This is a genomic window from Paraburkholderia sp. JHI2823 (assembly GCF_038900695.1).
GTDB classification, from domain to species: Bacteria; Pseudomonadota; Gammaproteobacteria; order Burkholderiales; family Burkholderiaceae; genus Paraburkholderia; species Paraburkholderia mimosarum.
Genome location: NZ_JAYMRY010000010.1, coordinates 1 through 56,135, shown reverse-complemented (window position 1 = coordinate 56,135; position 56,135 = coordinate 1). Strand labels below are relative to the sequence as shown.

Below are 56,135 nucleotides of genomic sequence, written 5' to 3'. Positions count from 1 at the left end.
GATCGTCGTGCACCTCGTGTTCTTCCTGCACATGAATGCGTCGTCGAGCCAGCGCTGGAACGTGACTGCATTCAGCTATACCGTGCTGACGGTGCTGATCCTCGTGATCGGCACGCTGTGGGTCATGCACAACGTCACGATGAACATGATGTCGCGTTAAGCGTTCATCGTTGCTGGACCCGCGCTTCGCTATTCAGGTGAAGCGAAGGAAAGCGCCGCCAGGCCTTCGGGCCGGCGGCGTTTTTTCTTTTTGCGCCTGCTTGCGCGTCTAAGCGCCGAAGCGCTGGCGCACGACTTCCGCGACGGCCTTGCCAAGCCGATGGTGTTGTGAGGCTTCGTAGTGAATGCCGTCGGTGGGGCTGACCGTCGCGAACTCGCCGGCATCGAGAAACGCCGAGCCGTACTTCACGGCCACGCGCTCGTAGAGCGGGGCAAGCAGGCGCGATTTCGCTGTGCCGCCTGTGAAGATCTCGCCGAGGAAACCGATCTCTTCGATCGGCACCGGCGCCATCAGCAGCACGTGCGGCGTCGCGCCGCCCGGACCCGCACGGCACGCGACGAGCGTTTCGAGCAGCACGTCGACCGAGTTCGCGATGTCGGCCGGCGTGACGGAAAAGCGCATCTTGAGGTCGTTGGTGCCGAGCATCAGCGCGACCACGTCAACCGGCAACTGGCTTTCGAGGCAAGGACGCAGGTAGGCGTGCCCGTTCTTGTGCCGGCCTTCGATGGGATCGTCGTGAACCGTGGTGCGCGCGGGCAGGCCTTCCTCGATGATCGTCCAGCCCGGCCCGAGTGCCTCGCGCAGCACGCCTGGCCAGCGGTCGGCAGGGCCGAATCGCTCGGACACGCCGGGCACGGTGACCGGCTTCGTGCCGTGCGTATTGGAATCCCCGTAACAGAGCAGGGTGCGTGACGTCATGGGTTGCCTCTCGCAGATGGTTGCCGTGATTGGGGGCGGACTGCAATGCCACTACTCAGCATCGGAGATTACTAGACGACTGGTCTAATTCCTCTGTAACATGCCGTCTCATGAATGCAGCGGCAGCCGTCGAAGTGCGGCAACACATCCTCGATACCGCCATGCCCATCTTGCTGGGCAAGGGCTTTTCCGCAGTCGGTCTCAATGAGATCCTGGCGGCCGCCGGTGTGCCCAAGGGTTCGTTCTATCACTATTTCGGTTCGAAAGAGGCGTTCGGCGAAGCGTTGCTGACGTCATATTTCGCCGAATATGCGGAGCGCCTCGACGATCTGCTCGTGCGGCAGCCCGGCACGGCGGCCGAGAAGCTGATGCGCTACTGGGACGACTGGCGCATGATCCAGTGCGCCGACGATCCCGTAGGCAAGTGTCTCGCGGTGAAGCTGGGCGCCGAGGTGAGCGACCTTTCCGAGGCGATGCGCGAGGCGCTGCGACTTGGCACGGACGCGACGATCTCGCGCATTGCCGCGTGCATCGAAGCAGGGCGCGCGGACGGCTCGCTCGTCAGCGTGAACGACGCCGCGACGATGGCGGTGACGCTTTACGAACTGTGGCTGGGCGCGACGCTGCTCGAAAAAATTCACCGCGACCGCAAGCCGCTCGATGCGGCCATGGCGACCACGCGAATCCTGTTGAACCTGCCTCCAGGCAACTAATCGAACGCAAAGCAGCGGCGGGCGCGGCGCGTGAACCGCGCGCGATTGTCGCGCATTGTGCCGATGATCTAGACGACCGGTCTAATAGCGCATGCAGATCATGCCAATGAGACTGGTTCCCAGGGGACGCGCAAGCGTCCAAACCTTACCGATAAAGGAATGCCGATGAAGGTACTGATCGTTTTGACCTCGCACGAGGACCTCGGCAATACGGGCAAGAAGACGGGCTTCTGGCTCGAGGAGTTCGCCGCGCCGTACTACGCGCTGCGCGACGCCGGTGTGGCGCTGACGCTCGCTTCGCCCAAAGGCGGCCAGCCGCCGCTCGACCCGAAGAGCAGCGATCCTTCCGCGCAGACCGATGCGACGCGGCGTTTCGCCTCCGACACCGAGGCGCAAGCGGCGCTTGCCAATACGAAACGGCTCGCCGATGTCGATGGGAGTGCGTTCGACGCCGTGTTCTATCCGGGCGGCCATGGCCCGCTCTGGGATCTCGCCGAAGATCCCGTCTCGATCGCATTGATCGAAAAGACGATCGCCGCGGGCAAGCCCGTCGCCGCGGTCTGTCACGCGCCCGGCGTGCTGCGTCATGTGAAGGGCGCGGACGGCAAGCCGCTCGTGGCCGGCAAGTCGGTCACCGGTTTTTCGAACGACGAAGAGGCGGCCGTGCAGTTGACCGACGTCGTGCCGTTCCTCGTCGAGGACATGCTGAAAGCCAACGGCGGCCAGTACTCGAAGGCCGCCGACTGGCAGCCGCACGTTGCGACCGCAGGCCTGCTCATCACGGGGCAGAACCCGGCGTCGTCCGAGCCGGTTGCCGAGGCCTTGCTCGCGGCGCTTCGTCGTGCCTGAGCGCGCCTGATCGTTCGCGTTCGCGCGCTTCGCTGCCGGGCGCGCCGCGAACGTCTCTTTCCTGTTTCCTTTTCCTTCAGGCAACGCTGCGAGCGCCGCTCGCAGCGGCTGCCCGGCTGCGTGTTGCCGCAAGGAAATCCCGTTTTTGCCAACCGGCGCAGGCGCCGCGCGAGGCGCGACCTGTGCCCAGAAAGGAGTCGTAGATGTCCGCACTGCTCGAACCGTTCAAGCTCAAGGGCGTGTCCCTGCGCAACCGCATCGCCGTGCCGCCGATGTGCCAGTACATGGCCGTCGACGGCGTGATCAACGACTGGCACCACGTCCACTACGCGCAGATCGCGCGCGGCGGCGCGGGTCTCGTGATCGTCGAGGCGACGGCGGTTTCGCCCGAAGGGCGCATCACGCCGGCTTGCGCGGGCCTGTGGAACGACACGCAGACCGAGGCGTTCAAGCCCACCGTCGCGGCGATCAAGGCGGCGGGCGCGGTGCCCGGCATCCAGATTGCGCACGCGGGTCGCAAGGCTAGCGCGAACCGTCCGTGGGAAGGGGACGACCACATTGCCGATAGTGACGCGCGCGGCTGGCAGACCATCGCGCCATCGGCGATTGCGTTCGGCGCGCATCTGCCGAAGGTGCCCAGGGCAATGACGCTCGACGACATCGCGCGCGTACGCGAGGACTTCGTAGCCTCGGCGAAGCGCGCGCTCGAAGCGGGCTTCGAATGGCTCGAGCTGCATTTCGCGCACGGCTATCTCGGCCAGAGCTTTTTCTCGACGCATTCGAACCAGCGCGACGACGCCTATGGCGGCAGCCTCGAAAACCGCAGCCGTTTCCTGCTGGAAACGCTGGCCGCGGTGCGCAAGGTCTGGCCGGAGCACTTGCCGCTGACCGCGCGCTTTGGTGTGATCGAGTACGACGGCCGCGACGAGGAGACGCTCGCCGAGTCGATCGAACTCGCCAAGGGCTTCAAGCGCGAAGGGCTGGACATGCTGGGCGTCAGCGTCGGTTTCTCGACGCCCGCCGCGCAGATTCCGTGGGCGCCCGCGTTCCTCGCGCCGATCGCGCAGAAGGTGCGCCGCGCGGCCGGGCTGCCGGTTTCGTCGGCGTGGGGTATCGGCACGCCCGAACTGGCTGAACGCTCGGTGGCGAAGGAGCAGCTCGACGTCGTGATGGTCGGCCGCGCGCATCTCGCGAATCCGCACTGGCCGTACTTCGCGGCGCAGGATCTCGGCGTCGAGCGCGCCGCGTGGACCTTGCCCGCGCCATACGCGCACTGGCTCGAGCGCTACAAGGTCGGCTGAACCTTGCTGAAGTTTGCCGACCCCCCAATCCGTTGACGACGAGGAAATTCCAATGACCGTTTATCTGTTCGCGAGCATCACGCCCAAGCCCGAGCATGTCGCCGACGTCGAAGCGCTCATGCTCGACATGGTCGTACAGACGCGCAAGGAGCCGGGCAATGTGCGCTACGACCTGCTGCGCCGCGCCGACGGCGCACCGGGCTTCTACCTCTACGAGATCTATCTCGACGAGGCCGCAGTGCAGGCGCACCGCGAAAGCGCGCACTTCATCGCGTACCGCGCGAAGATCGGCGCCTGGGTCACGGAGCCGCCCGAGGTCAAGATCCTGACGGGCGTGGACGTCGCGGGCTGAAGCGCGCCGTTGCCGTGCTTGTCGCGTTGGCAAGCTCGCGCCGGACGTCGCCATGCAGCGGCGTCCCGCGCCTGTTGCTCAAGCGCCGCGCGCCGCTCAACCAGCCATATCCAGCACGACGCGGCCTTCGATCGCGCCGCGCTCCATGCGCGAGAACACGTCGTTGATGTTTTCCAGCTTGTCGGTGGAGACGGTCGCCTTGACCTTGCCTTCCTCGGCGAACATCAGCGACTCTTCGAGATCCAGCCGCGTGCCGACGATCGAGCCGCGCACCGTCACGCCGCCCAGCACCATGTCGAAGATCGGCAGGGGGAAGTCGCCGGGCGGCAGGCCGTTGAGCGACACCGTGCCGCCCCGGCGCACCATGCCGAGCGCCTGCGAAAACGCAATCGGCGAAACCGCGGTGACCAGCACGCCGTGCGCGCCACCGATTTCCTTCTTCAGATACGCAGCGGGGTCGGTCGTTTTCGCGTTGACGGTCACGGTCGCGCCGAGACGTTTCGCGAGTTCGAGTTTCGTATCGTCGACATCGACGGCCGCGACGTTGAGCCCCATCGCGCGCGCGTATTGCACGGCCATGTGACCGAGGCCGCCCACGCCGGAAATCACGACCCAGTTGCCGGGGCGCGTATCGGTGACCTTCAGGCCCTTGTAGACCGTCACGCCTGCGCAAAGCACCGGTGCGATCTCGATGAAGTCGATCGACTTCGGCAGGCGGCCCACGTAGTTCGCGTCGGCTTTTGCGTATTGCGCGAAGCCGCCGTTCACCGAATAGCCGGTGTTCTTCTGCTGCTCGCAAAGCGTTTCCCAGCCGCCCAGGCAATGCTCGCAATGGCCGCAGGCGGAATAGAGCCACGGAATGCCCACACGGTCGCCTTCCTTCACATGCGTGACGCCCGCGCCCACGCCCACGACGTAGCCCACGCCCTCATGGCCAGGAATGAACGGCGGTTGGGGCTTGACGGGCCAGTCCCCATGCGCCGCATGCAGGTCCGTGTGGCAGACGCCGCATGCTTCGATCTTCACCAGCAGCTCGCCCGGACCCGGGGTTGGAACGTCCACTTCCTCGAGGACGAGGGGTTTGCCAAACGCGCGGACTACCGCAGCTTGCATCGTCTTGCTCATCGTCGTGCTCCTGAATGGCGGCGCGCGGCCGGATGCGAAGGGCATCGCGGTGTCGCCGGGCGTCCGCGTTCAACTTGAAAGTTTGAGCGAAAGGGCGTGCACGTGCGATGAGCGTGCGCAAGTGTTGAGTGACTGGGGAAATAAGAGGGAAAAGTTTTCGAACGAATCTGCCGTTAATATCGGACGATGGGCGGCACCCGTGCCGCTGCCCCAATTCAGTCAACCCGATGCAGAACGATTCCCTCTTCGATCGCGCAAGCGAAAGTCATTTCGCCGGCGACCTCGCGCGCGCGCGTCAGTTGTACGCCGAACTGCTTGCTGTCGATGCCGCGCACGCGGGCGCGATGTTTCGTCTCGGCGTGATCGGGTTGCAGGAGGGCGCGCCCGCCGACGCGACCGGCTGGCTGGAGCGTGCGCTAGCCGTCGACCCAGGGCAGCGGCGCTACCGCGAAGCGCTGGCTCAGGCCTATGCGATGGCGGGACGCCATGCCGAAGCGGCAGCGGTCTACCGCGGTCTGCTCGCGGAAGAGGCGACGTCCGTCGACTTCCGGTGCGGCCTTGCTGCGGCATTGCAGGCGCACGGTGCGCTGGCGCAAGCCGCCGACGCGTGGCGAGCGGCGCTGCAGTCCGATGCGAACCGCGCCGATGTCTGGAACAACCTCGGCAATTGTCTTCGCCTGCTGGGCGAATCCGGCGAGGGCGAGGCGGCATATCGCCGCGCGCTCGCCATCCGACCCGGCGACGCCAACGCGTTGACGAACCTCGGCACGTTGCTGCAGGAGCAAGGGCACGACGAAGAGGCGCTCGCGCATTTGCGCGCCGCGTTGGCGGCGGCGCCGGACACGGCGGTCGCGATGATCAACGTGGGCGTGCTGCTGACGCGCCTGGGTCACCTCGATGAGGCGCTGTCCTTGCTCGAACGCGCAGTCGCGCTCGAACCGCACGTCGCGCATGCTGCTTATAACTACGGTGTCGCGCTTCAGGCGCGCGGCCAGCTGCCCGAAGCGCAAGCGCAATATCGCCGTGCGCTCGCGCTCGATCCTGCGCTTGCGGAAGCGGCAAACAATCTGGGCAACGTCTGCCGCGATCTCGGCGAGCATCGGGCCGCACACGAAGCGTACGAAACGGCCATTCGCGTTCGTCCGGGTTTCGTCGATGCGTACAACAACGCAGCGAACCTGATGCGCGCGCGAGGCCGGCTCGACGAAGCGCAGGCGCTGCTGCGCCAGGCGCTCGATCTCGATCCGTCACGTTCGGCCACGCTCAATAACCTCGGCAACGTGCTCAAGGACTGCGGGGATCTGGACGAGGGCATCGAGTGTTTCCGCCGGGCCGTGATGATCGAGCCAGGCAATCTGACCGCGCACAGCAACCTCCTGTACGCCCTGTCGTTCCAGGCTGCCGATCCGAAGGCGATTCTCGACGAGGCGCGACGTTGGTCGGCGCAACATGAAGCGCCCTTGGGCCCGGCGCGCACGCACGACGATGCCGAACCCGCGGAAGGAAGGCGACTGCGCATCGGCTATGTATCGGCCGATTTTCGTGAGCATTGCCAGGCATTGTTCATGACGCCGCTGCTCGCGCATCATGACCGCACTCGCTTCGAGATTCATGCGTATTCGAGCGTCGTGAGGCCCGACGCGACGACCGCGCGTCTGGCTTCACACGTCGAAAACTGGCACGAAGTCCGCGGCCTGAGCGACGCGGCGCTGGCGGACACGATCCGCGCGGATGGTATCGACATCCTCGTCGATCTCACGATGCACATGTCCGATGGCCGGCCGTTGCTGTTCGCTCGCAAGCCGGCGCCGGTGCAGGTCGCCTGGCTCGCGTATCCAGGCACGACCGGGATCGGGGCGATCGACTGGCGGCTCACCGACCCCTGGCTCGACCCGCCCGGCCACGACGGTCACTACACGGAGCGCTCGTGGCGCCTGCCGCACACGTTCTGGTGCTATGATCCGCTTGCTTCGGAGCCCGAAGTGAACGCGCTGCCGGCATCGAGCGCGGGCTACGTCACGCTGGGCAGCCTCAACAACCCCTGCAAGCTCACGGATACGACGTTGCGGCTATGGGCACGCGTATTCGCCCGTCTGCCTACGGCGCGCCTCGTGCTCATGGCAGCCGAAGGCGGCGCGCAGCGCCGTCTCGCGCAGCGCCTCGCGCATGCCGGAATCGATCCGTCGCGCGTGCGTTTCCTGCCATTCAGGCCGCGCGACGCTTATTTGCGCAGCTATCACGAGTTCGATCTGAGTCTCGACACGTTGCCCTACAACGGCCATACCACGTCGCTCGACGCGTTCTGGATGGGGGTGCCCGTCGTCACGCGCATCGGGCCGACGGTGGCGGGGCGTGCGGGTTTGAGCCAGCTCGCGAACCTGGGCCTCACCGATCTCGCAGCCGATTCCGACGAGGCGTTCGTGGAGGCGGCCGTGAGTCTCGCGACCGACCTGCCGCGCCTCGCCATGCTGCGCGCGACGCTGCGCGAGCGCATGGCGCAGTCGCCGCTCATGGACGGCGAGCGTTTTGCACGCGGTGTCGAGTCGGCGTACGAAGGCATGTGGCGGGTGGCCTCGCAATCGCGACCTGGCGCGTAAATTCGCCCAAATATTTCGATAGCAGGCGGCGACGCGGTGCCCGGCACGCCTTCAGCGTGCTGTATAAATATACAGTAGAATCTCTGCCTGACAGCCAGGGCTGCGCGCCGGTGTTTCCGCGCGCGCCCCGCTGCAAGCTGCCGGGCCGCGCCGCCACTCGCGCGCCGTCCGGCCCCATGCGTGTGATCCAGCCGGAATGCCAGCGCAAGTGAGCGAAAACCGATCCATCCGTATCCGTGGTGCCCGCCAGCACAACCTCAAGAACCTCGATCTCGACCTCCACACCGGCGAAATGACGGTCGTCACCGGGCCTTCCGGCTCCGGCAAGTCGAGCCTCGTATTCGACACGCTTTACGCCGAAGGCCAACGCCGCTACGTCGAAACCTTCAGCGCCTACGCGCGCCAGTTCCTCGACCGCATGGACCGGCCGCAGGTCGATCGCGTCGACGGCGTGCCCCCGGCCATCGCCATCGACCAGACCAATCCGGTGCGCAGCTCGCGCTCCACGGTTGGCACGATGACCGAGCTCAATGACCACCTGAAGCTGCTTTATGCGCGCGCCGCGAACTTGTTCGACCGTGTCACGGCGCAGCCCGTGCGGCACGACACGCCCGAGACGATTTACGCGGAGCTGACGGCGCGCACGGCGGTTGGCGATCCGCGCCTCGTGGTCACGTTCCCGGTCGAGCTGCCCGATACGACTACCGAGGAAGAAGTCGCGCAATGGCTTTCCGCGAGCGGATACACACGCGTGCAGGCCCAGCGCGAGGTGAAGACCGCCGAGGGCACGCGCAAGCTGCTCGACGTGGTCGCCGACCGTTTCCGCATGCAGAACGTGGAGAAAAGCCGCGCGATCGAGGCGATCGAGGCTTCGCTCAAGCGCGGTAGCGGGCGAGTGAACGTCTATGTGCTGCCGGCGAGCGATGCGGATGACCAAGCCGAGCTGCAGATCTGGCGATTCTCGACCGGCCTCCATTGCCCCGATAGCGACTTGCGCTACGCCGACCCGCAGCCCGCGATGTTCTCGTTCAATTCAGCGTACGGCGCCTGCGATGCGTGCCGCGGTTTTGGCCGCGTGATCGGCGTCGACTGGGGACTTGTGATCCCGGACGAGCGCAAGACGCTGCGCGGCGGCGCGATCAAGCCGCTGCAAACGCCCGCGTGGAAAGAATGCCAGGACGACCTGATGCGTTATGCCGCCAAGGCGGGCATTCCGCGCGATACCGCGTGGTCGGAGCTGACCCAGGCGCAACGCGACTGGGTCATCAATGGCGCGCCCGACTGGAAGGGCAGTTGGCAAACGCAGTGGTACGGCGTGAAGCGCTTTTTCCAGTATCTGGAGTCGAAGGCCTACAAGATGCACATCCGCGTGCTGCTGTCGAAATACCGCAGCTACACGCCGTGCGATACGTGCGGCGGCGCGCGCCTGAAGACCGAGTCCCTGCAATGGCGTCTCGGCACACGGGAGAACGCCGACGAGGTGCTCGCGCCATCCGCGCGTTTCCTGCCGCACGGCGTGGACTGGACGCGCGCGCAGCTCGAAGCGCTGCCGGGCCTCACCGTGCACGACATCATGCTTTTACCGATCGAGCGCATCCGCCGTTTCTTCGACCATCTTTCGCTATCCTCAGCATTGCTTGACGACGCGCTCAAGCTGCTGCTCGAGGAGGTCCGCACACGCCTGAAGTATCTCTGCGACGTGGGCCTCGGCTACCTCACGCTCGACCGCCAGAGCCGCACGCTCTCGGGCGGCGAAGTGCAGCGCATCAACCTGACCACGGCGCTCGGTACCTCGCTCACCAAGACGCTGTTCGTGCTCGACGAGCCGAGCATCGGCCTGCATCCGCGCGACCTCAACCGTATCGTCGAGGCGATGCAGCGGCTGCGCGACGCGGGCAACACGCTCGTCGTGGTCGAGCACGATCCTTCGGTGATGCTGGCGGCCGATCGTCTCATCGACATGGGCCCCGGTCCCGGCGAGCGCGGCGGCACGATCGTCTACGACGGCACGCCCGACGACATCCGTTCCTCGGGCACCTTGACGGGCGAATACCTGGGCGGGCATCGCGCCGTCGCCGACGCCTCGCACTGGGCGCGCCGCGCCGTGGATGCAGCCACGCCGAGCCTGCTGCTCGAAGGCGCGAGCGAGCACAACCTGCGCGACGTCACCGTGCAGATTCCGTTGCAGCGCCTCGTTTGCGTGACGGGTGTATCGGGTTCGGGCAAGTCGACGCTCGTGCAGGACGTGCTTTATCCGGCGCTCGCGCGTCATCTCGGCAAGGCCACGGAAGCGCCGGGGGTGTTCCGCAAGCTGAGCGGCGCGGAGCTGATCAGCGACGCCGTGTTCGTCGACCAGTCGCCGATCGGCAAGACGGCGCGCTCGAATCCGGCGAGCTATGTCGGCGCGTTCGACGAGATCCGCAAGCTGTTCGCGAAGGCGACGCTCGCGAAGCAGCGCGGCTATGCCGCGGGCATGTTCAGCTTCAACTCGGGCGAAGGGCGTTGCCCGACGTGCGGCGGCTCGGGCTTCGAGCACATCGAAATGCAGTTCCTGAGCGACGTGTATCTGCGCTGCCCCGATTGCGACGGCAGCCGTTATCGCGCGGAAGTGCTCGAAGTGAAGATCGAGCGCGGCGGTCGCGCGCTTTCGGTGGCGGACGTGCTCGATCTCACGGTGAGCGAGGCGGTGCAGTGCTTCGCTGAGGATGCCGAAGTATTGCGCGTGCTGCAGCCTATCGTGGACGTGGGTCTCGAATACGTGAAGCTCGGCCAGCCGGTGCCGACGCTCTCGGGCGGCGAGGCGCAGCGTCTCAAGCTCGCGGGCTATCTCGCGGAAACCACGCAATCGCGCGGCAAGGAGGCGGGCGGCCGTCTCTTCATGTTCGACGAGCCGACCACGGGTCTGCATTTCGACGACATCGCCAAGCTGATGCGCGCGTTCGGCAAGCTGCTCGCGGGCGGTCATTCGCTGCTCGTGATCGAGCACAACCTCGACGTGATCCGCGCGGCCGACTGGCTGATCGACCTCGGCCCCGAAGGCGGCGACGCGGGCGGCGAAGTGGTGTGCGTCGGCACGCCCGAAGACGTGATCGCGTGCCCACGCTCGCACACGGGTGCGGCGCTCGAGCGCTACGAAGCGGCGCTGGGCAGCGGCGTCGAGCTGCTGGCCGAAGAAGAGGGCGTGGCACTGCAAACCGCGTTGCGCGCCGCGCAGTCGCGCCGCGAAGTCCAGGGCGAGGATGTCGTGCGCATCGTGAATGCGCGCGAGCACAACCTCAAGTCGCTCGACGTCGATATTCCGCACGGGCGCTTCAACGTCATCACCGGCGTGTCGGGCTCGGGCAAGTCCACGCTGGCCTTCGACATCCTCTTTCACGAAGGGCAGCGGCGCTACCTCGAGTCGCTCAACGCGTACGCGCGCTCGATCGTGCAGCCCGCGGGCCGCCCCGAAGTCGATGCCGTGTACGGCATTCCGCCGACCGTCGCGATCGAGCAGCGCCTTTCGCGCGGCGGACGCAAGAGCACGGTCGCCACGACCTCCGAGGTGTGGCACTTCCTGCGCCTGCTCTATGTGAAGCTCGGGGTGCAGCACTGCGTGCACGATGGCACGCCGGTCACCTCGCAGAGCGTCGATGTGATCGTTGCCCAGCTTCTGCGCGAGCATCGGGGGCAGCATGTCGGCCTGCTCGCGCCGCTCGTCGTCAATCGCAAGGGCGTGTACACCGATCTTGCGAAGTGGGCGAAGGCACGTGGCAATACGCATCTGCGCGTGGACGGGGAATTCGTGAGCGTTGCGCCGTGGCCCAAGCTCGACCGCTTCCGCGAGCATACGATCGAGCTGCCCGTGGGCGATCTCGTGATCGAGCCGGAAAACGAGGCGCAATTGCGCGCGATGCTCGATGCGACGCTCGAAGCGGGCAAGGGCATCGTGCATTTGCTCGCGCCGCTCGATGGCCTCGATCATGCGCTCGGCAATGGCGGATCGACTTCGCGCATCGGCACCGTGAAGGTGCTGTCCACGCGGCGCGCGTGCCCGGTATGCGGCACGAGCTATCCGGAACTGGACCCGCGCCTCTTCTCGTACAACAGCAAGCATGGCTGGTGCACGACCTGCGTTGGCACGGGCCTTGCACTCACGCGTGAGCAGCGCGCCGCCTACGACGACACGATCGTCGCCGAGGACGGCCGCGGCCGCGAGCAAACCTTGCCTTCGGAAGAGCAGGAGCCCGAAGGCCTCGCCGACGAGCCATGCCATGATTGCGGCGGCACGCGCCTGAATCCGGTCGCGCGCGCCGTGACGTTCGACGCGCATCCGATCGTCGACGTCGCCCAGTGGACCGTGGCGGATACGCGCCGCTGGATCGACGCGCTGAAGCTCAACGGCCGCGATGCGCAGATCGCGCGCGACGTGGTGAGCGAGATCCGCAGCCGTCTGCAGTTCCTCGAGGAAGTGGGGCTTGGCTATCTGAGCCTCGATCGCGCCGCGCCGAGTCTTTCGGGCGGCGAGGCGCAGCGCATTCGCCTCGCCGCACAACTGGGCAGCAATCTGCAGGGCGTGTGCTACGTGCTCGACGAGCCGACCATCGGCCTGCATCCGCGCGACAACCAGATCCTGCTCGACGCGCTGCGCAGCCTGGGCGACAAGGGCAACACGCTCGTCGTGGTCGAGCACGACGAGGACACGATCCGGCGCGCCGATCACATCATCGATATCGGTCCGAGCGCGGGCAAGCGGGGCGGCCGCGTGGTCGCGCAGGGCAGCGTGGCCGATCTCGCGGCGCAGGCCGATTCGCTCACGGGCCGCTATCTCGCGCATCCGATCCAGCACCCGCTGCAGCCGCGCCGCGAAGTGCGGCCCGCGCGCGCGGGCCGCGAGGCGGTGCCGGGCCAATGGCTCACCGTGCATGGCGGCAAGCTGCACAACCTGCGCAACGTGACCGCCCAGATTCCCCTCGGACGCCTCGTGGCGATCACGGGCGTGAGCGGCTCGGGCAAGTCCACGCTCGCGCGCGACGTGCTGCTGTCCAATCTGCTCGACGCGGTGGGGCGCTCGGTGCTTTCGTCGCCGGCCGAGCGCCGGGCGCGCAAGGCCGTCAAGGAGCGCGCGCCGAGCGCGGCCGAGCGCCGTTCGAGCGTGCTTGCGCGCACGAGTGCGAAGCCGAAGCTCCAGGTCTCGCATGTGTGGCAGGGCTGCGATTCGATCAGCGGATGGGAAAGCATCGACCGCGTGCTCGAAGTCGACCAGACGCCGATCGGAAAAACGCCGCGTTCCTGTCCCGCGACCTATATCGGCGTGTGGGATGCGATACGCCGGCTCTTTGCGGACACGCTCGAGGCGCGCGCCCGCGGCTACAGCGCCTCGCGCTTCTCGTTCAACACCGGCGACGGCCGCTGCCCCGCGTGCGAAGGGCAGGGCGTGCGCACCATCGGCATGAGCTTCCTGCCTGACGTGAAGGTGCCGTGCGACGTGTGTCACGGTCAACGCTTCAATCCGGAAACGCTGGCCGTGACGTGGCGTGGCCGCAATATCGGCGAAGTGCTGACGATGGAGATCGACGAGGCGGTGGAGTTCTTCGGGTCGATCACGAGCATTTCCCATCCTCTGCAACTCATGAAGGACGTGGGCCTCGGCTATCTCACGCTGGGCCAGCCTTCGCCCACGCTATCGGGCGGCGAAGCGCAGCGCATCAAACTCGTGACCGAGCTTTCCAAGGTGCGCGACGACGTCACGCGGCGGGGCCAGAAGGCGCCGCACACGCTCTACGTGCTCGACGAGCCCACCGTCGGCTTGCACATGGCCGACGTGGCGCGCCTCATCAGCGTGCTGCACCGGCTGGCCGATGCGGGGCACAGCGTCGTCGTGATCGAGCACGACCTCGACGTGATCGCCGAAGCCGACTGGATCATCGATCTCGGCCCCGAAGGCGGCGTCGGCGGCGGCACGATCGTCGCCGCCGCCGATCCCGAAGCGCTCGCAAAGGTGGCGGCGAGTCATACCGGCGCAGCGCTCGCGCCGGTGCTCGCACGCGGCCAGGGCGGCGCGCACGTGGCTGACCGGAAACCGGCGACGGATCGGCTGGCTGCGAATTCGACGGGTTCGCGCTGATTGCGCCGATTGCGCCGATTGTGCTGATTGCGCGGAGCGGGCCGCAAACGCCCGCTCCGCCTTGAAACCGCTTGATCTGTGCCGCGCGCGCAAGGTATCATCGGTTCCGCTTGCAGCAAACGTTCGCTCACCTGTAGCGGCGCATTCTGGCGAGCGGAGCCGCGGACCACAGATCCCCTCCGAACCGGCCACGGGTTCCACATCCGGGTCACCTCATCAGTGCAGCAAGGCTTCGCAACAAGTCCGCGAAGCCTTTGTCTTTTCAGGGAAGACGATTCGATGCCGATCGTCGTATCGGCGCCTGCCCTTGACGAAGCGAGAGGAATTAATCGATGTTCGACCTCGATGGAGAGGCGCGCGAACGGCTCATCGTGTGGATTCGACGCCGCATGGAAGAGTACGGTATTACGCTCGAAGAGCTTGAAGCGTCCATTGCCGAAAGCGAAAAAATACCGAAGTACCGCGACGCATACGGGAACACGTGGAATGGCGAGGGTGACATGCCGTCCTGGCTGTTGCGCTATAAGCACGCGGGACAGGATATCGAGCATTTTCGCGTCTAGCCGTGATGGGCCGCGTGGGCGCGTAAAAGCGCGCTGGCGTTGCCGTTCGGCTGCCTTACTGTTCCCGGCGCGTTCCCCGGCGCAAGCCGCGAAGCCCGCGCATCGGCGCGGCGTCCAGTATTATTCAGCATAGTTTTAAAATCGCTTTCGGCGCGGGCCGGGTATTAACCGCGCGTCGTAATCACCGTGCCGTTTTTGCAGTGCAATGATTTACGCATTGCCTTTTTTGACGTTTTCGTTGGCAATTGGCGGCTTATGTGCGTCGCGAATTGATCAGCTTTTTTGAAAACGCCGGTTGGCCGCGCGATCAAGCTGCGCGACAATCTCGCCCATTGCGTTCTTGCTGCGGCAAGGAGGTTGTCATGGCGATACTCGTGCTGGGCCTCGCGATTTTCATCGGCGTTCATTCGATTCGCATCGTGGCGGGCCCGTGGCGCGCCGCGCAGATCGAACGCTTCGGCCCCCGTGCCTGGCGGGGCGCATTCGCGGCGCTCTCGATCGCGGGCTTCGTGCTCATCGTCTATGGCTACGGCCATTCCCGCCGCTACCCGGTGCCGATCTGGCTGCCGCCTTTCTGGACCGCACACGTCACCGCGCTCCTCACCGCTATCGCCTTCATCATGATCGTGGCGGCCTATGTGCCGGGCAACCACATCAAGCGCGCGCTCGGGCAGCCCTTCGTGAGCGGCGTCGCGCTGTGGGCGTTCGCGCATCTGCTCGCCAACGGCACGCTCAACGACATCATTCTGTTTGGGGTCTTTCTCGTCTGGGCGCTCATCGAATTGCGAAAGGAGAACCAGCGCGATCGCGAAGCCGGCGTCGTCTATCCGCCGGGGCAGGCATCGCGCGACGGGCTCGTCGTCGTGATCGGCCTCGTGGTCTGGGCCGTGTTCGCGTTCTGGCTCCATGGCATCCTGATTGGCGTGCGGCCGGTCGGCTGAACGCGCGGCCAGCTTCGAACGAGCGGCAAAAAAAGAAGCCTGCGCTGGGCAGGCTTCATAAGGCGCAAACAGGCGTTTCGCGGCCATTCGCAGCGTGGCGATGCCACGGTCCGGTCACGAAAGGCGCGTGAAAGTCGAGACCAACTTCCCGGCGCCAGCCGCGATGCACTACAGATCGAAGAACACCGTTTCCTGTTCGCCCTGCATGCGGATGTCGAACTGATAGACGATGCTGCCGGCCTGCTTGCAGCGTCGCGCGATGAGCGTGTCGCGGCGTGCCGCGGGCACGGCTGCGAGAACCGGGTCTTCGGCGTTCGCCGCGGCCTCGTCTTCGAAGTAGATGCGCGTGAAGGCGTGCGTCAGCAGACCGCGCATCATCACGATCACGTTCACGTGCGGCGCTTCCCCGGCGTTTTCGCTGCCCGGCTTCACGGTGCGGACGACGAAGCGGTGCTGCGAGTCCGTGCCCGTGCCAACCCGTGCGAAACCGCGGAAGCCGTTCTGGGCGATCGCTTCGCGCGACGCCGGATAGCGGCCGTTCGCGTCGACTTGCGAAAACTCGAGCATCGCGTCGAACACGGGGTTGCCGTCGCCGTCGATCACGCGGCCGATCAACGTGATGTGCTCGCCCGGCGTTTCGGGCCCGGCCATGTCGGGCGTGAAGAGGCTCTTCAGATCGAAATCGTATTGTTGCGGACACAGGCCGTAGGCGAAGTACGGGCCGACGGTTTGCGAAGGCGTTTCCTTGAGTGCCATGGTTCAACGCTCCGTGGGGGTTTGGTTCGGGCCGCGCAGCACGATGTCGAATTCGTAGCCGAGTGCGAAGCCTTCTTCGGTGGTATCGAGGGAGAAGCGCGAAATCAGTCGTTCGCGGGCGTTCTCGGGCGTACCCTGGTAGATCGGATCGAACGCGAGCAGCGGGTCGCCGGGGAAATACATCTGCGTGACGAGACGCGAGCCGAAGTAGTCGCCGAACAACGAGAAGTGGATGTGATTCGGACGCCACGCGTTCGGGTGATTGCCCCAGGGATAGGCGCCCGGCTTGATCGTCAGAAAGCGATAGCGGCCGTCGTTGTCGGTGATCGCGCGGCCCGCGCCGAGGAAGTTGGGGTCGAGCGGCGCTTCGTGCTGGTCCTGCTTGTGGACGTAGCGGCCCGCTGCGTTGGCCTGCCAGATCTCGACGAGCGTATTGCGCACCGGCTTGCCGCCTTCGTCGAGCACGCGGCCCGTCACGATGATGCGCTCGCCGAGCGGCGCGCCGTTTTTGGCCGCGTTGCGCGTGAGATCGTGATCGAGCGCGCCCAGGTCGTCGGTGCCGTACACGGGGGCGTGCTGGTTGCGCAGTTTCTCCTTCAGCGGAATCAGCGGCAGCGTGGGTCCGCGCTTGACCGACGAGCGGTACGGCGGATAGACGTACGCGGGATGCGAGTCGAAATCGCGCGGCGACAGGATGGACTCGTCCATGGGTGTCTCCTGGGTGGATTATTGGGGAAATGGGCTCGGCGCCAGTGGCGGTTTGCCGCGGTCAACCGATGTAGCCACTTTATCCAATGCGAAAAGTTATGCAAAATGATGTTTTTTCGCGCTTCGTATAACCAATCGTTATGCAAAACCGGCTCGCGGACGGACGCGTCAAATTCCGCCATCTGCAGTGTTTCCTCGCCGTGGCCCAGATGGGCAGCGTCCAGCAGGCCGCCGAAAGTCTTTCGGTCACGCAGCCTGCCGTGTCCAAGACGATCGCCGAACTGGAGCTGGTGCTGGGCGTGAAGCTCTTCGAGCGCGGCCGCCACGGCGCGGTGCCCACGCGCGAAGGCCAGCTCTTCATGCCGCACGCGAGCGCGTGCGTGAGCGCGCTGCGCCAGGGTGTGGCCCTGCTCGCGCGCGACGAAGGCGCGGTGGCGGCCACGCTCGATATCGGCGTGCTGCCCACGGTGGCAACGGCCTTGCTGCCCGCTGCGCTGCGCCACTTCGGCAAGGAATGGCCGCGCGTGAGCGTGCGGCTGGTGACGGGCGCCAACACCGAGCTGCTCGACCGCCTCAAGACCGGGGCGATCAGCTTTGCGGTGGGTCGCCTTGCCGACCCAGAGCGCATGGTGGGCTTGAGCTTCGAACAGCTGTACAACGAGCCGCTCGCCGTGGTGGTGCGCGCAGGGCATCCACTCGCTCACGGCGCAGGTTTGCCCGCGCAGCTCGCGACGTATCCGCTCGTGCTGCCGCCATTCGGCACGCTGATCCGCCAGGCGGCCGACAGCCTGCTCGCCGCATGGGGTGCGGCGCCGCTATCGGCGTTCGTCGAGTTGCTCTCGGTTTCGGTGGGGCGCGCGCTTGCGCTCGAGAACGATGCCGTGTGGTTCGTGCCCGCAGGCGCCGTCGAATATGATCTGCGCCGTGGCACGCTGGTGCGGCTGCCGCTGCCTTCCGCGGGCGGCGAGGAACCCGTCGGGGTGATTCAGCGCACCGATACGCAGCCCACGCTGGCAGGGCGCGCGTTGATCGAGGCCGTGCGGCGCGCGGCGCGCGAGCGCGAAGTCCCGCCGGAAGGCACCGCTGCGGCGCGGCCGCGCCGCGCCCGAGCCGCACTTGCCGGCACTCCTGCTGGCAAGCGTTCGCCCGGCGAGAAGGACTGAACCCTCACAGGCGGGAACCGACGTTGCGGGCTCAACTCGCCGGGAGCTTCCCCTTCGCGCGCGTTTTCGACGTCGCCGGCGCATCGGACGCCACGCCCGGCAAGCGGGCGTTCGTGGCCATCCAAAGCACTTCGGCGTCTTGCTCGCTGGTCGAGATCGCCGCGTGGCCGGTGCGGCTGTCGAAGTAGAGGCTATCGCCGGCTTCGAGACAGGTGGGAGCATAAAGCTCCGAATACAGGCACACGCTGCCGCTGAGCACGTAAAGAAACTCTTCGCCCTCGTGGCGCCCCCAGTCGTCGAAGGCGTCGAGCGAATGGGCGGTGATCCGGATCCGGAACGGCAGCATCGCCTTGTGCGCGAGATCGGTGGCGAGCAGTTCCATCTGGTAGCCGCGGTAGGCGTGGCGCTGGCCGGAGCCGTTGCGCGTGAGTGCGCGGCGGCCGCCCGCATTGAGCCTGGGCGGTGTCCCGAACAGCTCGGCCAGATCGATCCTGAGCCCGCCGACGATTTTTTGCAGCACGTCGAAAGTCGGTGACATCAAGCCGTTTTCGACTTTCGACAAGGTCGAACGTGAAACGCCGCACAAACGGCTGGCCGTATCGAGCGTCAAATCCTGCGCGACGCGCGCGGCGCGGACGCGGCGGCCCAGGTCGGTCGTTGTCGTGCTGGCGGAGGGGGAAAGCGTGGCATCCATGGGCGGAGTGGAAAGCTGGCGAGATGCGCCGGTCGTGCTGATCCGGCCGCGCGATTTGCCTGGTTTCCGATCATAACAAACGGCAGCCCATGCGGAACCCGGTCGGAATGGCCGGTCATCGATGGTGGCGTGGGGGGTGTGATATCGCCATCGACAGGATGGACCGACGTTGAATCCCATTCCGGTTATTAAAAATCAGCCGCGAGCAGATTTGACATATTTTAAAGATTTCAATAGCGATTTAGAGCAAAAACTCGAAATGCGTCCATGCGTCGCGCCTTGCGCGGATTTTGATATTTATCATGGCAATTAGATGATGTGTATCAAGTTGGAGAGCGAAATGCATGACGAACGACTCGAATTGTTGTTGGCAATCTCGCGCAGAACCCTCGGTGTCGATAGCTTTGAATTGACCGGCAAGCTGACCACAGACGCACGCCTGGTGAGCGCGGACGACGTTGGCCGCGCGCTGGAATCGGCGTATGACGCCGGGCTTCTCGTCGGCTACCGGATGGGCCGTGCGGAATGCGAGGAAAGCGTCTGAACGGGCATCGGGGATCGGTGAACGGCGCTCTTCAGCGGGCGCCGCGTTTTTACTGTAATCCCGTCGGCAATCAGCATTTGCTCCGAATAAACCGCTCGTGTGCTCCGGGGTGATCAAGCCAGTCCGTGCTGTTAATGAAAAATAGGGTCGCCGCCACGATGCGATTTTCGATTTTATTTTCAGCAATTGGCTTTTTCGCAAAGAGAGTGTCCCTCATGGCGTGTCATGCGAGGAATATTCGCGAACATCGACATCAGGCTCGGCTCTACCGGTAAGATGCCGGCACGGAATGACGAACCCAACGTTGCATTTGGAGCCAGCTTGGGCGTACGGGAAATCGAAATGTTGAGACGGTGTTTGGCGGCGGGCGTACTCGGCGCGCTGGCGGGATGCGTCGTTGGCCCCGGCTACAGCGGCTATTACGATGAGGGATATGCAGTGGCGCCGGGATATGGCTACGGCTACGGCGCTGCGCCGGCATATGGCTACGCTCCGGCCTACGGCTATGGCGAAGTCGATATCGCGGTGAACGGACGCCGCAGCGGGCATGACCATCGCGACGGACCGCCGGGTGCGGATTGGCACGGCGCGCGCGACGATCGTCCCGGGCATCCGGGGCCGGCGCGCGGCTACGGCGGGCCGGTTCCGCAACCGGGTCAGCCGAGGGCGAGCGCGAACGACGGGCGCGATGCGAACTGGCGCGGTGCGCAGTTCGCATCGGGCGGCAACGCGCCGCAAGGTCACCAGGGCGGCGGTGGCCGCCAGGACGGCGGCGGTTCAAACGGCAGACAGGACTGGCAACGCAACGGATACAGCTACGGCCGCTAGTCACAGCATAGGTCATCCCGCCAGAATCGAGCGGATCGGCCGGACCGGGCGGCGAGTCGGGCACGCCGCTGGTTGTCGAATCCTTCCTGATCCTCGAATGGACACATCGGCATCGTCCGATCGAGTTCGCATCCGGATCATTACCTGGGAAACCTGACTAAATTAGACGATTCGCCGCAGCGATCCGATCGACCAGTCATGCGGGACGCCATGCACGGCGAAAAACCAGGCGGCGGCCCAGGAGGCGGCGACGACGATCAGGTCGCATCGTCCGCTGCGCCACCAGTTCAGCGAGTGCCGCTGAAAGATCCACGGCACGCCCAGTGGATTGGGCCAGTCGGCGAACAAATGAATCATGCCTCCGCAGGCGAAGCCGAACGCGGGCGCCGCGATCGGCGTATGCCCCAGCTTCAGATACGACCACACGAGCAGCGCGGTCCAGCCGATGCCCCAGTGCGTAAGCGTGCGATGCGTAATCCAGAGGCGCCGCTTCTTGCGCCACCACGCCACTTCGAGCCAGTCGGGCGCCGATCCGCCCGCGACACCGGCCGCGAAAGCGAGCGCGGCATAGAGATGCCAGGGACTGTCGGCGCCATGATGCGTGACGATTGCGGCGGCGATGACGCCGGCGGCCCAACCCGTGGCGTGATGTGCGGTGCCTGATGCCATGGAGATGTGCGTGGCGAAGTCGAAGGGGCGCAATCTTCGCAGATGTGTCGCCGTTATGACAGGGGCGGCTGCGCCCGAATGGCGGGCGATATGCGGTTCGTCGTGCGGCGCGTACGGCGCACGACCGGCCACTCGCGCTTCGGGTTACGCGTCAGGCCGCGCGTCAGACCGTACAGCGCGCAATGTCGAACCGCAGTTCTTCTTCGGGCGGATCGTTGGAGGCGGAGGTGCCGCGCGTCACACGAATGACGGAGCCGTTGCCGTTCGGTGTGAGCGTGACGAGGTACGACGCGTCCGAACGCGAGCCCACGCTCAGCTCGGTCGTATTGCCATCGCGCGAAGCGTGCACATGCGGGAGGCGATTTTCGAGGCAGTTCGCGATCGACGACGCCGAGCGCGCCGAGGAAGCGTAGACCATGGGCTCGCCGTTCGAGGCGGAGCCGGAGGGCGGCGTCGATCCGCAAGCGGCGATCAGTGCGAGCGGGGTAGCGGCGAGGAGTCGTTGCGTGAGCGTTTTCATGAGCGGGTGACCGTATCGATACAGCAGAACGTATCGATAAGTATACGCACGCTGATCTGGATCAAGGCACACGCAGACGTAAAAAGATGCAACAGAGCGGGATGCGATCTGCCGACCGTTATTGCCGATAGCGCATTTCTTGTTCGATGAAATCGCTTGTGTGGTTGTCACAGTGCGGCAACGCCACGCGGGACTCGGCCTGGCGAATTTCGCACGCTTTCGAGCGTGATTCCCGGCGTTTGGCGAAAGGTACTGTTCCAGATCGTGTACTGAACAATCGGACGGTGCCGCGCTAGAATTTCTTCAGCCCTCGACCAAGGGCGTCTTTTTTCATCTGTTTTCACGCGGCTTTCGGGCCGCGTTTTTTTTGCCTGCGAAAATCATTTTCGCTTTGGGTAGTCAGGCTTGACTGCCGAATCCGATGCATACCGCGATGCGGGTAAAATCCTGCCCTTGCCCCGCAACGGGCAAGCCCTCCGCAGACCCGATGAAATGCCCGCCATGACCGATTCCTCGCCCGCAGCCGTTTCCGATTTCCCCGCCGATGACTCCGCCGCCCAGGCGCTGGCCGAGGTGATCCAGGAGGCGCGTCTGTGGCGCAAGGACGGCTGGACCGCGCGCGTGATCAAGAACGAAGACGACGACGGCTGGGCCGTCGAAATGATCAAGGACGGCGAGCCCGAACCCGCGCTGGTGGGGCCCTGGACCATGGGCCGCGACAAGAAGAATCCCAAGCCGCTCGATACGTCGGCGTTCAACACGCTGGTGAAGACCGCGTCGGAAGTGCTGCGCCGTCACGAGCAGCAATCGCGCGCGCTCCTGCATAAGCGCGTGAGCGTGCGTACGGCAGAGGGCGATGTGGAGGTGACGCTCGACATCGTGCCCGACGAGTACGAGCCCTATGCGCTCGTCAGCGCGTTCGACGCGTTCGGCGAGCAACTCGCTCAGGCGCGCGTCGCGCCGAACTTCAAGCTTACCAAGGCGAATGCCGAGACCTGGGCCGAAGGCGGCTTCGGGCGCATCGAATAGATTTCAGGCGACCTCAGGCGCCAAGCCCGCGAACTCAATCCTGCTGACAGAAGATGGCGGTCAGCAGCGGTCCGGCATGGTGGACGATGGCGTTGTTGCCAACCGCCGTGAGCGCCGCCTGCACCTTGGCCTGCGTGCCGACCACGACGGCTCCATAAGCAGAAGGCGCGATAGGCGTGCCGTCGCCGGTCTTGAATAGCGGATCGTCTTTCTGGAAGCCGACCACGGCGAACACGCTGAAGCCATAGGCGGTCATGCGCTGGCCGTGCGCGGGCCAGAACGCGTTGATCGAATTGCTTTCGACTCTCATGGGTTTGGGGTCGATCAGATTTTGCGCGATCAGCCCCGAGATGAAGTCGTGTGCGGATTCGTTGCAGCTTAGCGAGCCTTCGATGGCGGCGGCGCGTGCGTCGACTGCAAAAAGCGGCAGCGCAGCGAGAAGCAGGATGGCGAAAAAAAAGCGTTTCATTGCTTGGATGACAAAGGTGCGCGCGCCCGAGCCGGAATCCAGCGGACCTACCACGCCCCGGCTCGCGCGAAGGCTGCACTCTACGCGGATTCGGCAAGTTTCGCTTGCGGCGTCGCAGGATGCATCTGGCACCGTATATTACGGCGCGCAAGATGGAATGGGCTCAAACGAACGTGACTTGATGCCCGGCGACGACGGCCGTTTGATCGCTTGAGCGGTTCCCGCATGATCCGTCCGCAAAGTCCGCGCCCGTGTGCGGGGGCGGGCTTTGCGGCTCGTGCTCTCGTGCGGGCGCCTGGGTCTGCTTGATGCGCGCTGCTTCATCTGTTGCCGGGTTCCTGTTTTCCGCAACACGGTCCATAATGGCAGCTTTACGCCATCAGCCAGGCTGATGGTCGTTCCTGCCCATGCCTTTAGCCCTCGGCGCTTTTATTGTTCCGCTCATCGTCGCGTGCGCGATGTTCATGGAGAACGTGGACGGAACGGTCATCGTCACCTCGTTGCCCGCACTGGCCCGCGATCTCGGCCAGGATCCCATCACCCTCAAGCTGGCCGTCACGAGCTATGTGATCGGCCTCGGCGTGTTCATCCCGATCTGCGGCTGGGTGGCCGACCGCTTCGGCTCACGCAACGTGTTTCGCACCGCCATCGGCATTTTCATGACGGGGTCGCTCTTGTGCGCGGCTTCCACGTCGCTCGGCATGTTCGTCGCCGCGCGCTTCGTGCAAGGCATCGGCGGCGCGATGATGGTGCCCGTGGGCCGCATCATCATCTTTCGCTCGCTGCCGAAGTCGGACTTCATTCGCGCGGTCAACTATCTCACCGTGCCTGCGCTGCTCGGGCCGGTCGTCGGGCCGCCGCTGGGCGGCTTCATCACGACCTATCTTCACTGGCGGATGATTTTCTTCGTCAACATTCCGATTGGCGTGCTCGGGATCTGGCTCGCCAACCGGCATATCGCGAACCTGCATGAGGAGCATCCGGGGCGGCTCGACTGGGTCGGCTTCGTGCTTTCGGCGGGCGGTGCTTCGCTCTTCATGCTCGGCCTGTCGCTCGTGGGCGGCGAACTCGTTGCCAGCGGAACGGCCGTGGCGATGTGCGCGATCGGCGCGTTGCTGCTGCTCGCCTATTGGTTGTATGCGCAACGTGTCGAGCGGCCCGTGCTCGATCTCAAATTCCTGCGCATACCCTCGTTCAACGCGAGCGTGGCAGGCGGCTCGCTGTTTCGCATCGGGCTCGGTGCCGTGCCTTTTTTGTTACCGCTCACGCTGCAGGAAGGCCTCGGGATGACGGCGTTCGCTTCCGGGGCGATCACGTGCGCATCGGCGTTCGGCTCGATCTTCATGAAGACGATCGTCTCGCGTGTGCTCGGCCGCTTTGGATTTCGCCGCACGCTGATGGTCAACGCGGTGCTCGCGGGCTCGGCCATCGCGATATGCGGCACGTTCTCGCCGGGCATGCCGGTGTGGCTCATCTGGCTTGTCGTACTGGCGGGCGGGATCTTTCCTTCGCTGCAATTCAGCGGGCTCAATTCGCTCGCCTATGCCGATATTCCGACGCGCGACATTGGCCGCGCCACCAGCGTGGCGAGCGTGATCCAGCAGGTGTCGCTCGGCCTCGGCGTGACGATCGCGGGCATCGTGCTGCAGATATCGCATCGGGTGCAAGGGCATTCGACCATCGTCTGGTCAGACTTCTGGCCCGCGTTCCTCGTGGTCGGGCTGTTCTCGGTGGCGTCGATCCCGGTGACGATGCGTTTGCCCTCGAATGCGGGAGAGGAAATTGCTCGGGGCAGGCGTGGCACGGCTTGACCTGGCCGGGCCGTTCTAATGGCGCTGTAGCGAAATCGGCGGATGACTGGATAGCAAACGTTTGCGAGGCGTGCTATAAGGCCTGGGCAGTTATCAGGTAGGCCGACAAACCGAATCATGGGGGTGTACTCAATGAAGCTGGTTGAAAAAACGAAAATCTCCGCTGCCGCTCTCGCACTGCTTTCGCTGACCGCCTTGTCTGCGGGCTTCCTCGAAGCCACGCCGGCCTTCGCGAAGGATACGCAGCAACGCCCGGCGGTCCTGACCGCATCCGCGGTGGCCGTTGCCGACAAGTACGCGGCCGACGCCGCCGAGCAGATCTTCAAGGAGGGCGGCAACGCCGTGGACGCGGCCGTCGCCATCGCCTTCTCGCTGGCAGTGACTTACCCGGAGGCGGGCAACATCGGCGGCGGCGGGTTCATGACGCTCTACGTGAACGGCAAGCCGTACTTCCTCGACTATCGCGAGCGTGCGCCGCTCGCCGCCACGCGCACGATGTACCAGGACGACAAGGGGAACGTGATCGCGGGCAAGAGCCTCATCGGCTACGACGCCGTGGGCGTGCCGGGCACCGTCGAAGGCATGTGGGAGGCGCAGAAGCGCTTCGGCAAGCTGCCGTGGAAGCAGGTGCTCGCGCCCGCGATCGCTTATGCGCGCGACGGTTTCGTCGTGGACGAGCAGCTCGCGAAGCGCCGCGAAGCCGCCGACAAGGACTTCGCAGGCAAGACCAACTTCGACGAGTACTTCGGCAACCTGAAGGAGGGCGTGACGTTCAAGCAGCCCGATCTCGCCAACGTGCTCACGCGCATTGCGAACCAGGGCGCGAAGGACTTCTACGACGGCAAGACCGCCGACCTCATCGCCGCCTCGATGAAGGGGCACGGCCTCATTACGAAGTGCGACCTGCACGAGTACAAGGCGGTGTGGCGCCAGCCGGTGGAGGCGAAGTGGAACGGCTACGAAATCATCACCGCGCCGCCCCCGAGCTCGGGTGGCGTGGGCCTCGTGCAGCTGCTCAAGATGAAGGCGATGCTTGCGCCGCAGTTCAAGGACGTGCCGCTCAATTCGCCGCAGTACATCCACCTGACCGCGGAAATCGAGAAGCGCGTATTCGCGGATCGCGCGCAATATCTCGGCGACCCCGACTTCTACAAGGTGCCCGTCGCGCAGCTCACCGACGACGCCTATCTCGCGAAGCGCGTAGCCGAAGTCGATCCCGACAAGCCCTCCGACACGAAGAGCGTGCAGCCGGGCCTCGGCACGTCGATGCCGGAGAAAGCGGAAACGACGCACTTCTCGGTGGTCGACAAGTGGGGCAACGCGGTTTCGAACACGTACACGATCAACGGCTACTTCGGTTCGGGCGTCGTCGTGCCGGGCACCGGCATCGTGCTCAACGACGAGATGGACGACTTCGCCGCGAAGCCGGGTGTGCCGAACATGTTCGGGGTGGTGGGCAGCGATGCGAATGCGATCGCGCCGAAGAAGCGCCCACTTTCGTCGATGACGCCGACCATCCTCACGAAGGACGGCAAGGTCGCGCTCGTGATCGGTACGCCCGGGGGCTCGCGCATCTTCACGTCGGTCTTCCAGGTCATCAACAACAACTACGACTTCAATATGCCGTTGAAGGAATCGGTGGCGGCGATGCGTTTCCATCACCAGTTGCTGCCGCCCAATGTCATTTTCTGGGAGCCGTACCAGCCGATCGACGGAGAACTCGCCAGGCAGGTCGAGGCGAAGGGCTACGTGCTGAAGGGACAGGACTTCAACGGCGACATTCAGGCGATCCGTATCAATGGCGATACGCCCGACGCGGTTTCCGATCCGCGCGGTCGTGGCGTGTCACGCCTGATCCAGTAAGCCGTGGCGCCGATGCGAAACGATGCGTCGCGCATGACGGCAAACCGTTTCGCATCGGTCCAGCTCGCATGGCGCGCGAAAGTTTGCATAAAATGAGCGTTTATCCCCATTACAAGGGATGCATCTCGGGAGTTCATCGCGTAGTATGCAACTTCCGGCGGAAGACAGCCCTTTGCCGGCGTGTGTTTTGTTGGGGCGGCGTTTGCTGCCCCATTTTTCTTTTCGGCCCCGCGCTTTCGTATTGATCTTGGCGGACGAGGTCACTAAGCTCTGTCCGTTGCGTCACCTCCCGCTGTTTCGTGGCATCGGCGAGGCGCGCCCGCCAACTTCTCATCGCCCCAAGCCGCATGGATCTGACGAGTCGCGAACTCGCGTCGATCGCCGACGTTTTCGAACTGCTGGCCGGTCATGCCTTGCCTGAGGACGCTCTGCGTCTCGAAGTGGGGCGGCGCCTGCTCGATCTACTGCGTGCCGACGGCCTGCGCTCGGGCGTGGATGGGTTTGTCTGGTCGGGCGAGGCGCAGCTCGGCGACGTGCGCGTCTGGCGCGGCCAGCAGCGCGAACCTTTCTCGGAGCGCGAACTGGCGCTTTTCGATCTCGTGCGCCCGGCCTTCATGGCCGCGCTGGCGCGCTCACGCGCTCAGGGCGAGTCCCGCCCGACGATTTCCGTGGAGGCAACGACGGCGGAAAACGAGGCGTTCAGCCGGTTGACGCGGCGCGAGCGCGACGTGGTCGCGCTCGTGGTGGAAGGGCTGCTCGACAAGGAGATTGCCGTGCGGCTCGGGATTTCCTATACGACCGTGCGTACCCACGTCGATCGATCGTTTCAGAAACTCGGCGTCACCAACCGCTCGCGCCTCGCGCGGCTCGTGCAGTCTGCGCGGCGCTGAGGCACGTTGCCCGCTCTCCGCGGGCGCACCCTTCTATTGCGGCACCGAGGCCGGGACATGCTCGCCGGCCGCGTCGATCAGGCTGAGGCAGGCTTGCGCGTCGCCGATCCGCTCGATGGCGAGCAGCGCGAAGCGCGCGAGAAAGAGCGGCCCATTGGCTTCGCCGAGGCCGGTCATGGTCTTGCACAGGTGCGTGTAGACAGAGTCGAGTTCGCTGTCGGTCATGGTTTTCTCCGCGTGTTCTGGTTTTGCCTGCGCTCAGGCGCGCAGCGCGTGGTCGAGCGCGGCGAGCGCCTGCTCCGCCGTTGCATCGGCATCGCCGTGCCAGCGGCCGAGCACGTGGCCGTCCGGGCGCACGAGATACAGCGTGCCGGGCTGGGCGGCGTACATCGGAAAGAGGCGCCCCGTGTGATCCCACGCGCTGAGGCGCGGCGTGTCGGCGGGCCGCCGTTGGGCGAGCGGCACCAGTGCGAATGGCAGCGCGCGTTCGGCGAGCGTCGTTTCCAGCGCGGCGATCGGGGCCGGCGTTGCGCCGTCCTCGCTGAAGTAGAAGGCCGTGAATCGCGGGGCGACCAGGTCGGTGACATGACCTTCACGCGCGCCGTCGCGATCGACGATCGTGAGCGGGCATTCGGGCAGTACCGCGCCCGGCGCCGGACCGCTTGCGAACGTGTCGGAGGCGGCGTTGAGCGGCGAGCCCACGTAGGCGATGGCCGAGGTCTGGCGCGGATTGATCAGCGAGCGCACGGCGGCGTGCTCGCGCGCAAGGCTGAGCACGGCAGTGCGCATCAAATCGAAGGCGAACGACGGCGGCGCCATGAACTCCGTGCTCTTCGTGCCGTAGCTCAGGTTTTCGTGCGCGGCGTACACGCGCTCGTCGGAATAGCTGTCGAGGAGCGTCTCGCCCGCGAGACCCTTCACGACCCAGGCAAGTTTCCACGCGAGGTTGTCGGCGTCGTCGATGCCCGAGTTCGCCCCGCGCACGCCGAAGATCGGCACGAGGTGCGCCGCGTCGCCCGCGAACAGCACGCGGCCGTGGCGATAGCGCTCGAGCGTGAGCGCGTTGGCCTTGTAGATCGTGATCCAGACCGGCGACCACGGCGCCTTCTCGCCCATCATGTCGAGCAGGCTCTGCACGCGCGGCATGACGTTCTCTGGCTTGGTCGCTTCGTCGGCGTCCTCGTCGTCGCGCAGCTGATAGTCGATGCGCCACACGTTATCGGGCTGCTTGTGGACGAGCACGGTCGAGCCGGGATTCGACGCCGGATCGAAGTACGCGAGCCGTTCCGTGGGCCGCGCACTGTCGAGCAGGATGTCGACGATCACATAGCGGCCTTCGTAACTCGTGCCCATGAGCTTCAGGCCCAGCGCCTCGCGCACCGTGCTGCGCCCGCCGTCGGCGGCGACGAGCCAGTCGGTATCGAGCGTGTAGTCGCCTTCGGGCGTGGAGAGCGCGAGCGTCGCGCCGTGCGCGTGGTGCTGCACGCTCGTCACTTTCGTGCGCCAGCGGATGTCGATGAGGTCGGCGTGCCGTTCGGCCGCGTCGAGCAGGAACTGCTCGATGTGGTACTGCGCGAGATTGACCATCGGCGGCAGCTTCTGGTTTTGGTCCTGCGGCATCGTGAAGTGCAGCACTTCGTCGTTGCGATAGAAGCTGCGGCCGCCCGTCCACGGCAGGCCTTTCGCGAGAAACCCTTCCAGCGCGCCGAGGCGCTCGATGATCTCGAGGCTGCGGCGCGAGATGCAGATCGCACGGCTGCCGTAGCATACCGATTCATCGGCTTCGATCAGCACCGAGCGCACGCCGTGCTTCGCGAGGCCGAGCGCGACGGCGTAGCCCACGGGGCCGCCGCCCACGATCGTCACGGCGTGGCGTTGGGCTTCATGGCCGCCCTGGAGTTCGGGCAGGCGGGCGGCGTATTGCTTCGCCTCGAACGGATACGGCTTGAATTCGGCACTCATGGGAAAGGCGTCTCCGATACTGAAAGTCTTGTCGTTGCCGGCGTGTCTCGAATGAAAAGCGCCGGCGATGGAGGCAGTATGGAGCGTGCAGGGCGGCCCGCTGTCCTCAATTTGGGTACAGGGGGCTTACAGGGGGAGAGGCGCAGGCGTTCCGGTTCGCGCGTGGGGCGGGCGTCAGCCCTGATCCGTCGCGAGGCAAAGCGCAAAAAGCTGTCGCTGGCTCGAAATGCCCAGCCGCTGATATGCGCGCTTCTGATACGTCACGACGCTGCTGGGCTTCACGCCCATGCACTCCGCGATTTCAACGGCGCTGCGCCCTTCGAGCACGCCGCGCAGGGCGTCCAGTTCGCGTTTGGAGAGCGTGGGGCATAAACCGCGCAGCCGCGCGAGCATGAGTTGCGGAATACCGAGCTGGCTCTGGCCGCGAATCGTGTAGTGATGCCGCGCCGATTCCCCGATCAACGGCGCGAGCGATTCGACCAGTTCCACTTCCCCTGGCTGGAAATTGCCGGCGTCGCTTTCGCGGTACAGGTTGACGGAGAGCCAGATATCGGCGGCCGGCTGCAACAGCAGCGAAAGCCGGTCGGATACGTTGGGCGCGGCATAACAGGCAGCGCGGTAGCCGTCGTGCGCGATGTCCGCGCTGCTTTGCCAGTGCAACACGAGTGACGAGTTCGCCTTGTCGCCCGCGCCGCCGGTGACGATCTGCTGGTTGCCGTCGAGCGCGTAGAAGAGGCGGGCGTAGGTGTCGGCGACGTCGCGCAGGAAGCGCCCGCCGCGATGATCGGCCACGGAGACCGTGCGCGGCCGGTTGCCGAATTCGTATGCGAATACCGTGCACTGCGTGACCGAGGTCGCCGGCCCGAGCATGTTCAGCACCTCGGCGGCGAGCGCGTTGGCGTCGTCGCGGCCGATGGCGGAGACGAGGCTGGTGACGCGCGAGAGGTCGAATTGACCCGTCTGCCTCGGTCGGTCGAGATGCCAGTAACGCATGTATCTGAACGGAAAACGCTGGGAAAAGCCGGTTCTGCGAGAGTAGCACCGTTTGTCCTAGGCGCGAAAGCGCCGACAGCGGGGCCGGATCGCGCAGTGTGCCGTTGCCCTGGAGCTTGCGTCAATGTAAGCAAGGAATGGCCCGTTGGGTTAATCTCCACCCTCGGCCGGCGCGGAGTGCGCGCCATGTTTTCCCACCTGGACCCGCTGCACGCAGGACACCTCGAAATGCTGACGCTCCCCACCGCGATTCCCCCCGATTTCGGCGCCGGAGCGGTCTTTCTCAGCGTGCTCGTCACGCAACTCGGCGCGCCGGTGCCGGCCGCGCCGGTGCTGATACTCGCGGGCACGATGGCGGCCGGAGGCGAAACGTCCTACGCGGGTTTGCTGGTCGCGGCGGTGATCGCCACGCTGCTCGCGGATTCGCTCTGGTTCGCCGCGGGCCGCATGCGCGGCAGGCGTCTGCTCAATGGTCTCGTGCGGTTTTCGCTGTCGCTGGACACGACGATCCGGATCGCGCGCAACGTGTTCGAGCGCCACGGCGCACCCATTCTCGCCGTGGCGAAGTTCGTGCCGGGGCTTGGGCTCATTTCCGCGCCGTTGCTCGGCACGACCGCGGTGGCCGTGCACGTTTTCCTGCTTTGGGATGCCGTAGGCGCGTCCCTCTGGGCGGGCACGTGGCTGCTTGGCGGCGCGGCGCTCCATGCGGAAATCGTGCGCTTCGCCGCGTTCGTGCGCGCGAACGGCATGACCATCTTCGACGTGCTCGCCATCGCGTGCGTGCTGTTCCTCGCCTGGCGTTGGCTGCGGCGCCTGCAGTTCCGCCGCTGGCTCGCGACGCATCGCATTTCGCCGCAGCAGCTCGACGAAATGATGAAATCGAGTGCACCGCCCGTCGTGCTGGACGCGCGTCCTCAAAGCGTTCGCGAGAAGGAGGCGTACCGGATTCCCGGGGCGCGGCCGTTGAATCTCGAATCGAGCGAAGCGCTTGCGCCCGAGCTGGCCGGGCGTCCGATCGTCGTGTACTGCGTCTGCCCGAACGAAGCGACGGCCAAGCGCATCGTCGAACAATTGCGCAACAAGCACATCTATCACGCGCGCGCGCTCAAGGGCGGCCTCGACGCCTGGGAGCGCCACGGCTATCCGGTCGAGCCGCTCTCCAGCGACTTCCACGCGGCGCACGCCCACGTAGAGGCGCTCGAAGCGGACGAGGACGCGGAATACACGGTGCGCGCGAGTCTCTCCAAATAACGCCTTGCCCGAGGCGTGGCGCGTTTCTTTCGCGTGCACGTCGCGCGATGCGCGAATTACAGGCGCCTACGCGCGCTGCCTGCGAGATCCGCCGCCCATCGCGAACCCGATAGCCAGGCGGAGAGCCCTCAGCGAAAGGCGACAGTTTCCAATACGCAAGTGCATCTGGACACCGCGTAGCAGCCAGACACGTTCGACGCGCCGAAGCCCGGTTCAACAGGCGACTTTGGTCTGACGCAGGATCTCTGTCGCGCCAAGATGAAGCGCGAGTGCGAAAAACTCGCGCTCCGCGAGATTGAGCGCCTTCGCGGCGGCCATTGCCCGCTGATGATCTCGCGGATGCAACTGCAGTTTCACTTCGACTTTCGCGTGCGACTTGTTGGCGGACACCATGGATGCTTCTCCTTCGGTAACCGGGCGCTCGGGCCCGTGACGGGTGCGGTGCCCATTACCTGGCGTCCATACGCGCAAGCGCGCGGGCCGTTCGCCGCAACGCGAGGGCGGCTCGAAAACGACGGTGACGCGGAGTGGGCCTTGGGTTCGCCTGCCGTTGCGCGCGAGCGCGGCGACAGGACGCGCGCCGAACTAGCGAAGCGCGGGGCGACGCGATGCGTCGGTCGTGCTGGTGATACGGAAATGCGAGGAGCGATGTAACGGATACGGCATGGCAACAGACTGCATAAGCGACCAACCTCCGGAATTATTCTTCTTGTGCGGCGGGACGCCGCATGGGGAACGGGGCAGAGTGTAGTCCGGTTTTTGACTAGGGTAAACCCCTAATTCGAAAAGAATTATTGCGAATTTCGAGATAATTGCGCGGCAAAGTGCGAAATGCGCCTCGGGCGCACTTCAGTTCATGCGGAATGGATGGGGAAGATTTCCGGGCGGCGAGAACCGCCGCGCCGGCAAAAAATGAGAGGTGCCGTCAAGGCATGGGCGCATCGGCGGCCGTCATGACGCCTCGACGCGCTTGCGCAGGCGCGCGCGGGCTTCGCCGAGCGACAGGAATTTGCTGCCCGCTTCATCAAGCACGGTGACCTCGCCGTGTCCGATGTCGTAGACCCAGCCCTGCAGTTCGAGCTGGCCTTGCGCCACGCGCGCCGCCACGGCCGGGTGAGTCCGCAGGTGCGTGAGCTGCAGGCGGACGTTTTCCTCCACGAGCGCCTGGACAATATGATCTTCGTCGAGACCCCGAATCTTCACCACGCTGTGCGCCGCTTCCGCGTTGCGCAGCCAGGCTTGCACGGTGGGCATGTCGGCCGTGGCTTGCGCCCCCGAGGCGAGCCCCTTCATCGCGCCGCAATCGGTATGGCCGCACAGCACGATCTGCTTTACGTTGAGTGCGAGCACCGCGAACTCCACGACGGCCGAAACGCCACCGAGCATTTCGCCATAAGCCGGCACGATATTGCCGATATTGCGGCAAACGAACAGGTCACCAGGCTTGGCCTGCGTGATCATTTCCGGCGAGACGCGGGAGTCGGCGCAGGTGATGAAGAGGGTATGGGGCGCCTGGGTGTGGGCGAGGCTGTGAAACAGCGCTTTATTGCCCGGAAAAACGTGATGAGTGAATTCGTCCACGCCGTCGAGCAGATGTAGCAGGTCGCAGCCGCACGATTCGGTGTGACCGTCGTGCGAGTGAGTGTTTTCTGGCATGGATGTTTCTCTCTTTATCATGAATCGACACTAACGAATGGCAACAGCGGAAGTTTACGCTGAGCGGACCCTTTGCGGATCGGAAAACTTCGAACGCGCTGCGCGAGTCAGCCGTTTTCCCGCGCGTCTTCCCGAATCAATCGTAGAACCGGCCGGATAAGCCGGCAAACCGTCCGAAAAGACAGCTAAGTCCCGGAAAGTCCGCTGAAGTGCGTGCGGTGGTGCGTCGGGCATTTCCGTTCGAAAACGGATTTTCTCATGCCGTGCGCCATTGGCACATCCGGAGTATCGCAGGCCAGGCCGGGATCGAGATGCGCAGCACGGGCTAGCGCGAGAGGGGTATCCCGCCCGGCGCGCCGCGCGCGGGGCGGCAAAGCCGGTGCCTTATTGCGTTTCGACTGCGCGGCGCGGCGCGGTGGCATGCCGCGACGGCATGAAATACCACGCAGCGCCGGCCACCTGCATGACGACGAGGACGGCCCACACCGTCTGATGCGCGAGGGCGGGGTAATGCCCGTCGAGTGCCGGCCAGTGGGCGAGCGCGGCGCCGATCGCGATCTGCAGAACGAAGATGCCGATGAAGATCACGAGCGTGAACGTGGTGTTCACGCGGCCAATCAGGCGCGGCGGGAAATATTCGGCGAGCACCGCGTAGGTGAGAATGCCGGTGCCGCCGAGCGCGCCATAAGCGGCCCAAAGCAAGGGCGCGGACAGCGGCACGCGGGCTGCCAGCATGGCTTGCACGAGCACGAAGAGCAGCATCGTGACGCCGGAGAAGCGCTGGACGCTCACGCCGCGCCGCTCGAAGCTGCGCGCGAGCGCGCCGAAGCCGATATTGCCCACGATGAATGCGCCGCCCAGCACGGAAACGAGCGAGGCGGCGCGTGCGCCGATATCGGCGGTGCCCGCCGGCACGACGTCGCGCAGGAAGGCGCCGACCCACAGCGACTGCATGGCATAGAACACGGCCTGGGTGAGCGCGGAGAAAGTCGCGGTCTTCCAGAACGCATGGCTGCGCAGGATGTGCGCGGTGCCCTTGAACTGCTCGAGCACGCTGGCCTGGTGATGGGTGTCGCGTGTGCGCGGACCGCCGGTCCAGATGATGGCGGCCACTAGCACCGTGAAGGCCGCGAGCCCGAGGCTCACCGCGCGCCACGGGGCGATCGCGAGCAGCCACGAAAGCGGGGCGCCTACGGCGACGCCGCCAAGCCCACCCACGGCCATCACGAGTCCATTGACGAGGGTGAGTTGCGCGACGGGAAAGTGCTGTGCCGTGGCCTTGAATGCGCCGCCGAGGCAAACCGACACGCCCACGCCGATCAGGAGCCGGCCCACCATCATCGCGGCCATGTTGTGCGAGACGCCGAAGATGAACGCGCCCGCCGCGGCCACGAGCATGACGCAAGCCGTGACGCGGCGCGGCCCGTAGTGGTCGAGCAGCACGCCGCCCGGGATCTGCGCCCCGGCGAAGCCGAGGAAATAGAGGCTCGTCAGCGTGCCCAGATCGGTCGCCGTGAAGCCCATTTCGCGCGCGAGAAACGGCGCAAAACCGAGATTGACGCCGCGAAACAGGTACGAAATGAAATAGCCGAGCGCGAATACCGCGAAAACGCGCAGTCTGAGTGAGGTCATGGTGCGGGTAGAGCCAGAAAGCCGTCTGAATACCTGGCTGTCGATTATTGGCGATTGCCGTGTGCGGGGCCAGCGAGAGATTTCGGACGGCATTGTGAGTAAAATTTCACGTCATGGCCCGACCTCTCCCTCCTCTGCAGGCGCTACGCGCGCTCGAAGCCGCCGCGCGGCGGCGCAGCTTCAGCCGCGCCGCGGAAGAACTGCATTTGACGCACAGCGCCGTGAGCCATCACCTGCGCGCCCTCGAAACGGAGCTGGGCGTCGAGCTCTTTCGCCGCGCGGGCAGCCGCATGATTCCCACCGCCGCGGGCGCGCAGCTGGCCGAGCGCGTGCGCCGCAGCCTCGACGACCTGCGCGATGCGCTCGACGCTACGCGGCCCGGCTTGAGCGGCGTGACGCGGCTCGAACTGAGCGTGATGTCCGATTTCGCTTCCGTCTGGCTGATTCCGCGCCTGGGCGACTTTTACGACCGTCATCCGATGGTCGACCTTTCGCTGCGCATGCATGCCGACGTCACGCCGCCCGACCCCTATCCGTTCGACATCGGCATCTGGCATCGCCGGGTGGACGAGCCTGGTTTCCAGATCCGCAAGCTGCTCGACGACCAGGTGGTGGCGGTTTGCAGCCCGGCGTTGCTCGCGCGGCATCCCGGCTTTCGCATCGAAGATCTTGCAAGCATGCCGCTGCTGCGCTTTTCCCGCCGCTCATGGCGCGACTTTTTCGAAGCCGCGGGCGTGGCCGGAGAGGAACCCGAGCGCGGGCCGGTGTTCGACGACGCAGGCCTGCTGCTGCAGGCAACGGTGGCCGGGCAGGGTGCGGCTACGGCCCGGCTGCAACTGGCGCGCGGCTTCATCGAACGTGGCGAACTGGTGCAGTTGGGGCAGGTCCGCATTCCGGCCTCGCTCGACTATTACTTCACATGGCGCGAGGGACATCCGCGCGAAGCGGCGATCCAGCAGTTCTATCGATGGGTAAAGGCGCAATTGGCCAATTGATGCGGGCCGCCGCCCTTATTTGTTGCGGATTCGCTATTCGGGTTAACCGCTGCCCGCATATTGTCAACGCTGCTTGCGTGATGTGCGTTGCTGTTCGAATAACGGGAGCTCAATAACGAAACGCATGTCATTGCCCGGCTGATTCATATCGCATGACCGTGCCGATCATGCTCGAACGAATTGCACAAAGACGTTTAACAGCGGAATGGATGGGGCAATTCGTGAAGTCATCGAATCCATCGGTGCATGAAGGATTCACTATTTGGGCAATCCACCTTTTCGTCTGCGGAATGCCGTGAGAAGTGTGGCGTGGAATCACAGTTTGGGCGTGCTTCGTGTCAAGAATGAAATAGTTGCGGTATTGTTACTCCCCATCGCGGGTTTGCGCGCGAATGTTTTGTGTCATTGGTGTAGTGAAGTGAACGGGCCCGTTCGTGGGCCAGAAATAAAACTGTGACAACAGGAGAAACTGCATGAAGGCTATTCAGGTGTTCAAGCTTGCCGCAGCCACCGCTCTGGTGGCGGCTTCGTTCCAGGTCTATGCACAGGACGCTTCGGCCCCGGCTGCCGCCGCCGCAAGCGGTCCGACGGCCACCGCCCAGCACAACGTCAACCAGTCGAAGGCAGCGTTGAAGCAGGCCCGCGCAGCCAACCGCGCGCTGAGCCGCAAGGTCCGTTCGGCCCTCGCCCGTACCAACAACCTCAGCGTTTCGAACATCACCGTGCGCGCGAAGGACGGCGCCGTCACCCTGCAAGGCACCGTGCCCGAGCAGTCGCAGATCGAGCGCGCCGGCAGTGTCGCCAAGGGCGTCGATGGCGTGACGTCGGTGCACAACGCGCTGACGATCCGCCCGGTTGGGACCTGAGCATCGCTAGCCGGCGCACCCCTCGCTTTTCGAGGCGCGGGTGAGGCCGGAGCGGGTGTCTCCGGGTTTTGCTGAAGGCCGCACATGCAGTCCAGTTCGTGGACTGCATGTGCGGTTTTTTATTGCATCCCGTGTGCGGTGCAGCCGGATTTCAGGGCTCGACGTAATGCATTTCCGGAGATTCCCCCATCAGCAACGGCCGATTGGCATCGGCGGCCGCGCGCAGGTAATCCCAGAGCCACGTGATGCGCCGCAGTTTGCGCAGGTCTTCGCGGCTGCATAGCCAGAAGCGTCGCGTCACGGCGATTTCGTCGGGCAGGATCGGCACGAGGCGCGGGTCCGGCTCGGCCATGAAGCACGGCAGGATCGCGAGCGCGCTGCCCTGCAACGCAGCGTGGTACTGCGCGATCACGCTGGTGCTGCAAAGATTCGCGGTCACATTCGGCGCTGTGCGTTCGAGGTAGAGCAACTCGTGGCTGAACGCGAGATCGGCGACGTAGCTGATGAAGGCGTGATTGCGCAAATCGGCGTGCGTGCGGATGCGGGGGTGGCGCGCCAGGTACGCCGGCGTGCCGTACAGGCGCAACCGGTAATCGCATAGTTTCGTGTACACGTACTGCCCGCGCTCGGGGCGCTCCAGCATGATCGCGAGGTCGGCTTCGCGCTTCGAAAGACTCACGAAATGCGGCACTGGCAGCAGGTCGATCGACATGTCGGGATGCTGGCCTGTGAAGCGCGCCAGCTGTGGCGCAAGAAAGAAGCAGCCGAAGCCCTCCGTCGAACCCACGCGCACATGGCCCGAAAGCGACTGCGCGCCGATCGCGAACTGCTCGCTGGCCGACTGCACGGTGGTTTCCACGGCGTCGGCGTAGGCGAGCAGGCGCTGGCCTTCTGCCGTCAGCACGAAGCCGCCCGAGCGCGACTTGTCGAACAGGACCGTGGCTAGCGCCGCCTCCAGCTCTCGTACACGGCGCGCGACCGTGGTGTGGTCCACGCCCAGGCGCTTTGCGGCGCCGCTCGCTCGCTGCGTTCGCGCGACTTCGAGGAAATAGCGCAAATCGTCCCAGTTCAGTGTCTCCATTTTGCCCGTTGTGTGTTTTTGCATGTCGGATGGGCTTTTTCATCTATATGCCGTGGATATTCGAATAACTATACTCGCTTAAAGAGCGCCACATCTGTACATAGCGCCACTACGAACAAGGATGGAGACAACCGATGCAAACGCAGTCGATTCCCCTGCACGCTGCGGCCGCGCCCGTTCCCGGCACGCCTTTCCATATGTCGCCCGACTCCATCCCCCGCATGCCCAGCGTGACGGCAGCCGCTCGCATGCCGCGCTCGCGAGGCGATTGAAGACGCCGCGCTTTCCACCCATTTCGCTATATCCGGCCCAGGCCGGCCCGATCGAATCCTTCAGGGAGAGTTCAAGATGAACGCAGTGACTCAGGCATCCAACGCGCACGTTTCGACCGTCAAGCTGCTGATCGACGGCGAGTTCGTCGAGTCGAAAACGACGGAGTGGCGCGACATCGTCAATCCCGCTACGCAGGAAGTGCTGGCGCGCGTGCCATTCGCGACCGTCGAGGAAGTGGACCGGGCCGTGAAGGCGGCGCACGCCGCATTCGCCACGTGGAAGAACACGCCGCTCGGCACCCGTATGCGCATCATGCTCAAGCTCCAGGCGTTGATACGCGAGAACATGCCGCGCATCGCGCAGACGCTCACCGCCGAGCAGGGCAAGACGCTGCCCGACGCCGAGGGCGACATCTTCCGCGGCCTCGAAGTGGTCGAGCACGCCTGCTCGATCGGCACATTGCAGCAAGGCGGCTTCGCCGAGAACGTCGCGGGCGGCGTGGACACCTATACGCTGCAGCAGCCGCTAGGCGTGTGCGCCGGCATCACGCCGTTCAACTTCCCTGCGATGATCCCGCTGTGGATGTTCCCGATGGCGATCGTCTGCGGCAATACGTTCGTGCTCAAACCTTCGGAGCAGGACCCGCTCTCGACGATGCAGCTCGTCGAGCTCGCGCTCGAAGCCGGCATTCCGAAGGGCGTGCTCAACGTCGTGCATGGCGGCAAGGAAGTCGTCGACGCGATCTGCACGCACGATCTCGTGAAGGCGATTTCGTTCGTCGGTTCGACGGCCGTCGGCACGCACGTCTATCGCCTCGGCAGCGAGCACGGCAAGCGCGTGCAGTCGATGATGGGCGCGAAGAATCACGCGGTCGTGCTGCCCGACGCGAATCGCGAGCAGGCGCTCAACGCGCTCGTGGGCGCGGCGTTCGGCGCGGCGGGCCAGCGCTGCATGGCGACCTCGGTGGCCGTGTTCGTGGGCGCGGCGCAGGAGTGGGTGGGCGAGCTGGTGGAAAAGGCGAAGACGCTCAAGGTCAACGCGGGCCACGAGCCGAAGACCGATGTCGGTCCGGTCGTCTCGCGCACGGCGAAGGCCCGCATTCTCGGCCTGATCGAGTCGGGTGTGAAGCAGGGCGCGACGCTCTCGCTCGACGGGCGCGACGTGAAGGTGCCGGGCTACGAGAACGGCAACTTCGTCGGTCCCACGGTGTTCACGAACGTGAAAACCGATATGGACATCTACACGAACGAGATCTTCGGGCCGGTGCTCGTGGTGCTCACGGCGAACACGCTCGACGAAGCCATCGCCATCGTCAACGCGAATCCGTTCGGCAACGGCGTGGGCCTCTTCACGCAAAGCGGCGCGGCGGCGCGCAAGTTCCAGAGCGAGATCGACATCGGGCAGGTCGGCATCAACATTCCGATTCCGGTGCCGGTGCCGTATTTCAGCTTCACGGGCTCGCGCGGCTCGAAGCTCGGCGATCTCGGCCCGTACGGCAAGCAGGTCGTGCAGTTCTACACGCAGACGAAGACGGTCACCGCGCGCTGGTTCGACGACGCGACCGTGAGCGACGGCGTGAACACGACGATCAGCCTGCGCTGATGCGCCGTCCGTAAGCGATAAGGGATGCTGAACAATAACGGAGACAGGCTCATGAAAATCGGATTTGTCGGGCTGGGCCACATGGGCGCGCCGATGGCGCTCAACCTGCTCAAGGCGGGCCATACGGTGGCGGTGTTCGACCTGAGCGCGAGCGCCATGCAGACGCTCGCCGACGCGGGCGCGCAGAAGGCGGCATCGGCGAAGGCGGCGGCAGGCGGCGCGGAGTGCGTCATTACGATGCTGCCCGCGGCGGCGCACGTGCGCAGCGTGCTCACCGCGGAGGACGGCGTGCTTGCGGGCATCGCGAAGGGCGTGACGATCATCGATTCGAGCACGATCGATCCGGCGAGCGTGAAGGAGTTCGCGAAGCTCGCCGCGGCGCAGGGCAACGCGTTCGTCGACGCGCCGGTCTCGGGCGGCACGGGCGGCGCGGCGGCGGGCACGCTCACCTTCATGGTGGGCGGCAGCGCGGCGCTCTACGAGAGCGTGAAGCCGGTGCTCTCGGGCATGGGCAAGAACATCGTCCACTGCGGCGAGACGGGCACGGGGCAGGTGGCGAAGATCTGCAACAACCTCGTGCTCGGCGTCACGATGGCCGGCGTGGCCGAGGCGATGGCGCTGGGCGAGGCGCTGGGCATCGACCCGAAAGTGCTGGGCGGGATCATGAACACATCCACGGGCCGCTGCTGGAGCTCGGATACCTACAACCCGTACCCGGGCGTGATCGAGACCGCGCCTTCGTCGCGCGGCTACACGGGCGGCTTCGGCACCGACCTCATGCTCAAGGATCTAGGCCTAGCCACCGACGCCGCGAAAGCCGCGCATCAGCCCGCATATATGGGCGCGCTCGCGCAGCAGCTCTATCAGGCCATGAGCAGCCGCGGCGACGGCAAGCTCGATTTTTCGGCGATCATCAAGCTGTATCGTGCGCAGCAAGGTTGAGCGCGGCCGCGCATCCCGCAAAGGCGCGCTGTGAAGCGCGCTTTTTTTTGTGCCTGGCTTCAGTGCTTGATACGGGCCTCGATGCGCGCGAAAAGCCGCTTGAACCACTTGCCGAGCTGCGCATTCGACGGCGCGAGGAAGAGGGAGCAGGCCAGGATGCGATAGACATCGTGGCGCGTGATTTTGGAGGTCTTCGCGGGATCGAGCCAGTCGTCGTTTTCGACGAGGCGTTCGAGCGTTTCGAGCCCGATGAGGATCGGCCACAGGCATGCGAGCCGCAGGCGCACCGAAAGGCGCGGCAGCGCGAGCGTATAGTCGATGGCCGCGCGGAAGTGATCGAGCGCGATACGCACGAGTTCGAGCATGATCGGGCGCGCGCGCGCCGATGCGCCAGGCTGCAGGAGATCCTGCGCGCTCAGCCCGGCCTGGGCAAGCATCGTCGCGGGCAGATAGCAGCGGCCGATGCGCAGATCCTTGCCGCAGTCGCGCAGCACGTTGACCATCTGCAAGGCCTTGCCGAAGCGGACGCCGCGCGCGCACATGGTCTCTTCGAGCGAGGGCGCGAGCGCGCCCGGCAAATGCATGTACGTCATCTTCGTCCAGAACTCGCCCACGCAGCCCGCGACCAGGTACGTGTAGCGGTCGAGCTCGTCCCACGTATTGAGCGCCGCCACCTGGCCCGAACGCTCGTCGGGGAACGTGCGCAAATCGAATTCCATGCCTTCGGTGAGCGTCGTGACGATCTCGCGCACGGCCTTGCGATCGGGCTCGTCGAGCTGCTCGAGCACTTGCAGCGCGCCGCCCAGCGATTCGAGCAGCAGTTTCTCGTCCGACTGCGTTTGCTGGCCCGCGACCTCGCCCGCCAGACGCGCGAGCAGATTGTCGTCCTTGTCGGCACCGTTCACGCGTTCACGTAACGCGAGCAGCAAGGCGAGCCGCCGTTCGGGCGGAATCAGCGCGGTGTCGGCGATGGTGTCGGCCGCTCGCGCGAGCAGGTAAGCCTCGCCGACAGGATCGCGCATGCCGGTTGGCAGCACGCGCATCGTGAGGTAGAACGAACGGGAAACACCTTTGAGCAACGGGCCTAGCAGGAAGCCCCGGATAGAATTCTGCATGTGGGGTAGAGGCAGCGAGAGACGGATCGGACGCAGCCGCATTGTAGCGTGGAGGAGGGTATGGGAAGGGCTTGCTTTTGCCTTTCCTTGTTTTCGCGGCGGACTGCCAGCGTTGCCGCTGTGCGGGGCGGTACCTACCTGGCTTTGCTGCGGTAAAGGAAGCGGCGCATGCGTGCTCCTTGTTTTCGCGGCGGTATATTAGCGTTGCCCCTGTGCGGGGCGGCACCTACTTTTCTTTGCCGCGGCAAAGAAAGTAGGCAAAGAAAGCCGCTTAAACCGCCAGCGCCAGCCACCATTCACCTCGCGCCATTAATGGTGAATGGCTCCGGAGCGTCTGTCACCACTCGCCCACGAACGGAGTGACAAGGCGCTCATCCTTCCGGCGGCGCTCCGCGCCCCGAATGGCATAACCAAACACCGGTGGGGCACATGTGTTCTCGCGAACGCTGATTCGTCCCATCCGGTTTCCCATGCAGACCGTTCCGCAGCGCGCGTAGCGAGCAGCGGGATGAATGAGCGCCTTGTCACTGGCTTTGAAGGTGCGAGGTGACAGACGCTCCGGAGCCATTCACCATTTACGACGAGAGGTGAATGGTGGCAGGCATTGGCGGTGTGAGCGGCTTTCTTTTGCCTACTTTTCTTTGCCGCGGCAAAGAAAAGTAGGTGTGTAGTGGTCAAGCCTCTTTGGACACCAACAAGGGGGCTCTTCAATAATTCGAATTTTCGTATCGCACCGGCGGCAGATTGTTCGCTGCCGAATGGATGCGACGGTAGTTGTAGAAGTCAGCGATGTAGCCCGTGATATCACGTTGGGCCTGTTCGTGACTACCGTACTCCTGCTCGCCAATCCATTCGCTCTTCAGGCTCCGGAAGAAGCGCTCGACCACCGCGTTGTCCCAACAACTTCCCTTTCTGCTCATGCTCTGAACGATCCCGTTTGCCTTCAAGTCGCTCACAAAGCGCTCGCTCGTGTACTGGCAGCCCTGATCGGAATGGAACATCAGCCCCGCTGCCGGGCGCCGGCTGCGGCGCGCCTGGTGTAGCGCCTGGATCACCAGTTCGGTGTCTGCCTGCAACGCAAACGCCCAGCCCACGATACGACGCGAATGCAGGTCCATCACGATGGCCAGATGGGACCAGCCCTGACGCGTTCTGACGTACGTTATGTCGCCTGCCCAAACGCGGTTGATGGCACCCGGGTCGAAGCGGCGCTCAAGCAGGTTGGGTGCCACCAGTGCCTCACCTTCCGCCTTGCGGTACCGATGCGTTCGCCGCCGCGCGACCGCCAGTTTCGCCTCACGCATGAGCGTTCGAGCCCGGTAACGTCCGATCGCGTGCCCCTGCTGCTGCAAGGCCTGCGCCATCCTGCGACTGCCGTAACTGCACCGGCTTTCATGGTGAATCTGGCGTACGGCCCCAAGCAGCACGGGCGATGTCGCCGGCTTGCGGCGCCGGCCAGCAAAGGCGTAATAGCTGCTTCGCGGCACCTTCAGCAACCGGCACATCAAACTCACCGGCCAGGCCTTCTTCAGCGAGCGGATCACTTCGAGGAGCGATCCATTTCCTTGACGAAGAAGGCCGTAGACTTTTTTAGTATCTCGCGCTCCCGCTCAAGTTCCATGACGCGGGCTTCCAGCTCACGGATGCGTCGCTGGTCGTTCTGGACCTGCGCCTCGCTGCGTGGCGGTTCGGCCTGCTGGGCGCGCCACTGCGCCACCCAGCGTCGCAGCGCGGTATCGCCCACGCCCAGCGCCTCGCAGGCCTTCGAAAATGAATAGCCCTGCGCAACCACCAGTTGCACCGCTTCAGCCTTGAATTCGTCTGTCAGGTTCCGTCTGCTCATCACTCACCTCAGTTGGGCAATTATCCCCTTTAGAGGTGTCCAGAGTCATTGGACCACTACAGTGCCGCCCCGCACAGGGGCAACGCTCGCATACCGACGTGAAAACAAGAAAAGGCCAAAGCATCAAAAACACCGACAAAAACAATCAGATCAGCAATTCAAGCGTGTGATACAGCCGCCTGCGCTCGGGATTCGCCGAACCCTCACCCGCGTGAATCGCCTCCTTGAGGCATTCCAGAAAGCAGTCGGCCGCGGCGGAGAGCGGCACGCCGCGCCGTGCGACCACACTCACCACCGTACGGTCCACTTCTTCCTGAAGCGCGAGGGCGCGCAGGTTTTCGCGCGCGATGCGCGTTTCCACGAGCGGCCAGGGGAAGATGCTCACCATGTCCGTATTCATGATGAGTCCCATCGCCACCACGAACGAATGCGCGAGATGCACGTTCTGCGGCAGCGGCAGGCCGTGGCGGCGGAACACATCGTCGGCGATCATCTCCTTGCTTGCCGGATCCCAGTTGAGCAACCATTCGCAGTCCTGAAGCTCCTTGAGCGTATGCGCCTGGGAGCGCGGATGACCCTTGCGCACGACCACGGCCGACTCCGTAGCGAAGATCGGCGTTTGCGTGAATTCAGCATGCAACGAGGCAGGGCCTGGCTTGCCTAGCGAGAAGTCCAGCGAGCCGTCGCGCAGCCGCGGCATCACGATATTGAGCAGTCCTTCGTAGAACTCCAGCTGCATGCCGGGCATGCGCTCGCGGAACAGCGTGACGGCGTCGGGCAGGAACGACAGCGCGAGCCACGGCGTCACGCCGATCGCGAGTTTGCCGCCGCCGCGCCCGCGCCGCGCGTCGAGTTCGTCCTGGGCGCGCGACATCTGGTGCACGACGAGCCGCGCATGCACGAGCAGCGCCTGACCGGCTTCCGTGAAGGCGATGCCGTTGGCGTTACGCGTGACGAGCGCGATTTGCTGCTCGGCTTCGAGTTCGCGCACCGCTTTCGTCGCGGCCGCCGGCGAGATGCCGAGCTGTCGCGCGGCGGCCCGAATGCTGCCGGTGTCGGCCATGGCGACGAGCGCGCGGAACTGGTGGAACTTCATAAGGGATTACCCGAGTGCGCACTTCCGGTTGGCGGGGCAACCATTTTAGGGCTGTCGGTGCAATTGCGACGTCATTATTCTCGAGCGAATTCACACTGTCCGTTGAGGGAATTCGTATGAACACGATGGCTATCCCGGCTGCGATCGCCGCGATCGAAGAGGAGATGATCGCGCTGCGCCACGAGATCCACGCGCATCCGGAACTGGGCTTCGAAGAGTTCGTCACGAGCGACCTCGTCGCACAGCGCCTCACCGGGTGGGGCTACGAGGTGCACCGCGGTCTCGGCGGCACGGGCGTCGTGGGCACGCTCAAGGTGGGCGACGGCAAGCAGCGCCTCGGCCTGCGCGCCGACATGGACGCGCTGCCTATTCACGAGAACACCGGCCTCGAGTACGCGAGCCGCATTCCCGGCACGATGCACGCGTGCGGCCACGACGGACACACCGCCATGCTGCTCGCGGCGGCCAAGCATCTCGCGCAATCGCGCAATTTCAATGGCACGCTGCACCTCATTTTCCAGCCCGCCGAAGAAGGACTGGGCGGTGCGAAGCGCATGCTCGACGAGGGCCTGTTCGAGCGATTTCCCTGCGACGCCGTGTTCGCCATGCACAACATGCCCGGTTTCCCCACCGGCAAGCTCGGCTTCCGCGCAGGGCCGTTCATGGCTTCGTCGGACACGGTGATCATCGACATCGACGGGCGCGGCGGTCATGGCGCGATGCCGCATAAGGCGATCGACCCGGTGGTGGTGTGCGCCAACGTCGTGCTCGCGCTGCAGACGATCGTGTCGCGTAACGTGCCGCCGCTCGACATGGCGATCGTGACCGTGGGCGCGATTCACTCGGGCGACGCCCCTAACGTGATTCCGCAAACCGCGCAAATGCGGCTTTCGGTGCGCGCACTGCGCCCTGAAGTGCGCGATTTGCTGCAGGCGCGCATCACCGCGCTCGTCCACGCGCAGGCGAGCGCCTATGGCGCGACGGCGCGCATCGACTACCAGCGCCGCTATCCGGTGCTCGTGAACGACGAGGCAATGACCGCGTTCGCGCAAGATGTCGCGCGCGACTGGCTCGGCGAGGAAGGGCTGATTCACGACATGGAGCCGCTCACGGGCAGCGAGGACTTCTCGTTCCTGCTCGAGCGCCGCCCGGGCAGCTACCTCGTCATCGGCAACGGCGATGGGGAAGGCGGCTGCATGGTGCACAACCCCGGCTACGACTTCAACGACGACTGTCTCGCCACGGGCGCCACATACTGGGTGCGGCTCGCCGAGCGCTTCCTGCGCGGCTGAAGCCGGCCGCCGCGGACACTCAAGACACGAGACACAGGAGGAGCACCCACGATGAACGCCACCCCGCTTCAGGCGCCAGCGGCCGCACCGGCGGCCACGCGCGGCTCGCGAGCAAAGGCCATTTTCGCGATCACGCTCGGCAATGGGCTCGAGTTCTTCGACTTCACGGTCTACAGCTTCTTTGCCTCCATCATCGGCTCGCTTTACTTTCCGGTGCATGGCTCGCTGAACCAGTTGATGCTGGCCGTGGGCAGCTTCGGCGTGGGCTTTGTCGCGCGGCCCATCGGCGGCATCGTGATCGGTGCGTTCGCCGACCGCGTGGGCCGCAAGGCCGCCATGACGCTCACGCTGTGGCTCATGGCGCTCGGCTCCGCGCTCATTGCGTTCGCGCCCACCTATCAGCAGATCGGACTCGCGGCGCCTGCGCTGATCCTGTTCGCGCGTCTCGTGCAAGGCTTCGCGCTGGGCGGCGAAGTGGGCGCCTCCACGTCGCTCCTGCTCGAATACGCCGACGACCGCTCGCGCGGTTTCTACGGCAGCTGGCAGTTCGTGAGCCAGGGGCTCAACATGGTGCTCGGCTCGCTCATCGGCGTGGCGCTCTCCACCACGCTCTCGCAGGCCGCGCTCGAAAGCTGGGGCTGGCGTGTGCCGTTCGTGATCGGCATGCTGGTCGTGCCGGTGGGCGTGTACATTCGCCGCCATCTCGACGAAACGCTCGCGCACCCTGTCGACGCGGAAGACACCCGGCCCGTGGCCGATATGGCGCGCCCGCTGCGCGAGATTTTCGGGCGCCATCGCACGGCGCTCGTGGCCGGCGTCGTCACGACGATCGGCGGCACGGCGGCCAACTATATCGTGCTGTTTTATATGTCGACGTATGCGATCAAGATCCTCGGCCTGCCGATGTCGGTCGGCATGAGCGCGGCGCTGGTCGCGGCGCTCGTCACGGCCGTATGCTCGCCGTTTGCCGGCATGCTGTCCGACCGCGTGGGCCGCAAGTGGGTGATGGGTGTCTCGCGCGTGATGCTCATCGCGGTGATCTATCCCGCGTTCATGGTCATTCATGCCGTGCCGACCATCGCGACGGTGCTCGCCGTCGTGGCCGTGCTGGGCGCGCTCGTCGCGTTCACGGCGGTCCCCAATATCGTCATGCTGCCTGAGCTCTTCCCTCAGTCGATTCGCGTGACGGGGATGTCCGTGGTGTATTGCGTGGGCGTGTCGATCTTCGGCGGCTTTGCGCAATTCTTCGCAACGTGGCTCATCAAGCTGCTCGACAACCCTCTCGCGCCCGCCTGGTATCTGATCGGCTGCGGGGCGGTGTCGATGCTCGCGCTGCCGCTGATTCGCGAGCCGGCGGGCCGCCCGCTCGATTGAGAACCCGCAGTGCCAGCCGTTCTATGCGGGCCGTCAGCGGGGGCGTCGCAGGGCGAGAGGTCTTGCCTCACACCCGTTTCCAAGGCGTACGCGAAGGTCAGAACGGGATTTTTCGCCCATAGACCTTCGTGTTTTCGGTCCAGCAGCCGACCTTCCGCGGCGGTATGGTCGCGGGCGGCGTGCATCAAGCCGGAGCGGTGCGGCAGTGATGCGGCGGGGAATCCGGCGCGGGCGCGCAAGTTGGCTTCAGGGCGTTTCCGCTTCGAGCCAGCGCAGCGATTGCGGCGCGGGCTTCGTGGCCTTCGCGGTTGGCTGGCTCTTTTGAGCCGGCTTTGCAGCCTTCTGCAACTGGAGGGAGCGTCCGGTGCTGAGGGTCGAACCATGGCCGCCGGTTTGAGCAAGCGCGGCGGAACTCGCTGACACTAACGCGAATAGCGCGGCGGCGAGCACGAGGGTGGGGTAGCGAGTCATCTGCATTCTCCCGCATGGACGAGCGGCCGGCATAGGGGGACGGGCCGGCGCTGAAAGCGGCAGTATGTTCGGATGATCGTGGCCGCGCATCCATCATTTGATGGAGAAACGAACGGCGTGCGCGTGCGCGGTGAACTCGCGGTGAGGCTGCTATCGAACTGGGCCTTATTCGGCCGGGCGGCGGTCGGCGAGCGCTCGTTCGCAGTCCTTGAGCACTTGCAGAACGAGCTTGGCCTGGTAATTCAAATCGTCGGTATCGAGAATTTCTTCGACGGCGTCTCGCGCCCAGACCGCGTCGACGAACCATGCGTGCTGCTGCGCGATGTCCTGCGCCATGGCGGCGAGCCGCGCGATCGCGAGCCAGTCGGCTTCGCGCGCGTGACGGTCGAGCCACTTGTGCGCCGCCTGAACGTGGAAGGCCGCGTTGGGCCAGGACTCGTTGAGATAGTAGGCTCCGAGGCTCCCGCAGGTGAGCCAGCAGAGCAGTTCCACGCGGTCGCGCGGACTCAGATGGTGGCGTACATCACTCATGGCGACGCTCGCGAAAGTAACAGAGTTCGATTGACGGGTGCATGCAGGCATTCGAATCCGATGACAAAACGATATCACGCCTTGTGGAAAATCGCCTGCCCGCCCGGGCGCTGCCGCACGGATGTTACGTGAATAGCGTCGCCTGGCGGCGGGCGGTATGCAAACCAGGAGTGACACCAGGAACTGGCACGCTGCTATGCGTCGTGCAACGACTCCAGCCTGCGGAAGTATGCCTTGAGCGACAAAGGGGCTAAATGTATGGTAGATGTAATGCAAGTGAAACCAGAAAGAAATTTCATGAGCGCGCCGCGGACTACCTAAAATGCAAAAGCGCGAAGCACTTTCGCGCGTACGCACGCAGACTCTCGCGAACTGAAGATCACTGCATTCAGGAGACTGAAGATGACGATTCGTCTTGGAGAAGATGCACCGGATTTCACTGCGGAGACCACTGAAGGCAAGATTCGTTTTCACGAATGGATCGGCGATCACTGGGCCATCCTGTTCTCGCATCCGAAAGATTTCACGCCCGTCTGCACGACCGAACTCGGCTATATGGCCAAGCTCAAGCCGGAATTCGACAAGCGCAATACGAAGATCATCGGCTTGAGCATCGACCCGGTGAGCGACCACGAGAAGTGGGCGAAGGACATCGAGGAAACGCAGGGCAGCGCCGTCAACTATCCGATGATTGGCGACCCGGACCTGCACGTCGCGAAGCTCTACGACATGATCCATCCGAACGCGAGCGGCGCGAGCCCGCGCTCGGCCGCCGACAACGCCACGGTGCGCTCGGTGTTCCTGATCGGGCCGGACAAGAAGGTGAAGGCGATGCTCGTCTACCCGATGAGTTCCGGCCGCAACTTCGACGAGGTGCTGCGCCTGCTCGATTCGCTGCAACTGACCGCGAAGCACACGGTGGCGACGCCGGTGAACTGGAAGCCCGGCGACGACGTAATCATCCCGACTTCGGTTTCCGACGACGCGGCGAAGCAAAAGTACCCACAGGGCTTCAAGACACTCAAGCCGTATCTGCGCACGGTCGCGCAACCGAAGTAGGGTTGGGGCGCGATGCTGGGCGCCAGAAATAAAAAACGCGGCGCGTTGGCAGTGCGCCGCGGCTCACGGGCCGGGAGGCTTGCGCCTCACGCAGCCCGGACAGGGGAACCTGATCCGGTCAGTTCGAAGGCGCGGGCCGCCATTTCAGGAGGCGCTGCTCGACTGCGGTGAGCAGATAGTCGGCGGCGAGCGCGACCACGGCGAGCACGATCATTGCCGCAAACACGCCGCTCGCGTTGAACGCGCCCTGGGCCGTCGAGATCAGCAGACCGATGCCTTGCTTCGAGCCGAGGAATTCGCCGACCACGGCACCGACCAGCGCGAAGCCGAAGCTCACGTGCAGGCTCGCGAGAATCCAGCTGAGCGCCGAGGGAATCACGACCGAGGTCGTCACCTGGCGGCGCGACGCGCCGAGAATCTGCGCGTTGGCGATCATGTAGCGGTCGGCCTCGCGCACACCCTGGAAGGCATTGGCGAACACCACGAAGAACACCATCACGACCGCGAGCGCGACCTTCGACGCCATGCCGAGCCCGAGCGCGATCACGAACACCGAGCCGAGCACCACGCGCGGAATCGAGTTGGCGATCTTGATATAGAGGCTGAACACGTCGGAGAGCAGCTTGTTGCGGCCGAGCACGATGCCGCAGAACACGCCGGCGACCGAGCCGATGATGAAGCCGAGGCCCGTTTCTTCGAGCGTGACCCAGACCTGCGTGAGCAGCGGCCCTTGCGAGGTGCCGTTCACGAACCAGTCGACGATCTGATCGAAGATCGCGGTGGGCATCGAGAAGAAGAACGGATCGATCCATTTGAGGCGCGCGGCGATTTCCCAGCCGCCCAGCACCACGACGAGCACGAGAATGCGCAGCGCGACGACGAGCGCCTGGCGCTGACGAATGCGCTTTTGCGCGGCTCGCTCGACAGCGTCGAGCGAGGCGGAATCGAGGCCTTGCGGCAGCGTTTGTTGCGGGGTGGACATGATTCGACAGCTCCGGAAGTTAGGCGATCTGCACTTCTTCGCGCAGGTCGTGCCAGATCTGGCGCGACAGCTCGACGAAATGCGGCGCGTAGCGGATCTCGGATGTCACGCGCGGGCGCGGCAGATCGATCTCGTAGACCTTCTTGAGCGTGGCCGGCCGTGCGGTGAGCACGAACACGCGGTCAGCGAGCGCAATGGCTTCTTCGAGATCGTGCGTGACGAACACCACCGACCCCGTGCCGCCCCAAAGCTGCAGCAGCTCGTCTTGCATCAGCGTGCGCGTTTGCATGTCGAGCGCCGAGAACGGCTCGTCCATCAGCAGGATTTCGGGCTTGTTGATGAAGGTCTGCGCAAGCGCCACGCGCTTTCTCATGCCGCCGGAAAGCTGATGCGGATAGTGCTTGCCGAAATTGGCGAGTCCCACGCGGCGCATCCATTCGTTGGCTTCGTCGTAGGCCGCCGACTTCGAGCGCCCGCGATAGAGCGGCCCCGCCGCCACGTTGTCGAGCACCGAGCGCCACGGGAACACGGCGTCGGCCTGGAACACGAAGCCGATGCGCGGATCGATGCCGTTCACGGGCGCGCCCATCACGCGCACTTCGCCCGTGGTCGGCTTGAGCAACCCCGTGATCATGCTGAGCGTGGTGGACTTGCCGCAGCCCGTAGGCCCGACGATGGCGACGAACTCGCCGCGCGCAACCGACATGCTGAAGTCGCGCAGCGCGACGGTCGCCTTGCCGTCGGGCGAGATGAAGCGGCAGGACACATTGCGCAGCTCGATGGCCGGCGTGCCTTGGGAAAGAGAAGAAGTCATGGTTTCGGTGGGCTGAACGTGGGGCCTTCTGCTTGCCTCGGCGCTTACTTCGACGCCGTGGCCGTCGCGGCCGGCAGATAGTCGTTCGAGTACGTCTTCGCGAGGTCGATGTGCTTGCCCTTCACCGAAGGATTGAACGCCGCGAGCACCTTGAGCACCGTATCCGGGCCGTCCGCGGGCATGCGGCCGTCCTTCGTGAACATCGGCAGCGAGTTCTTCAGCGCGGCCACGTAGAGTTCCTTGTTGCTGCCGTAGTAGTCCTTCGGCATTTTCGAGGCGATTTCGTCGGCGCTATGCGTGGCGATGAAGTTGAGCGTGCGCGAGAATGCATGCGCGAGCTTCGTCGCATCGTCCTTGTGCGATTGCGCCCAGGCGCGCTGCACGTAGAAGCTCGAGGCGGGGTACGTGCCGCCGAGCGCCGCGCGCGTGCCTTCGAGCGTGCGCATGTCGACGAGCACCTTGGCGTCGCCGGTTTGCAGCAGGCGCGAGACCGTGGGCTCCGTGGTCATGCCCGCATCGATGCGGTTCTGCTTGATCGCGGCGATGAAGGTGTTGTCCGCGCCCACCGGCAGCAGCGTGTACTGAGTGGCGGGCACGCCCGCGCGCTGTGCGAGGTACTGCGTGAGGAAGCTCGTGGAGGAGCCGAGGCCCGTCACGCCGAGCGTCTTGCCCTTCACGTCGGCCATGCTCTTCAGCGTGCCGGCCGCAGCGTTCGAGACCATTTCGACCTCGCCCGGCACCTGGCCGAACACCACGAGGGTTTGCACTTCCTTGCCCTTGCTCTGCAGGTCGATGGTGTGGTCGTAGAAGCCCACCACGCCTTGCACCGCGCCCGCGAGCAGTTCGTTCTCGGCGTCCACGCCGGCCGGCTGCGACTGGATCTCGACGTCGAGGCCTTCGTCCTTGAAGTAGCCGAGCTGCTCGGTCAGCTTGGCGGGCAGATAGATGATCTTGGTGGCGCCGCCGACCATGATCGTGATCTTTTCCGCGTGGGCAGCCGTGGAGCCGGCGGCAAGGGCGAACGCGACGCTCGATACGGCGGCGATCTGGCGCAGGGTAGGCATCGTGGAGTCTCCTTTTGCTGGGGCGCCGCGCGTCAAGGGCGGCGCTTTCTGATGGATGAAGTCGATTATAAAAACTGTAAGCCTTCTGCCAGCCTTCCAGGCCCACACGAAAACGTCCGTGTTAACCCGCAGGGCGGCGACCCGCCCGCAACGGCACAATCGATTCCCCCGAAACCTTCGCCGCCTTGCCTGCACCGCCCATGAAGTTGCTGCTGATCGAAGACAATCCCACGCTGGCGCACTGGCTCGTCAGGACGCTGGAGGCGCAGGCGTTCGCCTTCGACGCCGTCCAGGACGGCGAGGCCGCCGACCAGCTGCTGCGGTCCAATCACTACGACGTGGTGCTGCTCGACCTCAATCTGCCGAAGCTCTCGGGCAAGAACGTGCTGAGGCGGCTGCGCCAGCGCGGCGACCCGACGCCCGTGATGGTGCTCACGGCAAGCGGCTCGATCGACGAAAAGGTGGAGCTGCTCGGTGCGGGCGCCGATGACTACCTCGTCAAGCCTTTCGAGGTGCGCGAACTCGTGGCGCGCATCAAGGTGCTGATTCGCCGGCAGACGCCCGCGCGCGCGAACGAAATCGGCTGCGGCGATCTCGTTTTCGACATCAACACGCGCCAGTTCGCGTTGAAGGGCGCGCCGCTGAACGTGACGCCGCGCGAGCGCACGGTGCTCGAAACGCTGATTCTGCGGCTCGGCCAGACGGTTTCGAAGGCCGCGCTCGTCGATGCGATCTTCACGCTCGCCGACGAGCCCAGCGAGGACGCCATCGAAATCTACGTCTCCCGGCTGCGCAAGAAGCTCGAAGGCAGTTCGGCCGTGATCGTCACGCTGCGCGGCCTCGGCTATCTGCTGCGCAGGAAGGACGAGGCGCTATGACGACGAACGCGTGCCGCCATGACCGGTAGCCTGCGCATCCGGCTCCTGTGGTGGATGCTCGTGCCGCTCGCGCTCTACGTGAGCTTCACGGCGACCTCCGAGTATCGCGCCGCCCGCCAGACCGCCGATCTCGTGCAGGACGGGGGGCTGCTTTCGTCCGCGCGCATGATCGCGGGTTCGGTGCAATGGGCGGACGGCGCGCTGCGCGCCGACGTGCCGCCCGCGGCGCTCGAACTCTTCGCCTCGCCGCAGCAGGACCAGGTGTTCTACAACGTACGCGTGGAGGGCGGCTCGCTGCTGGCCGGCATGCCCGACTTTCCGCATGCGGCCTCGGCGCCCGCCGTCGATGCGCCCGTGTGGTACGACGCGGCGCTGCGCGATCAGGCCGTGCGTGCGGTGAGCGTGGTGCGCTCCATGTACGACAACGGCCACATCTCGCGCGTGCGCGTTTCGGTGGGCAAGACCGAGCGCTCGCGCGACGCGATGGTCGAGGCCTTGTGGCGTCCCCAGCTGCTGCGCCAGATCGGCATGGTCATGCTGGCCGTGGCGCTCGCCTGCATCGGCCTCACGTTCGAGCTGCGCCCGCTCATGAAGCTCAAGAACGACGTGGCCGACCGCGATCCTTCGCACCTCGAACCGGTTCGCGCGGAAGGGCTGCATACCGAGCTGCGGCCCGTTGTCGATGCGATCAATCAATGCATCGCACGCCTCTCCGCGCAGACGGCGGCGCAGCGCCGCTTCATCGCCGATGCGGCGCACCAGTTGCGCACGCCGCTCACGCTGCTCGGCACGCAACTGCAATACGCGCGCCAGCAAAAGGCCGTGGATCCCGCGCTCGACGAGGTGCTGGCGGCCATGCACCAGAGCAACCGCTCGATGGTCGCGCTCACGAACCAGTTGCTGCTGCTCGCGCAGGCCGAGGCGCTCGACCCCGCCCAGTTGCCGGCCGCACCCGTCGACGTAGCGCAGCTCGCGCGCGAAGTGGTGGAAGCGCTCGCGCTGCTCGCGCAGACGCGCGGCATCGATCTCGGCGCGGAGTTGCCGGACGAGCCCGGGCAGGCGGTGGTGGCGGGGCATCGCGAGCTGTTGCGCGCGATGGTCAGCAATCTCGTCGACAATGCGCTGCGCTATACGCCCGCAGGCGGGCATGTGACGGTGTCGGTGCAGGCGAGCGGCGAGACGGTCGCCCTCGAAGTGCTCGACGACGGCCGCGGCATTCCCGCGGAAGCGCGCGCACGCGTGTTCGAGCGTTTTTTCCGCGCCGCGGCCGAGACGGAAGGCACCGGCCTTGGGCTTGCGATCGTGCGGGAGATCGCGCAGTCGCATCGCGGCGCGGTGAGCCTGAGTCCGGGCGTGGACGGGCGGGGTGTGCGCGCGCGCGTGGTGCTCGTGCGCTGGCAGGCTGCGCTCGCCGCCGAGCCCGTATAACAGCAGACGCGGGGCCCGCGGCGGTGCGATGCCGTGCCGGACTGCCTCGCCGATCGCGCGCGGCCGCGCTTTAAGGGGCGGTACAATGTGGGCCGCCGCAGCTCCGGGCCGAACCGGGCGGCCCTTGTTCCGGCGACCTCCCGTTCATTCGAAGATCGAGACCATGCAAAAGAAGACGGTCCGCAGTGCCCCTCTGCCCGCCTATGAACAGATCAAGCGCCACGTGCTTGCGCAGATCGAAAGCGGCGACCTGCGGCCCGGCGACGTGGTGCCGTCCGAAACGGAACTCGTGAAGGAGTTCGGCGTTGCGCGCATGACGGTGTCGCGCGCGCTGCGCGAGCTGATGGCCGAGGGCGTGCTGAACCGCGTGCGTGGATCGGGCACTTACGTGGCGCCGCGCCAGTACGAATCGACGGTGCTCCAGATCCGCAATATCGCCGACGAAATCGCGGCGCGCGGCCATCGCCATTCGGCGCGCGTGCTGGCGCTCGAGTCGAGCGACGATCCGACTGCGATCGCCGAACTCGAGCTGGACGCCGGGCCGGTGTTCCACTCGCGCATCGTGCACAGCGAAGAAGGCGAGCCGATCCAGTACGAAGACCGCTACGTGAATCCCGAGGTGTTCCCCGATTACCTGGCTCAGGACTTCACGGTCGAAACGCCGAATCACTATATGGTGCGCCTCGCGCCGATCCAGCGTGCCGAGTTCCGCATCTACGCACAGAAGCCCGACGCGCGCGTGCGCCAATATCTGGAAATGGAGATCGGCGAGCCGTGCCTGCTGTTGCTGCGCCGCACGTGGGTGGGACCTCACGTGGCGACGGCCGTGCGCCTGTGGCATCCGGCTTCGCGCTTTCATCTGGCGGGCACGGTTTGACGCGGCACGGGCCGCTCTTTTTCCGACTTCTCGTTCGCCCGCAGTCCCCCCGCCGCTGAAGCGCGTTTGCCATTCGGATGCAAGCGCGCAGTCGTTCCCTACCTCTATCTCTCCAGAGCCCGCCTTTTTGGTAGGGCGGGCGTCGCCCCGTCGCGCCGGACGCGTTGTGGGGCATCGTGCTGTTTGCCGAGGTCTTGTCTAGTCATGGCGCTGCGCGGCGCGCGTGCCGGTTCCTCGTTCCGGATCGTCGAACGCTGGCAAATACGCCAGGGTAACTACCTACCCTGGTTTTATTGAAACGAGTTGTATATACAACTTGACGGCGTTAGACTTAATCCACGTTGCAGCGCTCATTGCCTTCTACGTTGAAGGCGTCGCACAGGCGGAGCGCCGTCCATCAGCCTGCTATCCAGACCCGAACGAACGCCATGAACCACCCGAACTTCACCGACCCCCGCCTCGATCCAACCCGCACGATCCGCGCGCCGCGCGGCGCGGAGAAGGTCTGCAAGACCTGGCTCGCGGAAGCCGCCTACCGGATGATCCAGAACAATCTGGACCCCGAGGTCGCCGAGCATCCGCATGCGCTCGTGGTCTACGGCGGCATTGGCCGCGCCGCGCGCAACTGGGAGTGTTTCGACCAGATCC

At 65.2% G+C, this 56,135-nt stretch carries 50 protein-coding genes and 1 pseudogene (1 of these 51 running past the window's edge); 28 read left to right on the top strand and 23 right to left on the bottom strand.

Annotation, left to right across the window (positions count from 1 at the left end; genetic code table 11):
- Positions 1-160, top strand: the final stretch of a protein-coding gene (gene cyoD / locus VSR34_RS13725; protein ID WP_028210983.1) for a cytochrome o ubiquinol oxidase subunit IV. The gene continues 170 nt to the left of window position 1, outside the view; the window shows 160 of its 330 coding nt (coding positions 171-330); its start codon lies off the left edge, out of view; the stop codon is at positions 158-160.
- A gap of 108 nt (positions 161-268) precedes the next feature.
- Here the strand turns inward: cyoD and VSR34_RS13720 are convergent, their stop codons facing one another.
- Positions 269-919: an SGNH/GDSL hydrolase family protein gene (locus VSR34_RS13720; RefSeq protein WP_028210984.1), complete on the bottom strand. Its 651-nt coding sequence runs from the start codon at positions 917-919 to the stop codon at positions 269-271.
- A gap of 110 nt (positions 920-1,029) precedes the next feature.
- Between VSR34_RS13720 and VSR34_RS13715 the strand changes: the two genes are divergently transcribed.
- The 4 genes from VSR34_RS13715 to VSR34_RS13700 all read left to right on the top strand — a co-directional run bounded on the left by VSR34_RS13715 (position 1,030) and on the right by VSR34_RS13700 (position 4,134).
- Positions 1,030-1,632: a TetR/AcrR family transcriptional regulator gene (locus VSR34_RS13715; RefSeq protein WP_028210985.1), complete on the top strand. Its 603-nt coding sequence runs from the start codon at positions 1,030-1,032 to the stop codon at positions 1,630-1,632.
- A gap of 165 nt (positions 1,633-1,797) precedes the next feature.
- Positions 1,798-2,481: a type 1 glutamine amidotransferase domain-containing protein gene (locus VSR34_RS13710; protein WP_342962706.1), complete on the top strand. Its 684-nt coding sequence runs from the start codon at positions 1,798-1,800 to the stop codon at positions 2,479-2,481.
- Between the two features lie 203 nt (positions 2,482-2,684).
- A complete protein-coding gene (locus VSR34_RS13705; RefSeq protein ID WP_342962705.1) occupies positions 2,685-3,782 on the top strand; it encodes an NADH:flavin oxidoreductase/NADH oxidase in 1,098 nt (365 codons plus the stop codon).
- A gap of 52 nt (positions 3,783-3,834) precedes the next feature.
- Positions 3,835-4,134 (top strand): putative quinol monooxygenase, encoded by a 300-nt coding sequence (locus VSR34_RS13700; RefSeq protein ID WP_028210988.1) that lies wholly within the window; start codon positions 3,835-3,837, stop codon positions 4,132-4,134.
- Between the two features lie 96 nt (positions 4,135-4,230).
- Here the strand turns inward: VSR34_RS13700 and adhP are convergent, their stop codons facing one another.
- Positions 4,231-5,259: an alcohol dehydrogenase AdhP gene (gene adhP, locus VSR34_RS13695; protein ID WP_028210989.1), complete on the bottom strand. Its 1,029-nt coding sequence runs from the start codon at positions 5,257-5,259 to the stop codon at positions 4,231-4,233.
- A 227-nt stretch (positions 5,260-5,486) separates the two neighbouring features.
- Here adhP and VSR34_RS13690 point away from each other — a divergent pair, with 227 nt between their 5' ends.
- The 4 genes from VSR34_RS13690 to VSR34_RS13675 all read left to right on the top strand — a co-directional run bounded on the left by VSR34_RS13690 (position 5,487) and on the right by VSR34_RS13675 (position 15,466).
- Complete coding sequence (locus VSR34_RS13690; protein ID WP_342962704.1) at positions 5,487-7,856, top strand: tetratricopeptide repeat protein; 2,370 nt, start codon at positions 5,487-5,489, stop codon at positions 7,854-7,856.
- A 208-nt stretch (positions 7,857-8,064) separates the two neighbouring features.
- Positions 8,065-13,962 carry an excinuclease ABC subunit UvrA gene (uvrA, locus tag VSR34_RS13685; protein WP_342962703.1) on the top strand — a complete coding sequence of 1,966 codons (5,898 nt, stop codon included), beginning with the start codon at positions 8,065-8,067 and terminating at the stop codon, positions 13,960-13,962.
- Positions 13,963-14,294: 332 nt separating this feature from the next.
- Positions 14,295-14,525 carry an H-NS histone family protein gene (locus tag VSR34_RS13680; RefSeq protein ID WP_028210991.1) on the top strand — a complete coding sequence of 77 codons (231 nt, stop codon included), beginning with the start codon at positions 14,295-14,297 and terminating at the stop codon, positions 14,523-14,525.
- Positions 14,526-14,887: 362 nt separating this feature from the next.
- On the top strand, positions 14,888-15,466 hold the full coding sequence (locus tag VSR34_RS13675) for an NnrU family protein (protein ID WP_028210992.1): 579 nt from the start codon (positions 14,888-14,890) through the stop codon (positions 15,464-15,466).
- A 168-nt stretch (positions 15,467-15,634) separates the two neighbouring features.
- Here VSR34_RS13675 and pcaG read toward each other — a convergent pair whose 3' ends face one another.
- Both pcaG and pcaH read right to left on the bottom strand, forming a co-directional pair.
- Positions 15,635-16,222: a protocatechuate 3,4-dioxygenase subunit alpha gene (gene pcaG, locus VSR34_RS13670; RefSeq protein ID WP_028210993.1), complete on the bottom strand. Its 588-nt coding sequence runs from the start codon at positions 16,220-16,222 to the stop codon at positions 15,635-15,637.
- 3 nt (positions 16,223-16,225) lie between these two features.
- A complete protein-coding gene (gene pcaH, locus VSR34_RS13665; RefSeq protein ID WP_028210994.1) occupies positions 16,226-16,930 on the bottom strand; it encodes a protocatechuate 3,4-dioxygenase subunit beta in 705 nt (234 codons plus the stop codon).
- Positions 16,931-17,070: 140 nt separating this feature from the next.
- On the opposite strand from pcaH, the gene pcaQ reads away from it, so the two are divergent.
- Positions 17,071-18,093, top strand: coding sequence for a pca operon transcription factor PcaQ (gene pcaQ, locus VSR34_RS13660; protein WP_028210995.1), 1,023 nt, complete (start codon positions 17,071-17,073; stop codon positions 18,091-18,093).
- Positions 18,094-18,124: 31 nt separating this feature from the next.
- Here pcaQ and VSR34_RS13655 read toward each other — a convergent pair whose 3' ends face one another.
- The gene (locus VSR34_RS13655) at positions 18,125-18,787 is read right to left on the bottom strand and encodes an XRE family transcriptional regulator (protein WP_342962755.1); all 663 of its coding nucleotides are present in this window, start codon (positions 18,785-18,787) and stop codon (positions 18,125-18,127) included.
- Positions 18,788-19,127: 340 nt separating this feature from the next.
- Between VSR34_RS13655 and VSR34_RS13650 the strand changes: the two genes are divergently transcribed.
- Complete coding sequence (locus VSR34_RS13650) at positions 19,128-19,331, top strand: hypothetical protein (protein ID WP_154671350.1); 204 nt, start codon at positions 19,128-19,130, stop codon at positions 19,329-19,331.
- 342 nt (positions 19,332-19,673) lie between these two features.
- On the top strand, positions 19,674-20,159 hold the full coding sequence (locus VSR34_RS13645) for a hypothetical protein (RefSeq protein ID WP_036018421.1): 486 nt from the start codon (positions 19,674-19,676) through the stop codon (positions 20,157-20,159).
- Between the two features lie 162 nt (positions 20,160-20,321).
- On the opposite strand, the gene VSR34_RS13640 is transcribed toward VSR34_RS13645, so the two are convergent.
- Positions 20,322-20,828, bottom strand: coding sequence for a metal-dependent hydrolase (locus VSR34_RS13640; protein WP_028210998.1), 507 nt, complete (start codon positions 20,826-20,828; stop codon positions 20,322-20,324).
- Positions 20,829-20,991: 163 nt separating this feature from the next.
- Positions 20,992-21,348 (bottom strand): hypothetical protein, encoded by a 357-nt coding sequence (locus VSR34_RS13635; protein ID WP_028214664.1) that lies wholly within the window; start codon positions 21,346-21,348, stop codon positions 20,992-20,994.
- 501 nt (positions 21,349-21,849) lie between these two features.
- On the opposite strand from VSR34_RS13635, the gene VSR34_RS13630 reads away from it, so the two are divergent.
- Positions 21,850-22,377, top strand: a complete 528-nt coding sequence (locus VSR34_RS13630; RefSeq protein ID WP_342962702.1) for a hypothetical protein — start codon at positions 21,850-21,852, stop codon at positions 22,375-22,377.
- 34 nt (positions 22,378-22,411) lie between these two features.
- Here VSR34_RS13630 and VSR34_RS13625 read toward each other — a convergent pair whose 3' ends face one another.
- Positions 22,412-22,846, bottom strand: coding sequence for a hypothetical protein (locus tag VSR34_RS13625; RefSeq protein ID WP_028214666.1), 435 nt, complete (start codon positions 22,844-22,846; stop codon positions 22,412-22,414).
- Between the two features lie 407 nt (positions 22,847-23,253).
- On the opposite strand from VSR34_RS13625, the gene VSR34_RS13620 reads away from it, so the two are divergent.
- From VSR34_RS13620 to VSR34_RS13610, 3 genes are all read left to right on the top strand, one after another.
- A complete protein-coding gene (locus tag VSR34_RS13620; RefSeq protein WP_028231964.1) occupies positions 23,254-24,657 on the top strand; it encodes an MFS transporter in 1,404 nt (467 codons plus the stop codon).
- A gap of 132 nt (positions 24,658-24,789) precedes the next feature.
- Positions 24,790-26,520, top strand: a complete 1,731-nt coding sequence (gene ggt, locus VSR34_RS13615; protein ID WP_342962701.1) for a gamma-glutamyltransferase — start codon at positions 24,790-24,792, stop codon at positions 26,518-26,520.
- 347 nt (positions 26,521-26,867) lie between these two features.
- A complete protein-coding gene (locus VSR34_RS13610; protein ID WP_051381493.1) occupies positions 26,868-27,410 on the top strand; it encodes a LuxR family transcriptional regulator in 543 nt (180 codons plus the stop codon).
- Between the two features lie 33 nt (positions 27,411-27,443).
- On the opposite strand, the gene VSR34_RS13605 is transcribed toward VSR34_RS13610, so the two are convergent.
- From VSR34_RS13605 to VSR34_RS13595, 3 genes are all read right to left on the bottom strand, one after another.
- Positions 27,444-27,635, bottom strand: coding sequence for a hypothetical protein (locus VSR34_RS13605; protein WP_028214669.1), 192 nt, complete (start codon positions 27,633-27,635; stop codon positions 27,444-27,446).
- Positions 27,636-27,668: 33 nt separating this feature from the next.
- Positions 27,669-29,372: an FAD-dependent oxidoreductase gene (locus VSR34_RS13600; RefSeq protein ID WP_342962700.1), complete on the bottom strand. Its 1,704-nt coding sequence runs from the start codon at positions 29,370-29,372 to the stop codon at positions 27,669-27,671.
- A 174-nt stretch (positions 29,373-29,546) separates the two neighbouring features.
- The gene (locus VSR34_RS13595; protein ID WP_028231966.1) at positions 29,547-30,365 is read right to left on the bottom strand and encodes a LuxR C-terminal-related transcriptional regulator; all 819 of its coding nucleotides are present in this window, start codon (positions 30,363-30,365) and stop codon (positions 29,547-29,549) included.
- A 228-nt stretch (positions 30,366-30,593) separates the two neighbouring features.
- Between VSR34_RS13595 and VSR34_RS13590 the strand changes: the two genes are divergently transcribed.
- Complete coding sequence (locus tag VSR34_RS13590) at positions 30,594-31,616, top strand: VTT domain-containing protein (protein WP_028214672.1); 1,023 nt, start codon at positions 30,594-30,596, stop codon at positions 31,614-31,616.
- A gap of 213 nt (positions 31,617-31,829) precedes the next feature.
- Here the strand turns inward: VSR34_RS13590 and VSR34_RS13585 are convergent, their stop codons facing one another.
- From VSR34_RS13585 to VSR34_RS13575, 3 genes are all read right to left on the bottom strand, one after another.
- A complete protein-coding gene (locus VSR34_RS13585; RefSeq protein ID WP_028214673.1) occupies positions 31,830-32,009 on the bottom strand; it encodes a hypothetical protein in 180 nt (59 codons plus the stop codon).
- A gap of 558 nt (positions 32,010-32,567) precedes the next feature.
- Complete coding sequence (locus tag VSR34_RS13580; RefSeq protein ID WP_036021026.1) at positions 32,568-33,272, bottom strand: carbonic anhydrase; 705 nt, start codon at positions 33,270-33,272, stop codon at positions 32,568-32,570.
- A gap of 384 nt (positions 33,273-33,656) precedes the next feature.
- The gene (locus tag VSR34_RS13575; protein WP_342962699.1) at positions 33,657-34,904 is read right to left on the bottom strand and encodes an MFS transporter; all 1,248 of its coding nucleotides are present in this window, start codon (positions 34,902-34,904) and stop codon (positions 33,657-33,659) included.
- 113 nt (positions 34,905-35,017) lie between these two features.
- On the opposite strand from VSR34_RS13575, the gene VSR34_RS13570 reads away from it, so the two are divergent.
- Entirely contained in the window at positions 35,018-35,899 is an 882-nt protein-coding gene (locus VSR34_RS13570) for a LysR substrate-binding domain-containing protein (protein WP_028214675.1), read from the top strand.
- A gap of 473 nt (positions 35,900-36,372) precedes the next feature.
- Entirely contained in the window at positions 36,373-36,765 is a 393-nt protein-coding gene (locus VSR34_RS13565; RefSeq protein WP_028214676.1) for a BON domain-containing protein, read from the top strand.
- 151 nt (positions 36,766-36,916) lie between these two features.
- Here VSR34_RS13565 and VSR34_RS13560 read toward each other — a convergent pair whose 3' ends face one another.
- Positions 36,917-37,870 carry a LysR family transcriptional regulator gene (locus VSR34_RS13560; protein WP_342962698.1) on the bottom strand — a complete coding sequence of 318 codons (954 nt, stop codon included), beginning with the start codon at positions 37,868-37,870 and terminating at the stop codon, positions 36,917-36,919.
- 324 nt (positions 37,871-38,194) lie between these two features.
- Between VSR34_RS13560 and VSR34_RS13555 the strand changes: the two genes are divergently transcribed.
- Both VSR34_RS13555 and mmsB read left to right on the top strand, forming a co-directional pair.
- Positions 38,195-39,721 carry a CoA-acylating methylmalonate-semialdehyde dehydrogenase gene (locus tag VSR34_RS13555; protein ID WP_342962697.1) on the top strand — a complete coding sequence of 509 codons (1,527 nt, stop codon included), beginning with the start codon at positions 38,195-38,197 and terminating at the stop codon, positions 39,719-39,721.
- Between the two features lie 51 nt (positions 39,722-39,772).
- Entirely contained in the window at positions 39,773-40,663 is an 891-nt protein-coding gene (gene mmsB, locus VSR34_RS13550; protein ID WP_028214679.1) for a 3-hydroxyisobutyrate dehydrogenase, read from the top strand.
- Positions 40,664-40,722: 59 nt separating this feature from the next.
- Here mmsB and VSR34_RS13545 read toward each other — a convergent pair whose 3' ends face one another.
- The 3 genes from VSR34_RS13545 to VSR34_RS13535 form a co-directional block, all read right to left on the bottom strand.
- Positions 40,723-41,778 carry a phytoene/squalene synthase family protein gene (locus VSR34_RS13545; RefSeq protein ID WP_028214680.1) on the bottom strand — a complete coding sequence of 352 codons (1,056 nt, stop codon included), beginning with the start codon at positions 41,776-41,778 and terminating at the stop codon, positions 40,723-40,725.
- Positions 41,779-42,485: 707 nt separating this feature from the next.
- Positions 42,486-43,621 (bottom strand): IS3 family transposase gene (locus tag VSR34_RS13540; RefSeq protein WP_342962696.1). Its coding sequence is split into 2 segments (ribosomal slippage): positions 42,486-43,363 and positions 43,363-43,621, totalling 1,137 coding nucleotides; the frame shifts between segments, so codons are not numbered across the junction.
- A gap of 145 nt (positions 43,622-43,766) precedes the next feature.
- Positions 43,767-44,717 carry a LysR substrate-binding domain-containing protein gene (locus VSR34_RS13535; RefSeq protein WP_028231971.1) on the bottom strand — a complete coding sequence of 317 codons (951 nt, stop codon included), beginning with the start codon at positions 44,715-44,717 and terminating at the stop codon, positions 43,767-43,769.
- A gap of 116 nt (positions 44,718-44,833) precedes the next feature.
- Here VSR34_RS13535 and VSR34_RS13530 point away from each other — a divergent pair, with 116 nt between their 5' ends.
- Both VSR34_RS13530 and VSR34_RS13525 read left to right on the top strand, forming a co-directional pair.
- Positions 44,834-46,009, top strand: coding sequence for a M20 aminoacylase family protein (locus VSR34_RS13530; RefSeq protein WP_028231972.1), 1,176 nt, complete (start codon positions 44,834-44,836; stop codon positions 46,007-46,009).
- 51 nt (positions 46,010-46,060) lie between these two features.
- On the top strand, positions 46,061-47,383 hold the full coding sequence (locus VSR34_RS13525; protein WP_028214683.1) for an MFS transporter: 1,323 nt from the start codon (positions 46,061-46,063) through the stop codon (positions 47,381-47,383).
- 246 nt (positions 47,384-47,629) lie between these two features.
- Here VSR34_RS13525 and VSR34_RS13520 read toward each other — a convergent pair whose 3' ends face one another.
- Positions 47,630-47,854, bottom strand: coding sequence for a hypothetical protein (locus tag VSR34_RS13520; protein WP_028231974.1), 225 nt, complete (start codon positions 47,852-47,854; stop codon positions 47,630-47,632).
- Between the two features lie 165 nt (positions 47,855-48,019).
- Positions 48,020-48,385 carry a hypothetical protein gene (locus VSR34_RS13515; protein ID WP_028214685.1) on the bottom strand — a complete coding sequence of 122 codons (366 nt, stop codon included), beginning with the start codon at positions 48,383-48,385 and terminating at the stop codon, positions 48,020-48,022.
- Between the two features lie 402 nt (positions 48,386-48,787).
- On the opposite strand from VSR34_RS13515, the gene VSR34_RS13510 reads away from it, so the two are divergent.
- On the top strand, positions 48,788-49,444 hold the full coding sequence (locus tag VSR34_RS13510) for a peroxiredoxin (protein ID WP_028214686.1): 657 nt from the start codon (positions 48,788-48,790) through the stop codon (positions 49,442-49,444).
- Positions 49,445-49,562: 118 nt separating this feature from the next.
- On the opposite strand, the gene VSR34_RS13505 is transcribed toward VSR34_RS13510, so the two are convergent.
- From VSR34_RS13505 to VSR34_RS13495, 3 genes are read right to left on the bottom strand one after another with little or no spacing between them, the layout of a single operon-like run.
- The gene (locus VSR34_RS13505; protein WP_036021030.1) at positions 49,563-50,426 is read right to left on the bottom strand and encodes an ABC transporter permease; all 864 of its coding nucleotides are present in this window, start codon (positions 50,424-50,426) and stop codon (positions 49,563-49,565) included.
- A 19-nt stretch (positions 50,427-50,445) separates the two neighbouring features.
- Positions 50,446-51,240 carry an ABC transporter ATP-binding protein gene (locus VSR34_RS13500; protein WP_342962695.1) on the bottom strand — a complete coding sequence of 265 codons (795 nt, stop codon included), beginning with the start codon at positions 51,238-51,240 and terminating at the stop codon, positions 50,446-50,448.
- A gap of 44 nt (positions 51,241-51,284) precedes the next feature.
- Entirely contained in the window at positions 51,285-52,304 is a 1,020-nt protein-coding gene (locus VSR34_RS13495) for an ABC transporter substrate-binding protein (RefSeq protein WP_028214689.1), read from the bottom strand.
- A gap of 200 nt (positions 52,305-52,504) precedes the next feature.
- On the opposite strand from VSR34_RS13495, the gene VSR34_RS13490 reads away from it, so the two are divergent.
- From VSR34_RS13490 to VSR34_RS13475, 4 genes and pseudogenes are all read left to right on the top strand, one after another.
- Positions 52,505-53,182 (top strand): response regulator, encoded by a 678-nt coding sequence (locus VSR34_RS13490; RefSeq protein WP_028214690.1) that lies wholly within the window; start codon positions 52,505-52,507, stop codon positions 53,180-53,182.
- Positions 53,183-53,200: 18 nt separating this feature from the next.
- Positions 53,201-54,610, top strand: a complete 1,410-nt coding sequence (locus VSR34_RS13485) for a sensor histidine kinase (protein ID WP_342962694.1) — start codon at positions 53,201-53,203, stop codon at positions 54,608-54,610.
- Between the two features lie 163 nt (positions 54,611-54,773).
- A complete protein-coding gene (hutC, locus tag VSR34_RS13480) occupies positions 54,774-55,487 on the top strand; it encodes a histidine utilization repressor (RefSeq protein WP_028214692.1) in 714 nt (237 codons plus the stop codon).
- Between the two features lie 428 nt (positions 55,488-55,915).
- A pseudogene (locus VSR34_RS13475) lies at positions 55,916-56,135 on the top strand (urocanate hydratase); the annotation flags it as partial.

What these genes read in the sequence shown, in the direction of transcription:
- VSR34_RS13720 (WP_028210984.1), bottom strand. Translation starts at nt 919, where the DNA reads ATGACGTCACGCACCCTGCTCTGTTACGGGGATTCCAATACGCACGGC.
- VSR34_RS13715 (WP_028210985.1), top strand. Translation starts at nt 1,030, where the DNA reads ATGAATGCAGCGGCAGCCGTCGAAGTGCGGCAACACATCCTCGATACC.
- VSR34_RS13710 (WP_342962706.1), top strand. Translation starts at nt 1,798, where the DNA reads ATGAAGGTACTGATCGTTTTGACCTCGCACGAGGACCTCGGCAATACG.
- VSR34_RS13705 (WP_342962705.1), top strand. Translation starts at nt 2,685, where the DNA reads ATGTCCGCACTGCTCGAACCGTTCAAGCTCAAGGGCGTGTCCCTGCGC.
- VSR34_RS13700 (WP_028210988.1), top strand. Translation starts at nt 3,835, where the DNA reads ATGACCGTTTATCTGTTCGCGAGCATCACGCCCAAGCCCGAGCATGTC.
- adhP (WP_028210989.1), bottom strand. Translation starts at nt 5,259, where the DNA reads ATGAGCAAGACGATGCAAGCTGCGGTAGTCCGCGCGTTTGGCAAACCC.
- VSR34_RS13690 (WP_342962704.1), top strand. Translation starts at nt 5,487, where the DNA reads ATGCAGAACGATTCCCTCTTCGATCGCGCAAGCGAAAGTCATTTCGCC.
- VSR34_RS13680 (WP_028210991.1), top strand. Translation starts at nt 14,295, where the DNA reads ATGTTCGACCTCGATGGAGAGGCGCGCGAACGGCTCATCGTGTGGATT.
- VSR34_RS13675 (WP_028210992.1), top strand. Translation starts at nt 14,888, where the DNA reads ATGGCGATACTCGTGCTGGGCCTCGCGATTTTCATCGGCGTTCATTCG.
- pcaG (WP_028210993.1), bottom strand. Translation starts at nt 16,222, where the DNA reads ATGGCACTCAAGGAAACGCCTTCGCAAACCGTCGGCCCGTACTTCGCC.
- pcaH (WP_028210994.1), bottom strand. Translation starts at nt 16,930, where the DNA reads ATGGACGAGTCCATCCTGTCGCCGCGCGATTTCGACTCGCATCCCGCG.
- pcaQ (WP_028210995.1), top strand. Translation starts at nt 17,071, where the DNA reads ATGCAAAACCGGCTCGCGGACGGACGCGTCAAATTCCGCCATCTGCAG.
- VSR34_RS13655 (WP_342962755.1), bottom strand. Translation starts at nt 18,787, where the DNA reads ATGGATGCCACGCTTTCCCCCTCCGCCAGCACGACAACGACCGACCTG.
- VSR34_RS13650 (WP_154671350.1), top strand. Translation starts at nt 19,128, where the DNA reads ATGCATGACGAACGACTCGAATTGTTGTTGGCAATCTCGCGCAGAACC.
- VSR34_RS13645 (WP_036018421.1), top strand. Translation starts at nt 19,674, where the DNA reads ATGTTGAGACGGTGTTTGGCGGCGGGCGTACTCGGCGCGCTGGCGGGA.
- VSR34_RS13640 (WP_028210998.1), bottom strand. Translation starts at nt 20,828, where the DNA reads ATGGCATCAGGCACCGCACATCACGCCACGGGTTGGGCCGCCGGCGTC.
- VSR34_RS13635 (WP_028214664.1), bottom strand. Translation starts at nt 21,348, where the DNA reads ATGAAAACGCTCACGCAACGACTCCTCGCCGCTACCCCGCTCGCACTG.
- VSR34_RS13630 (WP_342962702.1), top strand. Translation starts at nt 21,850, where the DNA reads ATGACCGATTCCTCGCCCGCAGCCGTTTCCGATTTCCCCGCCGATGAC.
- VSR34_RS13625 (WP_028214666.1), bottom strand. Translation starts at nt 22,846, where the DNA reads ATGAAACGCTTTTTTTTCGCCATCCTGCTTCTCGCTGCGCTGCCGCTT.
- VSR34_RS13620 (WP_028231964.1), top strand. Translation starts at nt 23,254, where the DNA reads ATGCCTTTAGCCCTCGGCGCTTTTATTGTTCCGCTCATCGTCGCGTGC.
- ggt (WP_342962701.1), top strand. Translation starts at nt 24,790, where the DNA reads ATGAAGCTGGTTGAAAAAACGAAAATCTCCGCTGCCGCTCTCGCACTG.
- VSR34_RS13610 (WP_051381493.1), top strand. Translation starts at nt 26,868, where the DNA reads ATGGATCTGACGAGTCGCGAACTCGCGTCGATCGCCGACGTTTTCGAA.
- VSR34_RS13605 (WP_028214669.1), bottom strand. Translation starts at nt 27,635, where the DNA reads ATGACCGACAGCGAACTCGACTCTGTCTACACGCACCTGTGCAAGACC.
- VSR34_RS13600 (WP_342962700.1), bottom strand. Translation starts at nt 29,372, where the DNA reads ATGAGTGCCGAATTCAAGCCGTATCCGTTCGAGGCGAAGCAATACGCC.
- VSR34_RS13595 (WP_028231966.1), bottom strand. Translation starts at nt 30,365, where the DNA reads ATGCGTTACTGGCATCTCGACCGACCGAGGCAGACGGGTCAATTCGAC.
- VSR34_RS13590 (WP_028214672.1), top strand. Translation starts at nt 30,594, where the DNA reads ATGCTGACGCTCCCCACCGCGATTCCCCCCGATTTCGGCGCCGGAGCG.
- VSR34_RS13585 (WP_028214673.1), bottom strand. Translation starts at nt 32,009, where the DNA reads ATGGTGTCCGCCAACAAGTCGCACGCGAAAGTCGAAGTGAAACTGCAG.
- VSR34_RS13580 (WP_036021026.1), bottom strand. Translation starts at nt 33,272, where the DNA reads ATGCCAGAAAACACTCACTCGCACGACGGTCACACCGAATCGTGCGGC.
- VSR34_RS13575 (WP_342962699.1), bottom strand. Translation starts at nt 34,904, where the DNA reads ATGACCTCACTCAGACTGCGCGTTTTCGCGGTATTCGCGCTCGGCTAT.
- VSR34_RS13570 (WP_028214675.1), top strand. Translation starts at nt 35,018, where the DNA reads ATGGCCCGACCTCTCCCTCCTCTGCAGGCGCTACGCGCGCTCGAAGCC.
- VSR34_RS13565 (WP_028214676.1), top strand. Translation starts at nt 36,373, where the DNA reads ATGAAGGCTATTCAGGTGTTCAAGCTTGCCGCAGCCACCGCTCTGGTG.
- VSR34_RS13560 (WP_342962698.1), bottom strand. Translation starts at nt 37,870, where the DNA reads ATGCAAAAACACACAACGGGCAAAATGGAGACACTGAACTGGGACGAT.
- VSR34_RS13555 (WP_342962697.1), top strand. Translation starts at nt 38,195, where the DNA reads ATGAACGCAGTGACTCAGGCATCCAACGCGCACGTTTCGACCGTCAAG.
- mmsB (WP_028214679.1), top strand. Translation starts at nt 39,773, where the DNA reads ATGAAAATCGGATTTGTCGGGCTGGGCCACATGGGCGCGCCGATGGCG.
- VSR34_RS13545 (WP_028214680.1), bottom strand. Translation starts at nt 41,778, where the DNA reads ATGCAGAATTCTATCCGGGGCTTCCTGCTAGGCCCGTTGCTCAAAGGT.
- VSR34_RS13535 (WP_028231971.1), bottom strand. Translation starts at nt 44,717, where the DNA reads ATGAAGTTCCACCAGTTCCGCGCGCTCGTCGCCATGGCCGACACCGGC.
- VSR34_RS13530 (WP_028231972.1), top strand. Translation starts at nt 44,834, where the DNA reads ATGAACACGATGGCTATCCCGGCTGCGATCGCCGCGATCGAAGAGGAG.
- VSR34_RS13525 (WP_028214683.1), top strand. Translation starts at nt 46,061, where the DNA reads ATGAACGCCACCCCGCTTCAGGCGCCAGCGGCCGCACCGGCGGCCACG.
- VSR34_RS13520 (WP_028231974.1), bottom strand. Translation starts at nt 47,854, where the DNA reads ATGACTCGCTACCCCACCCTCGTGCTCGCCGCCGCGCTATTCGCGTTA.
- VSR34_RS13515 (WP_028214685.1), bottom strand. Translation starts at nt 48,385, where the DNA reads ATGAGTGATGTACGCCACCATCTGAGTCCGCGCGACCGCGTGGAACTG.
- VSR34_RS13510 (WP_028214686.1), top strand. Translation starts at nt 48,788, where the DNA reads ATGACGATTCGTCTTGGAGAAGATGCACCGGATTTCACTGCGGAGACC.
- VSR34_RS13505 (WP_036021030.1), bottom strand. Translation starts at nt 50,426, where the DNA reads ATGTCCACCCCGCAACAAACGCTGCCGCAAGGCCTCGATTCCGCCTCG.
- VSR34_RS13500 (WP_342962695.1), bottom strand. Translation starts at nt 51,240, where the DNA reads ATGACTTCTTCTCTTTCCCAAGGCACGCCGGCCATCGAGCTGCGCAAT.
- VSR34_RS13495 (WP_028214689.1), bottom strand. Translation starts at nt 52,304, where the DNA reads ATGCCTACCCTGCGCCAGATCGCCGCCGTATCGAGCGTCGCGTTCGCC.
- VSR34_RS13490 (WP_028214690.1), top strand. Translation starts at nt 52,505, where the DNA reads ATGAAGTTGCTGCTGATCGAAGACAATCCCACGCTGGCGCACTGGCTC.
- VSR34_RS13485 (WP_342962694.1), top strand. Translation starts at nt 53,201, where the DNA reads ATGACCGGTAGCCTGCGCATCCGGCTCCTGTGGTGGATGCTCGTGCCG.
- hutC (WP_028214692.1), top strand. Translation starts at nt 54,774, where the DNA reads ATGCAAAAGAAGACGGTCCGCAGTGCCCCTCTGCCCGCCTATGAACAG.